Genomic DNA, 48,487 nt, shown 5'->3' with positions numbered 1-48,487 from the left:
TCCTTCTTCATCAAGCTTCTGAATGTATTCCTTCTGAAGTATCTCTGTAAACCCATCTATTGCCCTCAAAGGTGCTCGAAGATCATGAGAGACAGAATAGACAAATGCTTCAAGTTCCTTGTTGGCAGCTTCAAGTTGTGCAGTGCGTTTCTTTACTCGCTGCTCAAGCTCAGTATTCAGCTTTCTTATTTCCGCCTCCACCTTTTTACGCTCAGTTATGTTACGAAAACTCCATACACGCCCTACAATAGTGTCTCCAAGAAACTGGGGTTGAGAATATCGCTCAAATATTTTTCCGTCCTTGAATCTGATTTCGTCAAAAGAAATTTCTTCAGGCCTTTGGTAGAGATATCTAACCTTTTTCATGAAGTCTTCCGGATTCTCGAGTTGCTCGAAAACAAAGTCTAACAACATGTTGTCATCACGTCTTTCTGCTAAATACTCAGGAATCTTCCAGAGTTCAAGAAATTTCCTGTTATATCTGGTAACCTTGCCGGTTCTATCTACAACCAGAATGCCGTCTTCTGTAGATTCCAGAGTTGCTTCAAGAAGCGAATGAGAATACCTTATTTCCTCCTGTGCCCGCTTAAGTTCGGTAATGTCAGTAGCTATGTGAATTATTCTCTGAATATTGCCTTTTTCATCAAAAACAGGAGTGCATGAGACGAGATATATTCCGCCAAGAGCCTCTACTTCCATTTCACTCTCCTCAAGTTTTGCTGATGAGAGCATTTTCACCAGCGGGCAGCCTTCGGGAGGTCCCGAGGTATTGTGAAAGATTTCATAGCATTTTTTCCCGATAAGTTCTTCTGCGGAACCCGCACCTGTTGCCTTCACCGTAGCCTTATTTACTGAAAGAATATTGTGTTGTGCGTCAAGAATTATTGTTGGATGACCGATTGCCTGGAAAATATCTTCCCTCTCCTGCTGGAGTTTCCATAATTTTTCAAGCTCTTTCTCAAGTTCTCTCACCTTCTTTTCCAGTTTCCGGGCGTAGGCTTCTATCTGCATCCTGTCCAGTTCTGTAATCTCTACAGGAAGCTGGTCCAGCACAGGAAGCTGCCCTGCCCGATGCTCTTCAATTACTTCCTTAATGGTGCTGAAAAATTTCTCCGGTTCCATCGGCTTTACAATAAAACGTGACGCTCCAAGCGACATAGCCAGATCTTCATCCTTTTTATCAGTGTAGGTAGCTGTATAAAAAACAAAGGGGATATGTTGAAGACGTTCATCAGTCTTTACCTTCCGGCAAAGTTCAAAACCATCCATTTCCGGCATCATGATGTCCGATATAATCAGATCAGGAGGCGATAGAACGACTTTTTCCATCGCCTGGATACCATTGGCAGCGCTCTCAACAGTATATCCCTGGCTCAGGAGCGCACGTTCAAGAAAAACCCTTGAGTTGACATCGTCCTCTACGATCAATATCTTCATGCTGTTTCACCGGTCATAATTCAACAAAAATATAGATTATATTTTACCTTCAACAATGCTGATTGCCATGTTGCTCAGATATTGTTTAATCGTCAGGCTTGGGAAAGGTTTTATCCATTTTATTTCAGTATCAATAATCGTATAATCAAACTCGGCAAGTATTTTGGCAACAAGGAGAGGTGAGATACCGGCAGCCTTGCTTCCGGCGTCAGTCAAAGCTGTCTTAATACTTAGCCCATCATTCAAAAGTACAAATACATCAACGATATCCTTCGGCAGTGTTCTATCAACTATCGCAGTTATCTTATTTGCAAGGATATTTTCCCTTGAATCTATAATGCCGAGAACTGGATGATTTACCAGTTGACCGATATGTGAGGGCACATCATTTATCAGCTCAATCTTTAATCTCTCATTACCGACAAAAATACGATAAAAATGTTCACCTTTATAGTCGGTTTCGGCGTCACTAAATACCTTTTGCAGTTTCGCCAACTGAGTTTCTGAAATCCTCCGGAACTCTGCATGATCATTAACAAAAAAGTCCAGATCATCAGAATACCGATGATTGTAATATCCCCTTGAAAGAGCGGTGTCACCTGTCAGATAAAAAGGTGATTCCCGGAATACAGATATAACAATGTCCTCTAAAGGATATATCACATTATTGTAATATTCTGCAAGCAAAATCCATTCCTTCTTTAATTTCTTTAAATCTTACGAACTTTCTTGCATCTCCCCATAAACCGCAAAGAATTCTGGGATCAATTATTTTTACAATCTTGAACCAGTTTACACTCTCAAGAAGCCGTGCTACACAAAACCCTCTTTCAGGCCATTTACGTGTGCTTCGTCCCTCTATAATAGCAAGAAACTCCTCCGGTGTAAGATTTAAATCCCACAAACACTGTTTGAGCGTTCGTTTATGTTCTTCAGACAATTCACTCTTTTCCATATTTGTCATAAATAATTATACCTTAATCCTCCTCTATAATTAATATCTTCATCTGAATATACCTTTCATACCTACCTTAACCCCTCTATAAGTTGTGGCCCTTTTCTAAAATCTCTCTCTTCTCTCCCCATTTTCTAATTTTCTTTAGTAATCTCCCCTCACCCATTTTTATAAAAGAGGGGAAAATATATCCCAAATCCAGCTATAAAGATTGTCATTGCGAGAGAAACGAAGCAATCTGAACTTCTTCAAGGAGATTGCCACGCACCTTTCAGGTGCTCGCAATGACTGTCTGAATCAGCATTTGTTATGCTTATCGCTGGATTTAGGTATATGTATATCTTAATGCTGTTTCACCTGTCAATTGCCTTATCTGGGATATGACCTAATCAGGGTCAATAGGTTTCTCGATATAGCCTTTACACCCAGCGGACAAAAGCCTTTCTTTATCACCTGCCATAGCATACGATGTCATTGCTATTATCGGGATACTGTTACCAATCTCCGAACTTCGAATTTTCCAAAACACCTATAATCCTTTCAATATCATCCCTATCCAGAACTTCTTTCTTAATTAATTCCTCAGCAAGTCGATCAAGAACATGTCTGTTATTCTTCAATATCTCTTCTGATTTTTGCTCGGCCTTTAGTATTAATTCCCGTATCTCCTGATCCATCAACCATGCCATTTCTTCACTATAGCGTTTTGGCAAAGCCAGCTCCCTTCCTAAAAAAGGATGTTCTTCACCTCTTCCAAGGTTAATTGGTCCAACCTTTTCGCTCATACCCCACTGCGATACCATTTTTTCAGCCAGTGTTGTTGCTTCTTTTAAATCATTCTGTGCACCACTACTTGTATCATTAAAAACTATTTTTTCTGCAACTCTACCTGCAAGGACAACGCTCAATCTATTCATAAGATATGTCTTTGGATAATAATGTCTGTCTTCTTCTGGAAGAAGTTGTGTAACACCCATTGCCATTCCACGGGGTATAATGCTTACTTTGTGAATTGGATCAGTTCCAGGAAGTTTCCATGCAACAAGAGCATGTCCTGCTTCATGATATGCAGTAATGCGTTTTTCCATATCACTTATTGTTTCTTCTCTCTCAGCCCCCATAAGAATGATATCCCTTGCCTCTTCAAAATCACTCATATCTATTTTATCCTTGTTCTTCCGAACCGCAAGAAGCGCTGCTTCATTTGTGATATTTTCAAGGTCTGCTCCTGTCATACCAGGAGTTCCCCTTGCAATCTTTTCAAGGTCAACATCTTCAGCTAATATTTTGTTTTTTGTATGCACTTCAAGAATCGCCTTCCGTTCTTTTAATCCAGGTCTGTCAATAACAATATGCCTGTCAAACCTTCCAGGCCTCAGCAATGCAGGGTCGAGAACGTCAGGTCTATTTGTTGCAGCCATAACAATAACCTCTTCATGTGATTCAAAACCATCCATTTCACTCAAAAGTTGATTCAGTGTCTGCTCTCGTTCGTCGTGGCCTCCCCCTAAGCCTGCACCACGAGTGCGGCCAACAGAGTCAATTTCATCTATGAAAATTATGCTTGGTTGTGATTCCTTAGCCTTTTTGAACATATCTCTTACCCTTGCAGCTCCAACTCCTACAAACATCTCGATGAATTCAGATGCACTGATACTGAAAAAAGGCACTCCTGCCTCTCCAGCGACTGCTCGGGCTAACAAAGTTTTGCCTGTTCCAGGAGGGCCAATCAGAAGCACTCCCTTAGGAACTTTTGCCCCCAGTCTTCTAAATTTTGATGGGTCCTTAAGAAATTCAATCGTCTCCCTGAGTTCCTGCTTTGTTTGCTCCATTCCTGCAACGTCTTTGAATGTAATATTCATCTTTTTAGCATCAATAAGTTTTGCCTTGCTCGCTCCAAATGTGAACAGCCCTCCTGGTCCACCCTGAACCTGTTGCGCTCTTCTCATGATGAGTATCCATATACCGATAATCAAAACCCATGGCAGTAGTCCAATCAGAATCTGCCACAGTGCAGACCCTTTATCAGCAGGTTCGATATTCACAATTACATTTTTTTCTTTCAGTTTTGCAAGTAGACCCTCACCTTGAAAGGAAGGTAAAAATGTCTCGAAATCTTTTATTGGTGTAGTAATTTTTTCACCCGTAAGTTGTATATCAGTCTCTCGAACAAATTCTCCACGAACCCGCAATTCTTTGATAGTAACTAATCTGATATTACCTGCTTCGAGTTGTTCTATAAACTGGCTATAACTGATGGGGTAGTTTCTTTTTGACCCAAAGGAAAAGAATTGACTCCATGTATATAAAAAAAATAGAAGCAGTAAAACACCTATTATTAAACGCCACTGTTGATTCTTTATTATGTTACTGATATTTTTTTTGTCATCAGCCATTATTACAATATATTATCGAAACAAAATAAAATTGCAACTGTTTAAATCTGGACAACTATATGCAGTTTATAGTATACAGTAAATAATACTTTAAACTTGAATACTTTAAACTTGAAATCTTTAAGTTGACTCTATTGTTTATACCTGTTAAAGTTTATAAAAAAGAAAAGGAGGAATTCATGGACGAAGATTATAAAAAACTGGCAGGTGTTTTTTTACTGGGCGGATTAATTGGTGCGGTAATTGCACTCCTTTATGCGCCTAAATCCGGCAGAGAGACAAGGAAAGATATTTCAAAAGTTGCAAGACGAGTAAAAAAAGAGACATCTGAATTGATAGATGACACAATTGATAATATTCATGATTTTGCAGGTTCTATTAAAGATAAAGTATCAGATATCATAGAACGGGGTGTGGAATTATCTGAAAGCGCAAAAAAGGAAATATTGAAAAATCTTGAGCACGGGCAAAAGGTGATTGAGAAACAGAAAAAAAGAATAACTGAAGCTATCGGACTTTAATCTGTCAGTTTAAAATAGTTGGATTTATAACATTTTTCTGGCGGAGGGGGAGGGATTCGAACCCCCGGTAGAGTTGCCCCTACAACGATTTTCAAGACCGTCGCTTTCAACCACTCAGCCACCCCTCCTTGATAACAAAAAATCAAAAATTAATAAATAATTATAACAGAACTTTATTTGACTTTTTTTAGATAATAATTTTTTAAAAATTTATTTTATAATACACGTTGATGAAAGATTCTGCTCTTCAATTAATATTACAGGCAGGGCTTATTGTAAAGGGTGTTTTAATAATCCTCTTATTTTTTTCTGTAGTATCATGGGCCATCATCTTTTTTAAACAAAGATATTTTTCAAAAGCGAATAAAGAGTCTGAACAATTTCTGCGCGCATTCCGAACAAGTAGAGATGTTAAGAGTCTATATCAGGCAACACGGAGCTTGACTATCAGTCCCATTGCGAATCTTTTCAGATCTGTATATACCGATGAAGTTCGAAAAGACAAAAGCGAAACTAAGAGATTGCTAAAAAGATATGGAGCACTTGAATCAGCAAAACTCGAAAAGTATCTGAATTTTCTCGCAACAACCGGATCTACTACACCATTCATAGGTCTTTTTGGAACAGTTTGGGGAATCATGAATTCGTTCCGGAATATAGGTGTTTCCGGTGCTGCTTCTCTTGCGATTGTAGCTCCTGGAATCGCCGAATCTCTTATAGCTACTGCTGCAGGACTTGCCGCTGCTATCCCTGCTGTCATTGCTTATAATTACTATCTCAGCATGGCACGAAGAATGATTATAGAAATGGAGGATTTTTCAGAAGAACTTTTCGATTTCTTCAACCGGGAGAATCATGAAATTCAATAGAGAGAGAAATGTTCTCTCAGAGATAAATGTTACTCCTTTCGTTGATGTTATGCTCGTATTGCTCGTTATTTTCATGGTGACAGCTCCACTCCTTCAACAGGGCATAGATGTGAATCTTCCGAAAGCAAAAGGAAAAGATCTGCCTCCAGAAGAGAGGATTACACTTGTCGTTAAAAAAAACAGGGTTATTTATATGAATGACAACCCTGTTTCTTTGTCAGAAATGAATAAAAAACTTAAGGCAATTAGCAAACTCAATCCAAATGTATTTTTAAAAGCTGATAAAGATGTTCCATATGGATTTGTTGTAGAAGTTATGGGTGAGATCAAAGAAGCCGGCATAGAAAAACTCGGAATGATTACAGAACCTAAAATAAGCCTTAAATGAGAGAACCCAGTCTTCAAAGAACAACTGTTTTATCTTTAACTATACATCTTTCAGCAATATTTATTACAATCCTGATCTTAAAACAATCTAACACTATAGTTATCCCATCTCCTTATGTAGTGAGCCTTGTCAGTCCTGCGAATTCAGAAGCTTCACATGAAAAATTAGATTTAAAAACATCTGTTCTCTCTGATACACAACCAATATCTGAAGAAAAAACTATTAGAACAAAAGAAATGAAAGAAGAGAAAATTGCAGCTATTGAAGCAAAAAAGAAGATAGAGAAGATCGTTAAACTTCGATCTATAATTTCACTAAAAGCTGGCGAAAAAAATCCAGACAAAATATCTAATATTACTCAGGGAACAGGTACACTATTTGATGATTATTATGCAAAAATAACTAATGAGATACGCCAACAATGGATTTTCCCAGACAGTGGTCCAAAAAATATTGAGGCAATTATATCAATAAAAATATTAAAGGATGGGACAATTATTAACCAGAAAGTTGAGAAGAGTTCGGGTAATACTTTATTTGATCGATCTGCACTCAAAGCCATCGCAAAAGCAAATCCTCTTACGCCGCCACCATATGAGATGGAAATCGGAGTAAGATTTTATCCATGACAAATAAGTTCAAAGTTCAAAGTTCAAAGTTCAAAGCTTATATAATTTTTCTCTTGTTTTTACTTTTTACTTTCAATCCTCTCTCAACCCTTTTTAATAAATGGGAAATAAGGACATTTGATGTTGAGGCAAAGGTTTACATTGATATCAATTCACCTGCATTTAAAAAACTTCCTGTAGCAATACAGGATTTTTCAGGGGCATCCGGTAAAGAAATAGCGGAAATTATTAGAAATGACCTTGATTTTACAGGATTATTCGAATTGATCGATAAATCAGCCTATATAGAAAATCCATCACAGCCTTTTAATCCGGCCAACTGGACTCCAATCGGCGTTGAAACAGTCATAAAGGGCTCAATTCAGGAAGTGAAAGACCTGATTGTTACAGTTACTCTGAATGATGTTTTTGAAGGAAAAGAAATAATGAGAAAAAAATATACAGCCAGTAGAGATTTATTGATTCCTTTAGCTCATACAATTTCTAATGATATCTATTATATGCTAACAGGTGAGCAAGGTATCTTCAGATCACGTATAGCATTCATCGAGGATACCAAGAAAGAAAAGCAGCTATGCATTATGGACTGGGATGGTAACAGAATCATAAAAACAGGGATTAAAGGTAACATAATCCTATCTCCTCATTGGTCACCAAACGGTGATAGATTAATATATGCTGCTGAGAGAAATAGACACTGGAGTATTTATCTATTAGATTTTACAAATATGATCGAAAAGAAAATATTCTCCTCTAAAGGAACGAACATTGCAGGAGATTTTTTTCCATCGGGAAATGAGATTGCATTTTCTTCTTCAAAAGATGGGACTCCAGATCTTTATATCATGAATCTTAAAAACAGCGATATAGTAAAATTAACCTCATCATATGGTATTGATGTTTCACCTGCTATATCTCCTGATGGAAATTATATCGCATTTGTATCAGACAGGGGTGGTACCCCACAGATATACACTATGAAAAAAGATGGTTCAAATTTAAGAAGAATAACATTCGAAGGTTCATATAATACTTCTCCATCATGGTCACCTAAAGGAGATAAAATAGTTTTTACAGGCAGAAGGGGACTAAACCAGATATTTATTGTTAATCCTGATGGTACAGGATTAACACAACTTACTGCAAATGGAAACAATGAAGAGCCATCATTTTCACCTGATGGCAGATACATAACATTTACTTCTGACAGAGACAAAATAAAGGGTGTATATATAATGAGGGCTAATGGAGAATTTCAGAAGAGGATCAGTCCTGAAAATCTTAAAGCATATAATTCAAGATGGTCACAAAACTATATTTTCTAATCCTGATTATTCATAAACTATGGTTAATAAGACAGGACATAATCTTAAAATTTATGGATAAAATGGGCTAAAATTATTTTACTATTACCTTATAAAACCGCCTTTTACCCACCTTGATAATATGTTCACCTTTCTTTAAAGTGGTATTCGGTTCAGTTACAATATCATCGTTGACTTTAACTCCACCCTGTTTTATAAGTCGTATAGCCTCACTCGTGCTTTTTACAAGCCCTGTATCTTTCAATACCTGTGGAACCCATAAAATATCTTCTGCTTTTATATCATCATAAACTTTTATAAGAATATCTTCAGGCATACCCTTTTCCGTATAAACGTGTTTGAAATCTTCCTGTGCCTTTATTGCTTCTTCCTTATTCCAATATCTCTCAACAATTTCAAGAGCCAGATTCTCCTTTGCCTTCTTCGGATGAATTTTTCCTTCAGTAATCCCTGCCTTTAAATTTAAAAATTCCTCGAGAGATATATGGCTAAGCAGTTCATAGTACCTTAACATTAGATCGTCATTGATGGACATAATCTTGCCATATATGTCTTTTGGCGATTCACTAATACCAATATAATTGCCGAGACTCTTACTCATCTTATTTACACCGTCAAGACCTTCCAGCAATGGCAATAAAAGCACTACCTGTTCTTCTTTTCCCATCTTCTTTTGCATAGTTCTTCCCATAAGGATATTAAATTTCTGGTCTGTCCCTCCCAATTCAACATCTGCCTGGAGATAAACCGAATCATAAGCCTGAAATAAAGGATAGTAGAATTCAAGAATACTTATGTCCTGTTGATTCTTGAAACGCTTTTTAAAATCTTCTCTCTCGAGCATTCTGGCAACAGTCTGCATTGAACCTAATCTGACAAGTTCCATCACATCCATTTTCAATAACCATTCGCTATTGAATCTTATTTCTGTTTTTTCAGGATTCAGTATTTTGAATACCTGACTCTTATATGTTTCTGCATTCTTATTTATTTCATCTCTTGTTAAAGGTCTCCTTGTTTCAGATCTACCAGTCGGATCACCTATCATTCCTGTAAAATCACCTATAAGAAATATCACTTTATGCCCGAGTTCCTGAAATTGCCTCATCTTTTCAAGTAGCACTGTATGACCAAGATGTATATCAGGAGCTGTTGGGTCAAAGCCTGCCTTTATTCTTAGGGGGCTATCTTCCCTATATGACTTTTCGAGTTTCTGTATGAGTTCTTTATCGGTTATTATTTCAACAGAGCCTCTCTTGATAATTTCAAATTGTTGTTCTGGTTTTAGCATAAAGAATATATTAAAACCTTACTATTCTTGACGTCAAATTATTATTCTAAAAATTGATAGATTTATCGCAATTTTAGCTTTTTAAGAAGAATACCAAGATACTTATTGATGGGATTGCTCCTCTTTAGAAAAGGGATAACAGGAGGTTTGCGGTTTCCAATCCTGTTAAATTCCTCTAATATCATCTGATTCATCTCCTGTTGCAAGCCCTCTCTAAATGTAATCACTGCTTGTTCTTTTTTATTGTAGAAAAGGTAGAGTCTTCCAAGATTCAGATAGAGAACGGAATTATTAGGTTCTTTTTTAATCGCCTCCTCACATAAAGCTACACCCTTACTAAACTGTCCGCGTTCTTTTGCAATACAAAAACCCAGATAAGAACAGATCTCAGGCGTTTGTTCTATATTGTAAGCCTTTTCGAAAAATACTAATGCTGAAAGTGTATCACCATTTTCAAGTGCTTTCAATCCTTTTTCAATTAGCTTATCTGTTTCTATTCCTGAATCTGTCATTCTAATTTTCAGCAGCCGAGAGCTTCTTTTGTCATCTGTTCTACGATTTCAGATACAGCATTCTTACCAGCTTGTGTCCGTGATTCAATATAAAATCTTACCTTCGGCTCTGTGCCTGAAGGTCTTATCATCAACCATGAGCCATCATCAAAAATTAGCTTTGTGCCATCTATGGTTACAACATCCTGAACTGTTCTTTTTTCTCCACCAATATTTACAATGGTTCCTTTTCTATATTTATCTTTAATAATTGATAGTTTCGCAAGAAGTTTTTCTCCTGATAGAGATCTGTCCACCGCTATACCTGAGCGTTCAGGGTAAAAATATCCATATTCGTCCATCAATTCCTTAAGATAGTCACTAAGATTCTTGCCTGTTGAAGCAATTATCTCAATAGCAAGTAAAAGTCCGAATATTGCATCTTTTTCAAGCGTATGATTATATCCTGATATGCCATCAGACTCTTCAAATGCTATGATCGCCTTTTCGAGAGAAGTGCTAATAAGGTATGGCCTGAAATTCTTAAAGCCAACTTTTGTCTCCCTGACAGGTATTCCTAAACCCTTTGCAACTGCATTTACAAAATTACTTGTAGCTACTGATTTTACAACAATTCCATCAATTTTTTTATATGTATACAGAAAATGAAGAGCTATAGTCCCGAAATAATTTATTGGTATCTGCATCTTTCCATCAGCTAATCGAATACGGTCTCCGTCAGGGTCCATTATCGCACCAAGTGTAAATTGTGCATCAGTTTTACTCAAGATTCTCTCAATCCCTTCCATATTCTTTTCGCTAGGTTCTGGCGCAATTCCTCCGAAAAGAACATCATCTTCTGTTCTTAGATAAATGATCCTGTTACTCTCTCCCAGGATTTTCTGCATACGTCCACGCGTGGCGCCATACACATTATCAATACATATTAGATATGAATCATTTTTAAGAAAATCTCTTATCTTATTAAGGTCTATTGTCTTTCTTCGTTGAATATATTCAATATAAAGTTTTGTCAAATCAACTTTGTCAATTTTCTCTGGTTTTACTGAAGGTAGCACAATTTTTTTCTCAACCAGGCCGTTTGCAATGTTTTCTATTGCTTTAGTTATTTCAGGACCTGCAGGTCCTCCATCTGACGGATTGAATTTAAAGCCTGCATAATTTGATGGATTATGTGAAGGCGTGAGATTAATTGAGCATGCGGCCTGCAACATCTCAATTCCTGTTGAAAACTCAGGTGTTGTTGCTTCTCCTGCATACCAGGTTTTAATTCCTTCTTTTTGCAACATTCCAAGAACTTCCATCGCAAATTCAGAACCAAGAAATCTGTTATCATGCCCAACGATAACTCCTCTTTTCTGAATCTCTTTAAAATCGGATACTCCGATCGCATTCATTATAGAATCTTCCTGCATTTTAAACATCTCTATGATTGCGGCAGTGACAATACGAAGGTTATTGAAAGTAAAGTCAGTTCCGATCTCACCTCTCCATCCTGATGTACCGAATACAATTTTTGACGGTTCTGTGTTTTCTCTTGCAAAACGTTCTATCTGAGCAAGCAGATTTCTATTTTTTGCTGAATCAGATAAAATTTCTTTCCAGCAAGAAGCAGCACTATTAAATGTTGCTATAATCTTAGACATCTTACATTCATTTAAAATTAATTTTTCTTTTTTAACTGATCCGCAACAGCTTTTGTAGCACGCTGAACAGCTTCGGGATCACCGAGATAGTAGTGACTGATAGGATTTAAATCGTCGTCGAGTTCATAAACCAGAGGTATTCCCGTTGGAATATTAAGATGCACTATATCCTGATCAGAAATCTTATCGAGATATTTAACAAGAGCACGAAGACTATTTCCATGTGCCGAGATAAGAACACGTTTGCCAGCTCGGACAGTCGGTGCAATTGTTTCATGCCAATAGGGAAGAAAACGAGCAACTGTGTCTTTCAGCGATTCGCTTAGGGGTATCTCTTCTGGTTTTAAATCTGCATAACGAGGGTCATTTCCGGAGTATCTTGGGTCATCTGGTGTTAAAGGAGGTGGGGGCATGTCATAACTTCGCCGCCATAGCTTAACCTGCTCTTCGCCGTGTCTTTCAGCCATCTCAGCTTTATTAAGACCTTGAAGAGCTCCGTAGTGACGCTCGTTCAATCTCCAGCTGTTTAATATGGGGATCCACATCAGGTTCATCTCCTCGAGCACAATCCATAAGGTTTTAATCGATCGTGATAGCACAGATGTAAAAGCAATATCAAATATATATCCTTCTTTTTTCAGCAGACGTCCTGATTCAATCGCTTCCTGAATCCCTTTTTCTGAAAGCTTTACATCTGTCCATCCAGTAAATCGGTTTTCCTTGTTCCAGATGCTTTCTCCGTGACGAAGTAATACAAGTTTTTTCATACTATCACCTCTTGTAATTTTAAAAAATATCATATTACGATTTTTTAATCAATTATTTAAAACATTTGATTAACCCGGAAATGCAAATTGAATAATGCAGATGTTGTGAGAAAATTTATTTAACAATAAACAACCTTTTTCACAATTAATTGCGTGTCAAATCTATTATCTCCATGCGATTGTTTGCTTCAGGATGCTTTGATGAAGGTCCCTCTGTAAGAATGGCAAGTTTCCCCTCAACTTCATACATATTTAACCAATTTCTAACATATTCATTCCAGTTATCAGGATGCTCAGGCTCCCATACAGGATAAATACCATAAGAAAAAAGAAGACGCTGGCAGGTTTTCTCCAGAGAACTTACAGCAGTAATCCAAACAGGAAGTCTGAAGCGGGCTATACTTCTTGCAGTAGCACCGCTTCGCGTCGGCACAAAAACCGCAGCTACAGATACATGCTCTAAGGCATTTTCGACACTTAAAGAAATGATGTCAACAAGGCTTATCTTATCTTCACGATTTGATGATTTTAAAAATTCTTTTAGCTCGAGTCTGTTTAAATGAGGCTCAGTCATTGCAGCTATCTTTGCCAGCATCTCTACAGCTTCAACTGGATAGATACCCATAGCTGATTCGCCTGAAAGCATGACACAGTCTGTTCCGTCAAAAATTGCATTCGCAACATCTGTTGCCTCAGCTCTGGTAGGCCTTCTATTATTAGTCATAGACTCTAACATTTGGGTTGCAGTTATAACAGGTTTAGCAAGAAGGTTTGCCTTGCGCATAAGTTTCTTTTGAACAATTGCAATCTGTTCAATAGGTATTTCAACTCCAAGATCTCCGCGTGCTATCATTATTCCATCAGAAACATTTAAAATCTCTTCTATCTTATCGAGGGCTCTTGAACGTTCAATTTTTGCTATGATATATGGACAATATCCCATGTCTGCTGCAGCTTTGCGAACTTTCTCGATATCATCTGCACTTTCTACAAATGACTGGCTTATTGCGTCAATACCATATTCACTTGCAAATTTCAGACAATTATAATCGTTATCTGTGAATGCACTGATACCCAGAGCAATACCTGGCAAATTAATACCTTTTCTGGATCTAAGCTCACCACCAACAATAACTCTGCAGTAAACATCAGTATCAACAACTTTCTCTACCTCAAGCTGTATAATTCCATCATTTAAAAAAAGTGTGTCATTAGGTTTTACAACATCAGGAAGTCTCTCAAACGTTACAGAAACTCTATTGAATTCACTTATACCACCTTTAGCGGTAAGAATAAAAATATCTCCAGACTTAAGCATCAATGGTTCTCTTGCAAGTCTCCCGATACGTATTTTTGGACCAGGAAGATCTGCCATAATAGCAATTCGTCTCCCTGTTCTATGAGCCACTGCACGGATATTTTTGATAGTCTTTGCATGGGAAGAAAAATCACCATGCGAAAAATTCAGCCGGGCGATATTCATCCCTGCCCTGATCATCTTTTCCATAATCTCAGGAGATTCAGATGCCGGACCGATTGTGCAGATAATCTTTGTCTTATTCGTTGGAAGTTTCATACTCTTTTTATTTTTGCTATAAAAATAATTATAACTGTAATTATAAAATATATGAAAAAAACATAACTGTCCAATTCCAATCATCTTTATTTATTTTTAAAGTATATATACACTATAACCATGAAGAGATTGATTACTCCAAGAATGGAGCGATGTATCGGATGTTATTCATGTTCTCTCGCTTGCGCAAGGCTTATTCACAAACGCCTCTCATGGGAAACTGCTGGCATCCGGATATTCACATCTGGTGGCTTATCTACAAATTTCGAGGCAAAGACATGCCTTGCCTGTAATCCTGCTCCTTGTGTTCAGGTCTGTCCTACAGGAGCATATTCACAAAGAAAAGGAGGAGGAGTAATAGTAAGAAAAAACCTATGCATCAGATGCGGTGAATGCGCTAAAGCATGTCCGGTTGATGCCATATATCTTGACCAGACAGGAGAGCCCTTTGTCTGCATTCATTGCGGGAAATGTATTCCATTTTGCCCTCATGATTGCCTTGAATTAGAAGAGATTGAAGTTGCCGCTGGCAAGGTAAATAAAAAGGAAGAGACAGATTAATGATCAGGGATCATTTCAGAGTACTCAATATAGATCTTTCAAACAGCAGGGGAACAGTAGTAGAAATTGACGGAAGAAATGAATTGGCTGGGGGAAGTGGACTGGCAGCACTTTTATTCAATAAATATGGACATCCTGAAAAAACATGGGATGACCCTGATCAACCGATTATCTTCGCAATAGGTCCACTAACAGGTTATTTTCCATTAATGAGCAAAACTGTATGCTCATTCAAATCTCCCTATCATAATCAATATGCAGAAAGCCACGCAGGTGGCCGTTCAGCACTAACTTTGAGATTTGCAAATCTCGATGCCATTGTAATTACTGGAAAAGCAGAGAAACCCTCCTGTGTTTCAGTCGGCTCACGTCATCTTGACATTAAAGAGGTGCACTATCTCTGGGGTATGGATGTTTCAGCAACCGGGAAAATGCTCAGGCGTATGTTCAAAGGCTCAGGTCATCGAAGTATCCTTCGTATAGGACCTGCAGGCGAGCGATGCTCTCCAATAGCCTGCATCAATGCTGATACATATCGCCATTTTGGCAGACTCGGTGCTGGTGCTGCTATGGGTTCTAAGAATTTAAAGGGTATCATTATTCAGGGCGATGCATCATTTGTCCTGCCAGAAAATAAGGAATATCCAGCGCTGTTTGAAGAAATTCATAAAAAAATGACTGATACAGATATGATGAGCAAATACCATAATCTCGGGACACCTGCTAATGTTTCAATGCTGAATGATATAAGAGCACTTCCCTGTAGAAATTTAAAAAAAACAAGTGACCCTGAAATAAGTGGAATTACAGGAGAGCATTTTGCAGAGATTGCATTATTACGCAATGCTGCATGTGCAGGCTGTCCTGTTGGATGCATACATATTGGATTTGTTAGAGAAAAATTTGAGGCCGAGAATAGATATTTTTACCGTCAGGTATCATATGACCATGAACCGATTTTTGCTACAGGGTCCATGCTTGGAGTATTTGATTGTTTTTCGGTTCTAAGAATTTTAGACACTGTCGAGAAGATGGGACTTGATGTAATATCTACAGGGGTATCACTTGCATGGGCTACCGAGGCACTGGAAAAAGGAATTATCACTGAGAAAGAAACGCTCATTCCTTTAAAATTTGGAGATACAGAAAAATACAAAGAAGCCATTATCCATCTTGCAAAGGGGACGAATGAGTTCTATCAATTGCTTGCGAATGGCACTCTCAAAGCTGCAGAAAAATATGGTGGAACTGATTTTTCATGCGTGCTCGGACAGGAGATGGCAGGCTATGCTACTGGTGAGGTGTTCTTCACATCACAGGCTTTAGGTTTCCGTCATTCACACCTTGATGCAGCAGGTTATAGTTATGACCTTAAAGCTAAAGATAGAAAGGTAGAAAAGGCTGTGGACTTCCTTATAAAAGATGAGGAGATTAGAGTATTGCTTACTTCAATGGTTGCCTGTCTTTTTGCACGCGAAGTTTACACTGAAACTCTGCTTACAGACTGTCTGAAAGCTGTAGGTTATAATATGCTGTCAGAAAATATTAATAATATTGCACAGAATGTTAGAAAAATACGCTGGAAGACACGTATTTCAACAGGATACAATCCCGAAGATGTTAAGATACCCCGGCGTTTTACTGAAACAGAGACTTCACGTGGAATGGTTGATAAAGATTTTCTTGATGCTTTAAAAAAAGAATATGCGAGAAGAATAAAAGAGATTGTTCAGTAGAGGAATGTGATGCTCGATAAGATAAATCCTACAACTACAAAAGCATGGAAAAAACTTCAGGTACATTACAGGACTATGAAAAATAGATCAATGAGAGACATGTTTCTCATTGATCCACGCAGGTTTGATAAATTTCATATAACATTTGAGGATATGACTGTTGATTATTCGAAAAATATTGTGACAGAAAAAACAATGAATTTGCTTCTCGATCTCGCTTACGAATGCAGAGTAAAAGATGCCGTCGAGAAAATGTTCAGTGGGGATAAAATAAATGAGACAGAAGGCCGTGCAGTTCTACATATTGCTTTACGAAACCGCTCTAATACCCCAATCTATGTTGATGGCAAAAACATAATGCATGAAGTAAACACTGTACTGGAACAAATGAAGAGCTTTTCAGCAAGTATTATTAATGGTGAGTGGAAAGGCTTCACAGGAAAACCTGTCTCAGATATTGTCAATATCGGAATAGGAGGTTCGGATCTGGGGCCTCTGATGGTCACCGAAACTCTTAAGCCATACTGGAAACCACATTTGCACACACATTTTGTTTCAAATATAGACGGTACTCATATAACTCAAACACTGAACAAACTCTCTCCAGAAACAACACTTTTCATGATTGCATCAAAGACCTTTACCACACAGGAGACGATGACCAATGCACATACAGCGAGAAAATGGTTTCTTGATTCTGCTAAGGATGAATCATTTATAAAAAACCACTTCGTTGCGATCTCAACAAATGAAAAAGAGGTCATAAAATTTGGGATAGACAAGAAAAATATATTCAGGTTCTGGGACTGGGTCGGGGGAAGATATTCACTCTGGTCTGCTATCGGTCTTTCAATAGCATGCACCATAGGATTTGATAATTTTGTTGAACTTCTCGATGGAGCTCACTCTATGGACAATCACTTCCGGAATACTCCTTTCGAAAAAAATATACCTGTAATACTCGCATTAATTGGCATATGGTATAACAATTTCTTTAACGCAGAAACAGAGGCAATACTACCCTATGATCAGTATATGCATAGATTTCCTGCCTATTTTCAGCAGGGTAATATGGAAAGCAATGGCAAATCTGTTGATAGAGAAGGTAATGAGGTTACATATCAGACCGGTCCGGTAATCTGGGGTGAACCTGGAACAAACGGTCAGCACGCTTTTTATCAACTCATTCATCAGGGAACAAAATTAATACCATGTGATTTTATCATCCCTGCAATAAGTCATAATCCAGTAGGAGAACATCATCTAATATTACTATCTAACTTTTTTGCACAAACTGAAGCACTTATGAAAGGGAAGACACGGGAAGAAGTATTTGATGAACTTAAAGCAGCAGGCATGGATGACGAGGGAATAAAAATGCTACTACCATTCAAAGTCTTCAAAGGTAACAGACCAACCAATTCAATACTTGTCAGAAAGATCACACCGAGAACTCTTGGAAGCCTTATCGCAATGTATGAACATAAGATATTTGTTCAGGGCATAATATGGAATATATTCAGCTTCGATCAGTGGGGTGTCGAATTGGGAAAACAACTTGCAAAAAAGATTTTACCAGAACTCCGTGACGATAGCATCATATCATCACATGATTCATCAACAAATGGATTGATTAACAGGTATAAGGAATTAAGAAAATCTTAACATTATTATAAATATTACCATACCTCCACCAGAATTCTGGATAGACTGGTGGGACTTCAATCATTGCAAGCCATCGCTCCTCTGATAGTTCTGAACAAACAGAAAGGTGGCTGAAAAGACATAATTTAATATTCGTTTTAATAGATACAGAATGTCATGCTGTTGTAGATGACTCTCCTCACATTCTGGCAAAAGCGGTTGAGAAGGGAGTATGTGCCGCAGGACTGATTTTTCCATGGAATAAGAATATAAGAAATAATGGTTATAACTATGTCAAAACCTCCATGAAATTCTGTGATATATTCTTTTTTTTTCAAACCCAGAGCATATAACCAAGTTATTTGGCTTAATCTCTTGACAATAAAGAAGATACTTTATTACATTTTTGCATGAATAAAAGAACTATTATTCTGTTAACAATGATTATTTCCTTTATCTGGGTATCTTCAGCACACTCTAATTTATGTATAGGTTGCCATCCTGATATAGGAAAAGGTCACAACTATATCCATTCAGCGGTGAATATAGGATGTGAATCATGCCACAAAATTATTACCGGGAAAGAACATCCTGATGGAAAAAATAGCATAAAACTTAAATCTGATCTGCCTGAACTTTGTTTTCACTGTCATAAGAAATCAAAATTTACAAAAAAGTATGTTCATATGCCAATTGATAAAGGCATGTGCATTTTATGTCATAATCCACATCAATCAGATAATAAGAATCTATTGCTCTTTAATGAACCTCGGGAAGTATGTTATAGATGTCATGCAAAGGAAAAGTTCAATAAAAAATATGCACATAAGGTAGCAGAGGGAGGATGTGGTATAAGATGTCATAGCCACCATTCAAGTGATTATCCCAAGCTCCTTTCGTCAAATATAAATGATATGTGTTCAGGATGTCATCTCGAACAAAATTCAGGTATACATATTGTCTCACTTCCGAGAGGTAAAGTTCATCCTATTTATCTGAAAAAAGATCCCGGAAACAAAACAAAAGAGATGACATGTATAAGTTGCCATAATCCACATGGTTCTAAATATCGCAAACTTTTTACCCATAAGAATATCTGTAATAGATGTCACAGGTCTTTTTGAACCTATATTCAAGATCCTGGCGGTCCCAACGGGATTCGAACCCGTGTTTTAGCCTTGAGAGGGCTACGTCCTGGGCCCCTAGACGATGGGACCAATTGGCTGGGGAGAGAGGATTCGAACCCCTGTAAGCAGATCCAGAGTCTGCCGTCCTGCCGCTGGACGACTCCCCAAAAATTAATTCTTCAGAAAGTGTTTTTACTATATCATAAAATTTAAAAGCCCTTCAATAAAACCCCACATTATTGACAATCATTAATAAAAATAAGTATCATGTAATTAAAGAAAGGTAAAAAAGATGTTCGAGAAGTTCACAGAACGCGGAAGAAGAATAATCATATATGCAAAAGAAGAAGCTGAAAAAAGACAGAATGACTATCTTGGAACTGAACATTTATTACTCGCAGTTTTGAAAGAAGATGATGGACTTCCAATCGCCATTCTAAAAAGAATGGGCATAACACCTGAAGAAATCCGGCTTGAAATTGAGAGAAATCTTCCTCAAGGAACAAACATTATGACCTTCGGCGATATTCCATTTACTCCAAGGGCAAAAAAAGTTTTAGAGCTTGCAGTTGAAGAGGCACGTCTTTTAGGACACAACTATATAGGCAGTGAACATATCTTCCTTGGCCTTATCAGAGAAGAGGAAGGTATTGGAGGCAAAATCTTACGGAGCTTTGGTGCAAATCTGCTCGGAGCAAGGCAACTCACTATTAATTTCTCGATAAGGGCACACTCACATGTAAAAGAGAAAAGGAGCACTACACCAGCACTCGATGAGTTTGGAAGAGACCTCACCCTTCTTGCAAAAGAAGGTAAATTAGATCCTGTAATAAGCAGAGAAGATGAGATAGAAAGGCTCGTTCAAATATTAGGTAGGAGGATTAAAAATAATCCAGTTATTATCGGTGAGCCAGGTGTTGGAAAAACTGCAATCGTAGAAGGTCTTGCCCAGAAAATTTTTTCTGGTAATATCCCTGATAGTCTTATTGGAAAACGTATAGTTTCTCTTGATCTCGGGGCTTTAATTGCTGGAACAAAATATAGAGGCCAATTCGAAGAAAGACTTAAAATCGTCATGAAAGAAATTATACAGTCAGACAATGTAATTCTTTTCATTGATGAACTTCATACACTGATAGGAGCAGGCGCTGCTGAAGGTTCTGTAGATGCATCGAGTATGCTTAAACCAGCCCTATCGAGAGGTGAGATAAAATGTATTGGTGCAACAACACCTGATGAGTATAGAAAGCATGTGGAAAAGGATGGTGCTCTTGAACGCCGTTTTCAGCCAATTTATATTCAACCACCGAGTGTTGAAACAACTATAAATATTTTAAAGGGTCTCAAATCAAGATACGAATCCTTCCACAAGGTAAAGATAACTGATCAAGCAATAGAAACAGCTGCACGACTTTCTGACAGATATATAACTGATAGATATCTTCCTGATAAAGCAATAGACGTGATAGACGAGACAGGCTCAAGAATTAAACTTAAGAAATATACCCCTCCGCAGGATCTTAAAGAACTTGAAACTGATATTCAGAGATATACAAAAGAAAAGAATTTATATATAAAGCTCCATGACCTTGAAAAAGCATCTTCAATCCGTCTGGAAGAAGAGAGACTCAGGCGACTGCACGAACAGCTGCATAAACAGTGGGTAGATAATCTCAATAAAGAAATTCCATCTGTGACTGAAGCAGATGTTGAATACACTGTTTCCAAAATGACGGGGATTCCTCTTTCAAAACTCGAAGAGAAAGAGTCAGAGAAACTGATCAGGATGGAAGAAAATTTACACAAGAGGATTGTTGGGCAGGAAGAGGCAATTAAGGCTGTTTCACGGGCAATCAGGAGATCGCGTGCGGGTCTTAAATCCAGCAAGAAACCAATAGGATCATTCTTCTTCCTTGGCCCTACCGGCGTTGGAAAAACAGAACTTGCAAAGGCATTAGCATGGTTTTTATTTAATGATGAGAACTCCCTCGTAAAGATAGATATGTCAGAATATATGGAACGCTTTAATGTCTCAAGGCTAACTGGAGCACCTCCGGGATATGTAGGTTATGAAGAAGGAGGACAGCTAACAGAAAGAATTAGAAAGAAACCATATTCTGTTGTGCTTTTCGATGAGATAGAAAAGGCTCATCCAGATGTTTTCAATATTTTACTTCAGGTGCTGGACGAAGGAGTGCTCACCGATAGTTTTGGTAGAAAAGTAGATTTTAAAAACACTGTAATAATTATGACTTCAAATCTTGGTGCGCGTCTCATTGAAAAGGCAACGCCACTCGGCTTCCAGATGAACACCTCTGATGTCGTGTACGAAAAGATAAAGGAAAATGTCCTTCATGAACTAAAAAAGACTTTTAATCCAGAGTTCCTCAATCGAGTTGATGAAACGGTTGTATTTCATCCACTCGAAAAAGATCAAATTCTATCTATAATTGATCTCCTTGTTGAAGAAACAAATAGAATGTTGATTGATCAGGATCTGATTATTGAAGTATCAGCCGAGGTTAAGGAATGGATTTTGAAGCGTTACTACCAGCCAACTTACGGTGCAAGACCTATGAGAAGAGCAGTTCAGAAAGAGATTGAAGATCCCCTCTCTGAAGAGCTCCTCAAGGGTAGATTTAAGGATATCCACAAGATTAACGTGATTCTTGAAGGTGATAAACCAGTATTTATTGAAGCAGAAGAAGCTGTCTCAATTTTTTCTGGTGCCAATTAAAAATTTCAAAGAGTGAAACAGAAAACCTTAATTATAACTATTGTTATTTTTTTAGCAGTCTTTATTGGTTTTTTTGCAATTACTCACAATGATATACCTGAAAAAGCTGCTGTCGGAAATCCTGTCCCTGACATCGAACTCATTGATGTGAATAGAAATACATTAAAGCTTTCAGACCTCAAGGGTTCCGTAATATTTGTCAATTTCTGGTCAACATGGTGCACCTCTTGTATTGATGAAATGCCATCTATGGAGGTCTTATTCGACAAATTCTCACAGAACAATAAATTCAGAATGGTAACCATTATATTTAAAGATAACGAGACTAATGTATTTAATTTTATGAAACAGAATGCTTATTCATTTCCTGTATATTTCAATCCTGATGACTCTGCTGCAAGAAAATTTGGTATAACAGGAATCCCTGAAACATTTATTATTGATAAAAAAGGGATATTAAGGAATAAGATTATAGGACCACAACAGTGGGATTCTCCATCTATTTTAAATGCAATGGAAGCTTTAATCAATGAACCTGTCTGATGGGGAAGATAAAACCTCCTGAACCTTCACTTCTTTTTATTGCTACTCTATACACTGATTCGGCTATATTCGAAAATGCAGAAACAATATTGGAAAATACTTTTGGTGGAATTCTATTTGCAAGCCAACCTTTTCAATGGGATTATTCTTCTTATTACCGTGAAGAACTTGGTTGGCCAATATTCAGAAGATTTATTTTTTTTAAAAATATTATAGACCCTTGTGCTATTACCGATATAAAGCTTCGGACTAATGAAATTGAGGAAAGTCTCTCCTTGAATGGGAAAAGACGAATAAATCTCGACCCTGGATATCTGACTCTTTCAAAAATAGTTCTTGCATCTACTAAAAATTATGCTCATCGCATTTATTTAGGAAAAGGTATATATGGTGAAGTCACACTAATCTATAAAAACAACACATATAGTCCTCACCTTTTTACATATAGGGATTATCAGGATAAAATCTCTATTGATATATTCCTAAATATGAGAGATTCTTTAAAAAAGATGATTGCCTGAAAATTATTAGTAAAAAAAACCTCATAAGAATGAATTTACAACAGATTTTTTTGATTGTTAAAATATAAATAATTATTAACATGCAGAAAGGAGATAAAATGAGAGTAGCAAAATATGGTGATCTTATAAAAATGAATTATACGGTAAAACTTGAAGATGGGACAGTTTTTGACAGCACTTTAAATGATGAACCAATGAAAATCGCTTTAGGATCTGGGCAGGTGTTCCCGGATATAGAGGAGGCATTAATCGGTATGACTCCAGGCTCATCCAAAACTATAAAAATTCTTGCGGAGCAGGCATTCGGCCCTCACATAAAAGAATTAGTTGTAGAAGAAGATAGGAATACATACCCTGCTGATTTTAAATTCGAAGTTGGACAATATTTGCAGTTATCTCAAGAAGGTTCTGATCATAATCTTGCAACTGTAGTTAAAGTGACTGACAAAACTGTAACACTTGATAAAAATCATCCATTAGCAGGAAAAGATTTGACTGTAGACATCGAGCTTGTAGAAATTTTATAACTACCACTTTATAAAAATATTTGCGTTTTGAGGAAATTTTTCAAAGCTACTACATCTACATTATTTTAATTGCATTTTTGGGTCAACACATTTTTAATAGCTAAACTATATTTTTTATACATCATTATTTGACATATCATAAACTATAATGTATATTAGTGTATATGCGAACTTTAAAAAAGAAACCCATACAGATTTATATTGAGCCGAAACAGGAAGTGCTGCTCGAGCAGCTCGCCAGGGAAAGAGGCTCTTCAAAGGCGGAAATAATACGTCTGAGTATTGACAAATATATCAGTGAGTTGCCGATAGAGAAAGATCCTGCTATGGGCATTATAGGGCTCGGGAAATCAGGGAAAAAAGATATATCAGAGAAACATGACATTTACATAGCAGAGCATGTGTCCGGTTACGGGAAGAAAAAGAGGAAATAATGTATCCGGAGCATATATTTGTCGACACAGGCGCATTGTTTGCGCTCGCAGACAAAGATGATTCGCATCATAAAGAGGCAACCTTAATTTTTCCTTCGCTTTTGAAAACATACAAAGGGCTCATCACAAGCAACCTCGTAATAGCTGAGTCTTATATTTTAATCTTAAAAAATCTGGGACATACCGCAGCAATTAAATTCCTTGAGAGAATAGGTAGCAGTCCAAGGATTATCCGGATTTATTCAACGCCTGACACCGAGGCAAAAGCAGAGAAAATCCTGAAGAAATATCAGGATCAGGATTTCAGCTATACAGACGCTGTCAGTTTCGTGATAATGAAAATGCACAGGATAAAGAAGTCCTTTTCCTTCGATAAGCATTTCAGCACCATGGGTTTTACAGGGCTTCCTTGAAGCAATACCAGACCGATATCTTTTTTCAAGAGGGGTGCAGGGGTTTGTTAATATATTAGAAAGACATGAAAAATGAAGATAGGTTTAATTTTCTTCTACTACTGAAACAAGAAAATCCTCAAGCGCAGTTATACATGTTCTGTCATAATAAATTAGATGCTTTTTTTCTTTTATCCTATCGGCTAAATTTTTTCTCAATTCTATATTGTTTCCGAGACTTACAGCTATTTCAACATATTCATCAACTGATTTAGAAATTGTCTCTTGCATCTGCATCATGGTCAGTATGGCTGCGCAATGTCTTTGGCGCATTAGACTCCCGGGGAATGTTACCACAGGTAAATTACATGCTATTGCTTCGAAAGTCGAATTGTTTGCAGACCAGCCAATACTGTCAAGAAATATGTCAGAAATACTATTAAGCCCATAATATTGTTCCTGATTTAGACGCGGAAGAAAAACAACAAAATCATCTGCATTTAAACCAAATTGATTAAATATCTGAGAAAGACGCAATCGAAACTGTTTTGTTATAAGATCACTTTTATTGCAAATAAACAGAAACTTACAATTCCTCACCTTTTTAGCAATCATAGGGAAAACCATATCGTATTGTGGAAGATATGTAAATAAAGAATGACTGCATAAATACAAAACTGAGTCTTTACTTAATCCAAAAGTTTGACGATTTATATTTACAGTAGAAAATTCAAAAGGTATGTAATAAAAACCAAGATTCGGCAAACGAATCAATCTTTCAGTATAATGCTCATCAGCATCAGAAGGCTCCATCAAATCACTGCTGAGGTAATAATCGATAGTTGGAAAACCAGAAGTATCAGGATGCCCCAGAGAAACACATTGAACTGGAGCCAACTTTAGTGCTGCGAGTCTGACAATCAATGGATCCATTCCAATCTCTGGATATATTATTACGTGAAGATTGTCATTGCGGATAATTTGGCATAGTTCTTCAATAGAGTATATACCCTGGACAAAATTTGTGAAATACTGCTCAGCATCTTCTGTAACTTTCTCTCTAACTTTTCCAGTATAGTATCCGTAAAGACTAAACCTTTTTCTGTCTATATTTTCAACCCATCCTCTTAAAGGTATCTTCCAGACTGAATGCCAATAAAAGAAACTTGATATTATGCCAACCCTAAGTTTTTCTCCATGCACATATCGAGGCTTATCAGTACATCTTGCAAATTGGGGATATCTTAACCCCATTATTTTGCAGACAATGTTTCCATAAATTGATTGCAGTTCACGATTGTTTAATCCTTGACACGCAAGTAAAAAAGGCGTCTGACTGCCTACAGACCTTGCAGCAATATCAATATCCTGAGGCGATTTAAGTGGTATATTATTTTGTAATTTTATTAACTCGTTATAATATTTTCCCCTGCAAGCTTGAATTTGTTCTTCATTGTGATATATTTCAGGTAACTGTGACATGCATCGAGCCCAGAGTGGCAATGCATAATTTGGCGCATAAAAAAGTGCTTGATCATAAAAAGCGATTGCCTCATTCAACAGCCCTCTTTGTTTCCAAATAGTTCCCAAATTATAATATGCATCCGCATATCGAGGGTTAAGACTTAAAGTTTTTTGAAAGCAAGATACAGCTTCGTCAAATTCTTCTTTTTCCTGATAAGCAACTCCAAGATTATAATTTATTTCTGCAATATTAGAATTTAGTTGAATTGCTTTTACATAGTAGCTTATTGCTTCTTCGAGATGACCTTCCTCATGCATTAAGATTCCTAAATTATAATAAGAGATCGCATCATGATGATTAATCTGTATTGCCTCTCTAAAATAATATTTCGCAGAGGTATAATCTTTTATTTGGTAATAAATTGCACCGAGTAGTCTGAGAACATCAATGTTGTCAGGTTGTTCTATAAGTATTTTTCTACAAATTCTTTCTGCTTCCTTTAAATTTCCAGATTGATAGTTTTCAAAAGCTGATTGAATTTCTTTATTTATATTCATAACATGTTCAATATTACTAATTTGACGAACCTCCTTGATATGCTTAATTATGCAGATTCTATTTTTTTAATTGCCTTATTCGGGTTTAATCACGTATCCAAGTGCATTTTCGAATTCATAGAGATGTGTTCTGAAGAATTCTTTTACTTTATCCCAGGTTACAGTTTTATCCAGTAATAAGGGGTCAGGATTCCTATCAGCATCCTCAAAATAGACAACACCTTTAAGAAGATGGAAATAATTTACCTTTTTACCAAATTTTTTATAAGCATAATTGATAACATTCTTAATCCCTAATTTTTGGATGCCAAAATAAAGCAAAGGAAAAAGCAATATGCCATCATAACAAATAAACGAGGTTTTTACACCCTCAAGAATACAATGTAGAGCTCCTTGATGACGTATTTCACCTCCAATGGATAAATTATTTTTTTTAATTTGAAATTCAATCAAATCCTTTCTAAAAAAGTTTCTCATCCACAGAAAATCATCAATGTCACCGTACTCCAGAATTCTTTCAATAATAAAAAACCAGTCATTTTCTGAGGAGAGTTTTTCTGTGTCAACATCCCAAAAAAGTGTTTTTTTATGAAGGGTTTCCATTGCTTTTATTATATCATAAACCATTGTTGTTCAATATAATCTAAATTCATTAACTACCCCAAATAAATCCATCAGAGGTTTGAGTTAAAACAATGTTTTTGTTATAATTCAATCAAAAATAGTATACGGAAAAGACAATGAAGACAACCGAAGAGAGAATCGATAAGCTCGAGATAACTTTGCAGGAATTTATAAAAAGTGTTGGTATAGAGTTCAATAAACTCTATAACTCACAGATGAGGACAGAAGCAGAACTTAGAGATTTCAAAGACGAAATGAAAGATTTCAAAAACGAAATGAAAGATTTTAAAAACGAAATGAAAGATTTTAAAAACGAAATGAAAGATTTTAAAGAAGAGATGAAAGCCTTCAAAGAAGAGATGAGGCAAGACCGTAAAGACATGAACAAGAAATGGGGTGAAATATCAAATAAACTTGGAACACTTGTAGAGGACATAATATCACCTGCTTCAAGACCTGTAATAGAAAATTATTTCAATTGTGAACCCGTATTTAAATCAGACAACATACTTAAAAAAATAGATGGAAAATATTATGAAATAGACGTGCTCCTGACATGTAAAGACAAAGTATTTATGATAGAGGTTAAATCAAGCCCGAAAATAGAGCATGTCGATAAATTTATAGAAAAGTCAAAAGATTTCTTTGCATTCTTCCCGGAATATAAAGGCAAGAAACTTATCTTAATCCTTGCAAGCCTTACATTCCCTGAGAATGTTATCGAATATGCAAGCAAATTAAGCACATATGTAATGGCATACAGGGAATGGGAGTATATGGATATATTGAATTTTGACAAAATAAAAAAGAACTAAACTTGTTTCCCCGCCAAAAGAATACTTACAATTCAGTATGGCTAAGATTTCGAATAAACCAAGATATTGCCTTTTCTTCATTAATTTGTAAAAATAATAAAAAATCTTTTTTGTCTTAATAAGAATATTCATTGCTTATACATTAATTATAAAAAATGGAGAACGCTGTCCAAAATATCAAACAATTAATCGACTCAGGAAATCTTGATGAGGCTGAACGTGCCATTACAGATGCTTTAAATCAGGATCATGATTCTATGGAACTCCTTGCTCTTAAGGCTGAACTTTCACTAAAGCTCGGATCAGATTTGTGGGAAAAGGGAGATGTTGACAGAGCCATTGACTATCTTACTCAAGCATTAGAAATTAACCCTTCTGACAGGAATATAGTTTTAAAATGCGGAGAGGTATTGACTTCTCTGGAACAGATTGATTCTGTAAAGAACCTCTATTCATCCTATCTCGAAAAAAATCCAGATGATGAAGAAATAGTGCAGGCTTTGAAAAATCTGGACATAGTCTCTACAGTCTCAGAGTCTAATGCTTTTGAAGATATTCAGCAGGATAAAAGGATCAAGGTTTCAGCAATAGTTTCCACTTATAACTCAGAGAGGTTCATAAGTGGCTGCCTTGAAGATCTTGTGAACCAAACGCTTTATCAAAAAGGAGAACTTGAAATAATTGTCGTAGATAGCGGATCACAGCAAAATGAAAAATCAATCGTAGAGGAATTTCAAAAAAATTACAAGAATATTGTATATATCCGCACTGAAGAGCGTGAAACAATTTATAAAGCATGGAATCGTGGAATTAAGGCTGCCAGAGGAAAATATATTACAAATGCTAACGCCGACGATAGACATCGAAAAGATGCTCTTGAACATATGGCATCTATTCTTGATGGGTCACCTGATATTGGTCTTGTATATGCAGATGTCATAATTACTGCAAAAGAGAATGAAACATTCGTAAATCACACTCCTATAGGTGCCTACCGTTGGCTTGATTACAGCAGAGAATTTCTCACACTCGGTTGTTTCGTAGGTCCACAACCCATGTGGCGCAAATCTTTACACGAAAAATATGGATACTTTGATGAATCTTTTACATCCTCAGGTGACTGGGAATTCTGGCTTCGAATCGCTGAAGGAACAGAAATGTTGCATATTCCCGAATTTCTTGGGTTATACCTCTTTTCACCACAAAGTGCAGAACATAGAGATCAGTCGACACGCGTTCAAGAAGATATGCAGATTCGACAGAAATATATTCAAAAATACCTCGCTACATTAGATGACATTGAGTGCGGTTTAAAAAAGGTTGAAGAACTGACTAAAAAAACTGGCGACTATAGACCATATAAACCGATAAAAGATATTCTGAATAAAATGCGAGATGAAATTTTATTAAAAGAACCGGTGCAGGTTTCTTCCTTTGACAGAGATTTTTTGCGAAAATCTAATATACAAAGCTTTAAAAAAGAAGAAAAGCAGAGAATTTCTTTAGATGAAGATAAAATTGCTTATCCAGTTCAATATAAAAAAAGTTTAAATTCGATCATTATTTTTATTTCTAAAGATGCAACTTATCTCAGCAAATGTCTTGAAAGCATCAAGAAGCATACCCCTGAACCGCATGAAATTATCTTAGTGCCTGTTGAAGTTTCTCATGGACATCTACAAGGGTTAGAGGAAATTGTAAAAAAAGATGCAAGCACTCGTATTGTAGGAAACGTGAAGGCCGCGATTGTCACGCACCCTTCGGGTGCTTGCAATGACACCTCCCCTCCTCGTCATTGCGAGGAGCGTAGCGACGAAGCAATCTCTCATAGCAAACTCACTTACCCCGAAGCATTCAATAAAGGCATTGCTGAAGCAAAGGGTGAGTATGTCGTTATTCTAAACGATGATGTGATTGTTACCGAAGGATGGTTATCAAGTATGCTGGAACATTTGAATAGTTCACCGGATGTTGGCATTGTCGCTCCGATGACGGTAAATGTAGATAGGCCGCAGAGGGTAAATACAGTGGTGAGTGGTAAGTGGTTAGTGGAGAGTGGAAAAGAAGCATATAAAGACAAGATTGCCACGCACCCTTCGCGTGCTCGCAATGACAACCTTCACTCTTTTGCCGGGGCTTTCAGGAAACGGAATCGGCATCGACGGATCGAGACAGTAAACCTAAACGGATTCTGCATGTTATTCAGAAGAGATTTGCCGAAGAAAATCGGTTTTATGGATGAAAGACTCGAAATCCCTGACTTTGCAGATAATGATTATTGTCTGAGGTCAGCGGTTGAAGGATACAGGCATATTATTGCTGGAGACGTTTTTGTCTATTCTCATCGAGATAGAACTCTGGCAGGACGGGGCGGTAAAATAGGCTCTTCGCTCCCTAAAATATCCAAACTCTTTTTTGATAAATGGAATAATCTTCATCCTTCGACTCTACTCGGTAAAAAAATGGTGGTTCTAAATTCGATTTCAGCTTCAAATGAGTTAAGACAAAAAGGTAAATATTCTGAAGCTATACAAGTGCTTTCTGCTGTTAAGGAATTGCAACCAGATGAAAATAATTATTACTTCACATTTGTAGAAATTTTAATAGAACAGAATAGATTAACCGAGGCCATTAATATACTTGAAAACATGCCCGAATCGCTAAAAGATAATGCTGACAGGCTTGCTCTAATTGGATATTGTAAAGTTTTAATGAATCAATTAGATGATGCTGAAAAAATTGCAAACAATGCACTTGAGTTAAATAAAACAGCTTCAAGAGCTCTAAACTTAAAGGGATTAATAGCACTTAAAAAAGAAAATTTCCGTGATGCAGAAAATTTCTTCTATCAAGCTATTGAGTCTGACAGAAGTTATAGCGAGCCTTACTTAAATCTCGGTCAGTTAAAATGGGATGAGGGCAAAGAAGAAGAAGCTTTCACACTATATGAAAAGGCATTTATTTTAAATCCAGCACATAATGAGACAATCGATAAATTTTTTGATTCAGCAGTTACTCTCCAAAAATTAGATAACGCTGAAAAAATAATGGGTGAAGCCGTAGACATATACCCTTCACATAAAAAATTGCGCTATTCATTTGCCGAACTTCTTTTGAAACAGGGGAAAAAACACGAAGCTATGGATGTCCTTCAAGAGGCTTTACGCACTTGCGGAATTGATGATGAAACACTCTCGTTTGCCCTGAAGGTAAGACATGAGATAGGACCAAAAGAGATTGTCATAGGGTGGGATGCTAACAATAATAAACAACGAGATCGCCACGCTTCGCTTGCGATGACCAGTAATGAAGGAGATATGATTAAAGCAAAGGGCAAACTTAAGGCTAAAGTTGGAAAAAAGAAAAAAATTAAGAAACCTCGAAAAACACAACAAACTCAAGAAACGCAACAAACCCAATCAACTATTTCTTTATGTATGATTGTAAAAAATGAAGAGAGTAATCTCGTAAATTGTCTCAGCAAAGTCGGTTCTCTTGCTGATGAAATAATAGTTGTTGATACAGGTTCTACTGACAGGACTAAGTATATTGCTGGTGCCTTTGGTGCAAAGGTATTTGATTTTAAATGGACAGATGATTTCTCAGCAGCAAGAAACTTTTCGCTATCAAAGGCTACAGGTGATTGGATACTTATCCTTGATGCTGATGAGGTGATATCGCCAAAGGATCATGAGAGGCTTAAAGAATTAGTAAAGGGAAAAGAAGAAAAAGACGAGATTGCCATGCCCTTCGGGTTAGCAATGACTAATAAAGAAGATGCTCGTGATGACGAATTTAAAAGTGTCGGCGATGACGAAACGAAACCTGCGTATCATGGAACCTCGGAATCCACGAAATTAGTCGCCTATTCCTTTACAACCAGAAATTATAAAAATAACGTCAGTATGGAGTGGACTGCAAATGATGGGCAATATCTTGAAGAAGAGGCTGGAACTGGATGGGTGCCGAGCAAAAAGGTAAGGCTTTTCCCAAACGATAGCCGTATTCGCTTTGAGTCTCCAGTACATGAATTAGTGGAATATTCTTTATTGCAAGCTGGATATGAGATAATAAAGTGCGACATTCCTATACATCACTATGGCAAACTTAATATCGAAAAGCAAAGTTCAAAAAAATTAGATTATTACGAACTTGGAAAGAAAAAGCTCACAGCGAACCAATGGAAGGATTTTGCCCCACTTTATGAAATTGCAGTTCAAACTTCAGAAATCGGGCATCATAAAGAAGCCTTAGAATACTGGAAACAACTTGCAAAGCTTAAACCCGATTTTACAAAAGCATATATTGGCATTGGTATCTCATATTTTGAACTTGGGATGTACGAAAATGCTATTACTGCCATAAAAACTGCCTTAGCTATTGAACCGGATTGCCAAGATGCTTTGATTTTACTATCAAAGTTTGAATTTTGTTCAGGCAATTGTGATACAGCAATTAAATTGCTTGAAAGACTACTTAAAAAAGAACCTTCCTATCCTCCTGCACTTGGTCTAATCTCAGCAGCTTATTTTTGCACTGACAGAAAAAAAGAAGGCTTTATTTATGCTAAAAAGTTGGATGAAACAAATTTTGATGCTTCGAGATTTTTTACAAGTTTCGCATCGACATTAATCAAAAGTGGACAACTAATTTATGCAAATAAACTCGTTGAAGCTGCGATGGAGGGGAATTATGTAACTGAAGAAATACAAACACTTCTTGAGGAATGTAGAAGGAAGCTGAGTGCTGATGAAAGGATGAGATCGCCACGCTTCGCTCTCGATGACACAGCAAAAGCAACCATTTCTCTCTGTATGATTGTTAAAAATGAGGAGGAAAATATTGGGCATAGTCTTTTGAGTGTTAGAGGTTTGGTTAATGAAATAATCATAGTAGATACAGGCTCTACTGATAGGACAAAAGAGATTGCAAAAGAATTCGGCGCTAAAGTTTTCGATTTTAGATGGAATGATAACTTTTCTGAAGCTCGTAATTTTTCACTCTCTAAGGCTACAGGTGATTGGATACTTATCCTTGATGCTGATGAAGTGATATCGCCGAAGGATCATGAGAGGCTTAAAGAATTAGTAAAGGGAAAAGAAGAAAAAGCGAGATTGCTACGTTCCGCTCGCGATGACGAAACGAAACCTGCGTATCATGGAACCTCGGAATCCACGAAATTAGTCGCCTATTCCTTTACTACACGTAACTATATAATGGAACTGAATAATATTGATTGGAAGCCAAATGATGGAAATTATTCCGAAGAAGCAGGAACAGGATGGTTTCCTGGGGAAAAGGTTAGATTATTTCCAAATAAACCTGGCATCAAGTTTGACTTTGCCATTCACGAAAGAATAGAGCCTTCTCTTATAAAAAATGGCATAAAAATCGAAAGTTCTGATATTCCAGTTCATCACTATGGAACACTCAACCGTGAAAGAGAAAATGCAAAGGCACAAATATATTATGAGATGGCTAAAAAGAAGGTTTTCGAGGATAAAAATTCGGACTTTAGAGCATTACATGAGCTTGCTGTTCATGCTTCAAGTCTTGGAAAATTTGAAGAGGCTTTAGAATATCTGGAAAAAGTTTTAGATTTGAATCCTGATTTTGGAAGGGCCTATCTGAGTAAAGGCAACAATCATTTCAATCTTTGTAAATTTAATGAAGCCCTTTCCTCATACATTAAGGCATTAGAGCTCGATTCTGAATTAAAAGAAGCTGTAATACAGGCTGCCTCATGTGAGCTTTACTTAGGGGAATCTGCTCTGGCAGTTTCAAGGCTTGAGAAATTTATTAAAGAAAATCCAGAACACCTTAAGGCACTCGCCCTTTTAGCTCTTGGATATTTCTCTTTACGTAATAAAATAAACGCACAACAAATTATTGAAAAATTAAAAATATTAAATTTTGACTACAAAAATTTCATTTCTCATTATGCAAATACATTGACAAGCTTCGGGCAAATTGATTCTGCTATATCTCTTCTTGAGTCCGCAATCGAGATAGGAAGTGTAGATAAAAAATCTGAACAGCTTCTCTCTACCCTTTATATGATAAAAAGGCTTAATGAAAGCAAATCAAAGGTATCTGTTGTAGTTCTCGCTTCGGATAATTCGGATAATTCAAATAAATGCATTGAAAGTATAAAGAGAAGAACTCTTGAGCCGCATGAGATTGTGATAGTTCCAAAGGAGACTTCACTCTCCCCTCAAGGGAGGGGATTGGAATGGGAACCCCTCGGCAAAGAAGAGGAACACACCCCTGCACCCCTCTCAAGAGGGGAAACACACCCCTGCACCCCTCTCAAGAGGGGAATCCCCTCTCCCCTAACTGGAGAGGGCAAGGGTGAGGGGGAATCGAAACCTCAAAGTAACCTCAACTATGCTAAGGCTGCTAACAATGGCATAAATAAATCATCAGGTGACTATATTGTACTAATCAATGACGATGTGATTGTCACAGACGGCTGGCTTACGGGATTGCTTGAGTGTGCAATGAGTAATCCTGATATTGCTCTGGTGGGTCCTATGATGACGAATGTTGAAGGACCGCAGGGGGTAAATACAGTGGTGAGTGGTAAGTGGTTAGTGGAGAGTGGGAAAGAAGCAATAAGGGAGGAATCAAAGAGTGGTCATTGCGAGGAGCGAAGCAAAGAAGCAATCTCGTCGTTTAGTCAAAAGGACGAAGAAAAAATTACTCCATATGGCTTAATCGGACTTGATGAATTCGCATTATCTTTTAGACAGAAAAATAGATATCGATATGTAGAACAAAAGAAATTAATTGGTGAATGTTTTTTAATCAAACGTGAATTATTAGAAAAGAATGGACTTTTTGATGAACAGTTCCAAACACCCGAATATACACTTGATGATTACTGCCTGAGGGCTTCTTTAAATAATTACAGATCTTTAATAGCAGGGGATATTGTTGTCCATAAGATAGTTCAAGCTGATAAAATAAATGTGGTAAAGATCAGAGAAGACACCATTGCCTATAACAAAATACTTTCTGCTGACAGAAAACATTTCATTGATAAATGGAGCGCAAACGATGTTGATGAAGAAACAAGGAAAAAACTTATTACTTTAAATTCATTACGCTATGCTGATGAACTCGCACAGCAAGGACAAAAAAACAATGCTATTCAAACTATTTATGAAGGATTGAAATATTCCCCTTTTGATGAACGACTACATTTTGCTCTCGTTATGTATATGACAGAAAATGGAAAATATATTGAAGCATACGATATTCTTGAAAAAATGTCAGCAAATCATAAAAAAGACGCAAGATGGTTTGAACTTGCCAGCATCTGTAAAAACGGCATTAACATTTACGATAAAGCAGAAAAATATGCAGATGAAGCTATCAATTTAGATAATAAATATGCGAAAGCCTGGAACCTAAAAGGTCTTATTTACTATAACAAAGGATTATTTGATGAAGCAGAAAAGTTTTTTACTAAAGCAATCGATCTCGACAGAAGTTATGGAGAAGCATACGCAAATTTAGGTGCAATTAAATGGTATAAAAATTATAAAGAAGAAGCAATTAATCTTTTCGAGCGAGCTTTTATCCTATCACCAACAGTTGAAAATGTTGCAATTAATTATCACGCTGTTGCTGTTTCACTTTCACAACAGGAAAGAGCTGAAAAAATATTTGAAGAAGCAATAGACCTTTATCCATCTAATAGAAGACTGAAATACGTGCTTGTTGATCTTCTCTTGCAACAAGAGAAATATGAAGAAGCCATGGAAATTTATGAAGATGCGATGGTAGCTTTTGGAATAGATGATGATACACTTTCTATTGCTCTCGGGATAAGGAATAAAATAGGACCGAAAGACTTAGTTAGGGAGGAATTAAAGGGGGGTCATTGCGAGGAGCGAAGCGGCGAAGTAATCTCCGGTTACTCACCTACTATATCTTTATGCATGATTGTCAAAAACGAAGAAAAATATATAGGCAAATGTCTGCATAGTATAAAGCCTCTTGTTGATGAGATGATCGTTGTTGACACAGGTTCTACTGACAGAACAAAAAACATAGCCAAGGCATTTGGTGCAAAGGTATTTGATTTTGCATGGACAGGTGACTTTTCAGAAGCGAGAAATTATTCGATATCAAAAGCATCAGGAGATTGGATACTTGTGCTCGATGCTGATGAGGTTATCGCACCTTTTGATCAGGATGTTTTAAGAAAATTACTGTCTCTTCCAGCTTACAAATCTGCTGGATTTACTATCACATCGAGAAATTATGTCCTGCCTGTGTCTACTATCGGATGGAGACCGAATGATGGTAGTTATATCAAACAAGAAGCAGGATCAGGCTGGTTTCCGAGTGACAAAGTTCGTATATTTCCTAATAATCCGCATATCAGGTTTGAATTTCCTGTCCATGAGTTTGTGGAAATGACAATGCAAAAAGCAGGTATTAAAAATATAATTATTGATATTCCTGTCCATCATTACGGAAAACTCGAAAAAGATAAGATTTTTACAAAAGGAGAAGATTATTATATCCTTGGCAAATTAAAACTATCAGAGCGTGGAGAGAAAGACTTTATTGCACTTTATGAATTAGCAGTCCAGGCTTCTGAACTCGAAAGGTTTGATGAAGCCCTTGGATACTGGAAAAAATTGAGTGAGGTAAAACCAGATTTTCCAAAGGCATATTTTGGTCTGGCGAACAGTTACTACCGTCAGTCAAAGTTTCAAGAGGCTATAGACTCACTCGAAACAGCACTTAAACTCGAAAAAAATCCTGAGGAACGAAGAGAATTTATACCTCTTTACGCAGCCTGTTCAATTTGCATCGGGAAAGCAGAAAAATGCATATCTCTTCTAAAAGACACTTTATCAAAATATCCAGAATTACCAATGGTTGTGTTGATGCTTGCGCTGGTATACTGTTGCATAAATAAAAAAGATGATGCCAAAAAGTATCTTTCTTTATTAAAAAAAAGAATGACCTATGATAATTATCTTTATGAATTTGCTGAATTTCTGATTAAAGCAGGAAATTTGAATTATGCTATTTCTATAATTGAGACTGCTTTAGATACAGGAACACAGGATGAACGTTTTCCAATTTTGCTTGATAGATGTGAAAAACTTTTGACAGAAGAAAATTAGCATTTTTATAAAATCACCTTCTTTCTTTGGTTTTTTCTTTATGCTATATTAAGTAAAAACTGCAAGGAGGACATATAGTGTCAATTAACATGACTGAACAGATTCAAAAACTTAAAACTATTATTAAAGATGTTGATAAATTCTACTTTAGTATGAACAAAGAGTATGTTGGACCTATTGATCCAGTATGTATAGTCTCTTATTCTTCAAAAATTATCAAAGTAAAAGCTCTGGTGATGGCAGAAAAAGTGCCTGCTATGTATTTGCCTTTTGGTTTCCTCCCTTTTTTAGTAGATCCTAATCATTTAGAGGCTGTTATTGCATACCTTAATGATAATTACGAATTTCAATATTATAATCCTGAAACAAAGGAACTAAAGGGTCTAAGTGTGCTCGTTGGAGATAAAGAATATTCTTACGATGGAACAGCAAAAGGAGCTGCTGATTTTTTTAAACAAAAAAATTGGACATATGAGATTTTTTATTAAAAAAAATCCTTCTTTCTCATCGCGAACCTACATGCCTTTGGGATAGGAATAACGATCTCAGAACCGTCATCGCGAGGGACGTAGTCCCGAAGCAATCTCATCCAATTGCATTTTTGACCGCATTTTCTAAGAAATCCTCAAGCGCCTTAATACATTCTTTATCTCTATAAAGTCTATTTTTATTTGCATTAACCTTCTCAGAAATTTGTTGTCGCCATTTTTTATCCTTTCCCAGACGAACTGCAACCTCAACATATTCACCGACTGAACTTGCAATGGTCTCTGTTAACCCCATCATTCTAAGAATACCTGCGGAATGACGTTGTCTCATAAGTTTTCCAGGTAATGTTACTACAGGAAGATTACAGTTGATAGCTTCAAAGGTTGAATTATTGGCAGACCAACCTATAGTATCTAAAAATATATCAGATACAGAGTTAAGCAAAAAATATCTTTCGGGGGTAAGATGTGGAAGAAACACAACATGCTTTTCATACTCCTTTTTGTAAGAACTAAATGCTTTTTTGAGCCGCATTATAAATTGTTCTGTGACGAAATTCTTTATGTCGAATTGTGAAATAAATACGAACTTAGAGTTATACACCTCTTTTGCAATCTGAGGGAAAATATCATCATACTGAGGCAAATATGTAAATAGGGCATGACTGCAAAGGTATACAATCGAATCCGAGTTTAGTCCAAACATTTCTCGATTTGCATTTTCAGATGTAATATCTATTGGTGAATAATAAAATCCTAAATTTGGCAATCGAATTAACTTCTCTGTGTAATGTTCATCTCCATCTAACGGCTCCATCAATTTACTGCTCAAATAGTAATCAATTGTCGGAAGCCCAGTGGTATCAGGATGTCCCAGAGATGTGCATTGAACAGGAGCAAGTCTCAAAGTAGCAAGCCTCAGCGTTATCGTATCCATGCCAATTTCTGGATAAATTAAAGCATGTAAATTGTCATCTCGGATGATCTGACATAAATCCTCAAATGAATAGATATTTTCAACAAATTTATAAAAATGTTTTTTTGCTATCTCAGTAACTTCATCATAAATCCTTCGTGTATAATACCCATAAAGCTTAAATCTATTTTTATCAATATTTTCTACCCATCCTTTTAAAGGAATTTTCCAGACAGAATGATAATGGAAGAACGCTGAGACTATACCAATTCTCATTTGTTCATTATTCAAATTCGTAAATGCAACTGGCATTTCAGTAAATTGTCGGTATCTTTTACTCATGATTTTACATACGATCTCACCATAAAGCTTTTGCAAATCTCTGTCATTCAAGCCCTGACATGTCAGGAGAAAAGGCTGATGACTCCCGACAGCTTCTGAAGCCATGTGTATTTCATAAGGCGTTTCAAGTGAAATCGAATCCCTGAGTTTCAAAAGCTCATCTTCATACCTCTTACGGTAAACATAAATGCTTGCCTCATCAGGATAAATAAAAGGTAATTGGGAAATACATTTAGCCCATCTTGCAGTAAAAAAATTAGGAGCTATTTTTAAAGCTTCATCATAAGCAACAATCGCTTCATCTGTTCTGCCAAGATAAACTAAAACATTTCCTTTATTATAATAAGCCAGGAGATAGTCTGGCTTGATCGAAATTGCATGATTAAAGCACTCAAGTGCCTTTTCGAATTCTCCTATTTCTCTCAGAGAATTGCCGAGATTATTATATGCTTGTGCATGTTCTGGAACTAATTCGAGGGTTTTTTGAAAACATGAAATAGACTCATGGAATTGACCAATACTCTGTAAAATGACGCCGATATTATTATATGCGTCTGCAAAGTATGGATTTAATTCCACCGCCTTCTGATAATGTTCAAACGCTTTATCCAGCTTTCCAAGATTGTAATATATTGTTCCAAGATTGTTGTGCGCATCTGCAAAGTGAGGGTTAATATTTAAAGCCTTCTTAATATATTCTATTGCCTCATTATAATTTTTGAGTTGAAAATTTATTAGACCGAGAAAATGAAAGGCATCTGCGTTTTGTGGTTGAGTGTTTATTATTTCCTTGCAAATCTCTTCTGCTTCTTTGAAATTACCTGAGTTATATCTTTCGATAACCTGTTCGATCATAATTTTCTAAAAGTATCCATTTTGAGATTGCCACGCTTCGCTCGCGATGACAAAAAAGACTGTCATTGCGAAGACCCCGAAAATATTTCGGGGTACGAAGCAATCTCTTCTTAACACTTATAAAAACTCCTCATAAATCCAGAAATTCTGTTGAATTTTCTTGACATCAATAACAGTCGAATTATCAACTTTAAGCAACAATTGCCTCTTTGTATCAATTAGATAATCGACTGGGAAATAATATGGCACAGTTCTTCTCTGACATTTTTCAGGATAAAATCTCTTTCTTTTTTTATCCTGCGGGAAACTCACTCTATGTCCCCCAGCTACAGGTATCGCTGGATGAAGTATAACAGGCTTTATATGCGGCCACCATGGTAAACGTAGATATGATTTATTGAGCCATTTAGCTCTTATTTTTATATTCTCATCACTCTGGTTATTAAACGCAAAATCAAGACACTCATCGTCTGCCACTCCTGAATTCTCCTCTATTACCTTCTGCCAGATTTCCAATAATTTCTTAGCCTGCGGATTATTCTTATAATATTGCACACCACCACTACATATCAATTGTTCGTTACTGTAATAGTCAATACTATGCGAATATACATAAAACTCAGAAAAGGTGGTTCTGCCTTCTTTATCCTGCACAATTGGCATATACGCCTCGTTATGGATATCATTAAGCCAGTTATATATAGCAAAATCCGTTTCTGAATTGTCTATTTCTATAATCTTTTCTGGATAATCCAAAAAAATCATATCAATATCTACATAAAAAATATCTTTAATCGGAAATCTTTCCATATTAAACAAGATAAAATTGGCCTTTGTGTATAGCGGAGAGTCTGTTCCTTGAAGGTTAATAGATGTATGCACATTTGATACTTTATAAACTGCATAAGGTAAAGAATATTTTTCACAGGATAAGATTAGACGCTCTGCTAAATGGAAATATTTGTCATTTGTAGGCGTAAACATCGAACAAACAATGAAATTATATGTTTCAGGAGACTCATGAAATTTATAAGGGGAATAAATAGTATTGTAATTAAGTCTATTAAACATGACCTTTTCATTATATTCCCAAATCCAGCGATAAGCAACGTAATCCCTTACTATATGTGTCATTGCGAGTGGCGTAGCCCCGAAGCAATTACAGACAGAGAGATCGCCACGCTCCGCTCACGATGACGATTTTTATCACTGGATTTGGGCTTTGATAAACAATGATTTATAATATTTATATACATTTTTTAGCATAATTTTGATTAAATAATAAGATGAAAATTAAGATGAGGACTGCTATTCATAATTTTACATTGATAAATATACTCTTAATCGTTTTTATCATAGCATTATCAAATTACATATTTTTTTCATCGACTAATTTTAAGATTAACTATTCACATTCAGCAAAGGCAAAAGAGCAGATATCAGTAGAAACACCTTCTACATCTGACCTTCCTTCTTTATCTGACTTCTTAATAATTGGCGAGTTAAATTTATTCCACCCCGAAAGAAAAATCCCGATTGAAAAAAAAGAAGAAAAACCACTTCCCAAACCCGAGTTTGTGCTGTATGGGACATTGATATCAGAGAACCTAAGTTTAGCCTATCTTGAAGATTTAAAAGAACCTTACAGCACACCCGGTAGAGGAAAAAGACAAATCACCCTGAGGCAGGGTGATACTTTAAGTGGATTTACTCTTAAAGAAATTGAAACAGATAAAGTTGTAATGGTGAGGGGTGAAGAAAGGATTGTAATAGACTTAGCAGAATCGCGGAAAAAATATAAGGGGCCAGCCTCTACCTCTTCTACACAAACACAACCATCAACATCTACTCAACCTACTACACAACCTGCTAAAATAGAAAAACAACCAACTCGGCCAGCTTCGCGAAAACAAATAGATCAGGATGTTTTTGACTTTTTCGAAAGAAGGAAACAACAATAATAACTATAAAATAAAGGAGGGAAAAAATGGCAAATAGTGCAAAAATAGCTGAGATCATCAAATACTTCGAGGATATAAAAAAATCTTCAGATTTAGCTATCGCCTTATTAAACGAACCACCAAAGACTGAAGAAAACGATGAGGATTCCCCAAATCTATTTGACTATACGGTTCAAATTCAGGATGCGATAGAAGAGATAAGGGATCTTATATTCGATATTGAGGGTTGATGTTGCCTAACAGAAAAGGGGTTTTGCAGTTTTAAAATGAATTATGTCATATAAACTAAGGAGGGTCATATAGCACCAGTAAAATTTGGAGATACGGTAAAGTTTCACTTCACATGTAAATTTGAAGACGGAACTGTTCACGACAGCTCTGTTGGAAAAGAACCTATCATTTTAAAAGTAGGTGAAAACAGTTTTCTTCCATTCTTTGAAAAATTAGTCATTGGAATGAATATAGGAGAGAAGAAAATATATACGGTTCCTGCATCAGAAGCATTTGGAGAATACAAAAAAGAATTAGTTCAAGTAATAAAGCGAGAAGAATTCCCAAAAGATATGAATCCTGAACTTGGTCTTAAAATAATAATAAAGCGAAACGATGGTGGCGAAGATGTCATAACTGTAACTAATGTTGCAGAAAATGAGATAACACTGGATGCTAACCATCCATTAGCTGGAAAGAATTTAAATTTTGAAATAGAATTATTAGATATTATCAAGGTTGGTCCGAGTGCAGAATCTTTTTATGCACTCGGATTGTTTTTACAAGAAAAAGGTATTTTTGATGAAGCAGTCCAACATTATCAGAAAGCTACATCAGTTAATCCAGATTTCACAGAGGCTCATTTCAATATGGGCGTTGCCTTTCAGCAATTAGGGCAACACGATAAGGCAATCTTATCTTATCAACAAGCCATTGCACTAAATTCTGAAAATCCAAAAGCACATCTGAATCTTGGAATAGCATATAAAGAATTGGGGCAATATGATGAAGCCTTAGAATCTTTTAAAACTGCGATAAAAATCAAACCAGATTATGCAATGGCGTATTACAATCTCGGCAATGTCCATTTAGCGAAAGGGCAATTTAATAATGCTATGGATTATTACAAAAAAGCGATTTCAATTGATAATGAATATGCTGAGGCACACTGGAACATTGCACTATTAAATCTTCTATCAGGAAATTTTAAAGAGGGATGGAAAGGATATGAATGGCGATGGAAATTAGGTAATCTTGCAATAAAGCGAACATTTGATAAACCTCAATGGGATGGTTCTGATATCAATGGTAAAACTATTCTGATTTATACAGAACAAGGCTTCGGAGATACTATTCAATTTATCCGCTATGTCCCCTTAATTGCTCAACGTGGGGCAAAGGTTATTGTTGAATGTGAGAAGGAATTAATAAGTTTATTACAAAAGGTTGAAGGTGTTAATGATATTTTTTTAAGAGAATCCCAACTACCCGACTTTGATTTTTATTGTCCCCTTTTGAGTCTACCGCTTCTATTCAATACTACCATTGAAGATATACCTTCTCCAATACCTTATATTAAAATTGATGCAGAACTGGTTCAGAAATGGCATGGCAGAATACTAAAAAATTCCAAATTAAATGTGGGGCTCACATGGGCTGGTAGCCCTGAATTGAGAAAAGATTATAATAGATCATGTACATTGGATGTCCTCTCACAATTATTGAAAATCACTGATATTAACTTTTATAGCCTACAGAAAGGAGAAGCTTCTTACCAAATATTAAGCCACCCTGACGGTGAAAAGATCTTAGACTATACAGATGAACTTAATGATTTTGCAGATACTGCTGCTCTTATACAAAATCTTGATTTAGTTATATCAGTAGATACAGAAGTAGCTCATCTTGCAGGGGCATTAGGTAAAACTGTATGGACTCTTCTTCCTTTTGTTCCTGATTGGCGATGGATGCTGGATAGAGATGATAGTCCCTGGTATCCCACCATGAGGTTATTCAGACAGCCTGCATTGGGTGACTGGAAGACAATAATCGAGAGAGTTGAGGAGGAAATCAGAAAATTAACCTAATGAGTCATTGCGAGGAGACCGCCGAAGGCGGGCGACGTGGCAATCTCGTCGTTTAGCAATTAGCAATCAGTTTGTAATATAACCAAATATTTTTATAATATACCACTATGGAAACTTCCGATGTTCTGAAAAAAGCAATCCAGTATCATCAAGCAGGCAGACTCATTGAGGCAGAAAATATTTATCAAGAATTATTAATTTCTGAACCGGATAACTTTTATGCCTTGCATTACCTCGGAGTGTTATATTGTCAATACGGTAATTATGACAAAGCAATCGAATACATAAAAAAAGCAATTCTAATAAAATCTGATGCCCATGCATATTACAATCTTGGTCTTGCATATCAGGGCAAAAGATTTTTTGATAAAGCAATATCATCGTACCAAAATGCATTGAAGTTAAATCCACATATGGCAGATGCATTGGTAAATCTTGGCATTATCTTTTTCAAATATGAAATACAAATTGATAAAGCTATCGAGTGTTTCCAGGAGGCTTTAAAAATTAACGCGGAGCATCCCGAAGCAAATAGTAATCTTGCAATTGTTTTTCAGGAAACTGGCAATATTAGAGAGGCTATTAAATATTATAAAAAAGCTCTAAATTCCAAACCTGAATCTCCCGAAATCCTTTTTAATCTTGGGACAGCACTTATGGAAGAGGGAAAACAGGAAGAAGCATTAGCCACACTCAACAAAGTAATCAAACAAAGGCCTCATTCTTTTATTGCGAGATTTGCACATTCTATTGCACAAATTCCTATTATCCACAAGGATGAATCAAGTATATCTTCATCACGTAAAAATTATCAAAACGAATTAATTGAACTCAAAAATATGATATACCCAAAAAATTCTTCCCGGATTGAAGAAGCTTCTGTAGCGATCGGGACAATTCAACCTTTTTATTTAGCTTACCAGGGATTGAATGATGTCGAACTCCAGAGACTTTATGGAGATTTAATTTGTAACATAATGTCCTCACGTTATCCTGAGCTTGCAGAAAAGCCTGTAATGCCGGATATTCAAGAACGTATTCGTATAGGATTCATATCAGGTTATTTCTATAATCATTCTGTATGGAAAATTCCTATTAAGGGATGGATGGAGAAAATCGATAAGGAACGTTTTGAGCTATTTGGATACTATACATGGACAAAAGATGATGATGAGACTAAAACTGCTGCAAAATACTGTAAAAGATTTCTAAAAAACAATTCCTTTGAAAAATTATCTCAAATAATTCGCAATGATAACCTGCACATTATAATCTATCCAGAAATTGGCATGGATCCTTTATCTTTAAAGCTGGCATCTCTAAGACTCGCCCCTGTGCAATGCGTTTCATGGGGTCATCCAACGACAACAGGACTTCCAAGTATTGATTATTTCCTGAGCAGTGCTCTAATGGAACCACCTGATGGTGATACCCATTACACTGAAAAACTTGTGCGACTACCGAATCTTTCAGCCTACATAACACCTTTAGAAACGCAAGTAACAAATATTAATCGACAAAGTTTCAATCTGCCTGATGATTCTTTGCTATATCACTGCTGTCAGTCTCTTTACAAATTTTTACCACAGTATGATGAGATATTCCCCTTGATTGCAAAACGTGTAAACAATTGCCGATTCCTGTTCTCAGAACATCCTAAAAGTGAATATATTACCGAACAACTACGACTCAGGCTTTATAAGGCATTTGATAGATTAAATCTCCACGCAAGTGATTATATAACTTTTCTTCCATTTCTTGATAATCATAGATACAATTCACTCTATCAAATCGCTGATGTGTTTCTCGATCCTATTGGATGGTCTGGCTGTAATTCAGCAATTGAAGCCATCAATTTTAATTTACCAATTGTTACTTTTCCCGGAAATTTGATGAGAAGTCGTGATTGCTCTGCCATCTTGAAAATGATAGGTTTAGAAGAATGCATTACTTCTACGCTTGAAGAATATATAGATTTAGCTGTCCGTATTGGCAATGACTGTGAATTGAGAAAAAGCATCTCAAATAAGATCGCTGAGAATAAATATAAAATTTATTATGACATGGAATGCATTAAAGCTCTGGAGAATTTTATTGAAAGTGTTGTCAAGAGAGGGTGATAATATAATAATATAAAAACAGAATCCATGAAATATCTGATAACTATAATCTTTATTGCATTTTTTGGGTTTACACTAATCAACAATCTACCCATCTCTGCCGGGCAACTTAATACTAAAACTGAAAATTCCTCTGACATAAGAAAACAGATCGATAACCTTCGTTCAGAAGACCCGCTTGCTCGTTGTGAAGCAGTTCAGAAATTATCTGTAATCGGGATAGAAGCAAAGTCAGCCATACCTGAACTAATAAAAATGCTTTCTGACACATCAGTCATCATATGTCATCGGGATGACAAAATAATATCTTCCTCTTCTGTTGATAAAGAAGCTTTAAAAGTAATAATAAACATCGGCGATTTAGCGGTTGAACCACTCATTAATGCTGTAAAAAGTAATAATGTTGATGTTAGAAGAAATTCAATTAAAGCACTCGGCAAGATAAAAAATTCTCTTGCTGTCGATACGCTCATAACATCACTCAAAGATGAAGACACATATGTCCGCAAAAATTCTGCTGAAGCACTTGGTGAAATAGGAGACCAACGTGCAGTTATTCCATTAATCTCCGCTCTCGATGATAAGAAAACATGTGTTAAAGATGCTTCTCTTAATTCACTTAAAAAAGTAATCAATCTAACAAAAGAGACTAAAGGAGTTGATTCGCTTTCTGAGTTTATTACACACGAAAATAAAGATGTGAGAGAAATAGTCGTTGATGCAATAAAACAAGAAAAAGACAGAAGAACCGCAGAGCTTTTGATAATTGCTATGAAAGATAAAAATCCTGATATTCGCAAAAAAGCTATAGAAGCTGTGAGAGATATTGGGAAGGAAGCAGTTGAACCGCTTATTAATGCCCTTAATAATAATGATGATATTATTACTAAAATATCTTCAGCCACCATATTAGGTGAGTTAAAGGAACCTCAAGCAGTGGAACCACTTATTAACTCACTCAAATATGAATCAAAAGAAGAACCCCTATCTGCTGAAAAGTTAAAAGTCGAAACAATAATAGCATTAGGGAAAATTGGTGATGCTCGAGCTGTTGAACCTCTTATTCAAATAATTAATGGCAAACAGGTCCGCCTGAAGGAGTCTGCTATGAATGCTTTATCAGAAATCGGCGAACCTGCTGTTGATTCACTTATTTCTATTATAAAGAGCCAGAATAACTTTACAGCCAAAATAAACGCTGTTATTATCCTCGGGAACATTAAAAGCACAAAAGCAGTTGAACCAATTATTAACACACTATTACTTGATGCCTATGATAATAAATCATGGATGTTTCGTGCTGAAGCAATAAGAGCTCTGGCTAAAATTGGAGATCAACGTGCTATCGAGCCATTGAATATTATGCTTAATGACTATGTCAGTTATATACGTGATTTGGCTCAATGGGCAATTAAAGAAATAAAAATAAAAAGTAAAACTAACAAGTGAAAAAAGCTATACGATGAGATCGCCACGCTCCGCTCGCGATGACACCCTCTCTATTCGTCATTGCAAGGGGCTTTAGCCACGAAGCAATCTCGTCGTTAAATATGCAATTTCAATTGGAATTATCCCTTCCATAGTGTTAAAATAATAAGTAATTAGGCATGAAAATTAGACTTGCCATAGGTTGCGGTAACTACCTCTATTCAGAAGGATTAAAAAAACTTCTTGAAGAAGAAAAAGTAATAAATGTAATAGAAATTTTTAACATAGGCAATCTCATCTCTGATTTAAAAGAGATTTTAAAATTCAAACCAGATGTAATACTATCTGATTACAATACTGATTTTAATATTCTTTATAGCCTTCCAGAAGATTTCTTTAAGGAAAATAGACTCAGAATACTACTTATCGGTGATAGGTCTTTAAGATTTTTAGCAGACAGACATTTAAAGGCTTTTATAACATCTGGAATTGTGGGAATTCTACCTCCTGGTGCTGATTCAGATTTATTAAAAAAGGCTTTAAAGGCAGTGGTGTCAGACGAGCTCTGGCTTGATAGGCATACATTAATGACTTTAATCTCATCTATACATCGAACTAACAATGCTCCTCTTGGAAAAAGAGAAAAAGAGATAATGTTCCATATCTGTCAGGGTTTCAGAAATCGAGAAATAGCGCAGAAATTAAATATTAGTGAGCAAACAGTAAAATCACATTGTAATAGAATATATAAAAAACTCGGGGTTGCAGACCGACTTCAGCTCGCACTCTATTCTTTTAAGATATTACCCAAATACAATAAATAAATATGTCATCGCTTTTTTATGCCACCCTTTATTAAACTAAAGAATGAATATTTGTAAACTTTAGTATTATATTTTATTTAATACTTTTTTTTACACAAATTCAAACTTTTTCCCTATTGAAAAGATTATAAAATTATGTTTTATTAATTATAAATAAGTTCCCACCAAAAAAATTTATTTATATATTTTTTGTATGCGTTTATCAAAGGTGGGCATGAAGCTCAGGAACTCCTTTGGAAGGGAGGGGTAAATAAGAAGTGACCGCATATCTGAAAGTCTTAAGTTCCCCTGAAACAGAAGCCCTTCTATTTTATAAATCCAGACAATCAAC

The 48,487-nt window shown here is 36.3% G+C and carries 37 protein-coding genes, 3 tRNA genes and 11 pseudogenes; 34 read left to right on the top strand and 17 right to left on the bottom strand.

Features of this window, described 5'->3' with window-relative positions; genetic code table 11:
- The 5 genes from HXY53_07120 to HXY53_07100 form a co-directional block, all read right to left on the bottom strand.
- Positions 1-1,437 (bottom strand): response regulator (locus HXY53_07120; GenBank protein NWF76318.1); only part of this gene is annotated, 1,437 nt, incomplete at its 3' end.
- A 36-nt stretch (positions 1,438-1,473) separates the two neighbouring features.
- The gene (locus tag HXY53_07115; protein NWF76317.1) at positions 1,474-2,124 is read right to left on the bottom strand and encodes a nucleotidyl transferase AbiEii/AbiGii toxin family protein; all 651 of its coding nucleotides are present in this window, start codon (positions 2,122-2,124) and stop codon (positions 1,474-1,476) included.
- Positions 2,102-2,401: a hypothetical protein gene (locus tag HXY53_07110; protein NWF76316.1), complete on the bottom strand. Its 300-nt coding sequence runs from the start codon at positions 2,399-2,401 to the stop codon at positions 2,102-2,104. Before HXY53_07110 ends, HXY53_07115 begins: the two co-directional genes overlap by 23 nt.
- A gap of 376 nt (positions 2,402-2,777) precedes the next feature.
- Positions 2,778-2,921 carry a hypothetical protein gene (locus tag HXY53_07105; protein NWF76315.1) on the bottom strand — a complete coding sequence of 48 codons (144 nt, stop codon included), beginning with the start codon at positions 2,919-2,921 and terminating at the stop codon, positions 2,778-2,780.
- Positions 2,887-4,788 carry an ATP-dependent metallopeptidase FtsH/Yme1/Tma family protein gene (locus HXY53_07100; GenBank protein ID NWF76314.1) on the bottom strand — a complete coding sequence of 634 codons (1,902 nt, stop codon included), beginning with the start codon at positions 4,786-4,788 and terminating at the stop codon, positions 2,887-2,889. Before HXY53_07100 ends, HXY53_07105 begins: the two co-directional genes overlap by 35 nt.
- A 179-nt stretch (positions 4,789-4,967) precedes the next feature.
- Between HXY53_07100 and HXY53_07095 the strand changes: the two genes are divergently transcribed.
- Positions 4,968-5,309, top strand: coding sequence for a YtxH domain-containing protein (locus HXY53_07095; GenBank protein ID NWF76313.1), 342 nt, complete (start codon positions 4,968-4,970; stop codon positions 5,307-5,309).
- 38 nt (positions 5,310-5,347) lie between these two features.
- On the opposite strand, the gene HXY53_07090 is transcribed toward HXY53_07095, so the two are convergent.
- Positions 5,348-5,437 (bottom strand) — tRNA-Ser (locus HXY53_07090).
- Between the two features lie 102 nt (positions 5,438-5,539).
- On the opposite strand from HXY53_07090, the gene tolQ reads away from it, so the two are divergent.
- The 4 genes from tolQ to tolB are packed head-to-tail and all read left to right on the top strand — an operon-like array spanning position 5,540 to position 8,520.
- Positions 5,540-6,178 (top strand): protein TolQ, encoded by a 639-nt coding sequence (tolQ, locus tag HXY53_07085; protein NWF76312.1) that lies wholly within the window; start codon positions 5,540-5,542, stop codon positions 6,176-6,178.
- Positions 6,165-6,566: a protein TolR gene (tolR, locus tag HXY53_07080; protein NWF76311.1), complete on the top strand. Its 402-nt coding sequence runs from the start codon at positions 6,165-6,167 to the stop codon at positions 6,564-6,566. Before tolQ ends, tolR begins: the two co-directional genes overlap by 14 nt.
- Positions 6,563-7,195 carry a cell envelope integrity protein TolA gene (tolA, locus tag HXY53_07075; protein ID NWF76310.1) on the top strand — a complete coding sequence of 211 codons (633 nt, stop codon included), beginning with the start codon at positions 6,563-6,565 and terminating at the stop codon, positions 7,193-7,195. Before tolR ends, tolA begins: the two co-directional genes overlap by 4 nt.
- Positions 7,192-8,520, top strand: a complete 1,329-nt coding sequence (gene tolB, locus HXY53_07070) for a Tol-Pal system beta propeller repeat protein TolB (GenBank protein NWF76309.1) — start codon at positions 7,192-7,194, stop codon at positions 8,518-8,520. Before tolA ends, tolB begins: the two co-directional genes overlap by 4 nt.
- A gap of 73 nt (positions 8,521-8,593) precedes the next feature.
- On the opposite strand, the gene HXY53_07065 is transcribed toward tolB, so the two are convergent.
- From HXY53_07065 to pyk, 5 genes are all read right to left on the bottom strand, one after another.
- On the bottom strand, positions 8,594-9,811 hold the full coding sequence (locus HXY53_07065; protein NWF76308.1) for a tyrosine--tRNA ligase: 1,218 nt from the start codon (positions 9,809-9,811) through the stop codon (positions 8,594-8,596).
- 62 nt (positions 9,812-9,873) lie between these two features.
- Positions 9,874-10,323: a tetratricopeptide repeat protein gene (locus HXY53_07060; protein ID NWF76307.1), complete on the bottom strand. Its 450-nt coding sequence runs from the start codon at positions 10,321-10,323 to the stop codon at positions 9,874-9,876.
- Positions 10,324-10,331: 8 nt separating this feature from the next.
- The gene (locus tag HXY53_07055; protein ID NWF76306.1) at positions 10,332-11,969 is read right to left on the bottom strand and encodes a phosphomannomutase; all 1,638 of its coding nucleotides are present in this window, start codon (positions 11,967-11,969) and stop codon (positions 10,332-10,334) included.
- A 17-nt stretch (positions 11,970-11,986) separates the two neighbouring features.
- A complete protein-coding gene (gene gpmA, locus HXY53_07050; protein NWF76305.1) occupies positions 11,987-12,736 on the bottom strand; it encodes a 2,3-diphosphoglycerate-dependent phosphoglycerate mutase in 750 nt (249 codons plus the stop codon).
- Between the two features lie 145 nt (positions 12,737-12,881).
- Entirely contained in the window at positions 12,882-14,312 is a 1,431-nt protein-coding gene (gene pyk / locus HXY53_07045) for a pyruvate kinase (GenBank protein ID NWF76304.1), read from the bottom strand.
- A 120-nt stretch (positions 14,313-14,432) separates the two neighbouring features.
- On the opposite strand from pyk, the gene HXY53_07040 reads away from it, so the two are divergent.
- The 4 genes from HXY53_07040 to HXY53_07025 all read left to right on the top strand — a co-directional run bounded on the left by HXY53_07040 (position 14,433) and on the right by HXY53_07025 (position 19,377).
- Positions 14,433-14,873, top strand: a complete 441-nt coding sequence (locus HXY53_07040) for a 4Fe-4S binding protein (protein NWF76303.1) — start codon at positions 14,433-14,435, stop codon at positions 14,871-14,873.
- Positions 14,873-16,609, top strand: a complete 1,737-nt coding sequence (locus tag HXY53_07035) for an aldehyde ferredoxin oxidoreductase (GenBank protein NWF76302.1) — start codon at positions 14,873-14,875, stop codon at positions 16,607-16,609. Before HXY53_07040 ends, HXY53_07035 begins: the two co-directional genes overlap by 1 nt.
- Before the next feature lie 9 nt (positions 16,610-16,618).
- Positions 16,619-18,274: a glucose-6-phosphate isomerase gene (gene pgi, locus HXY53_07030; GenBank protein NWF76301.1), complete on the top strand. Its 1,656-nt coding sequence runs from the start codon at positions 16,619-16,621 to the stop codon at positions 18,272-18,274.
- 389 nt (positions 18,275-18,663) lie between these two features.
- A complete protein-coding gene (locus tag HXY53_07025; protein ID NWF76300.1) occupies positions 18,664-19,377 on the top strand; it encodes a hypothetical protein in 714 nt (237 codons plus the stop codon).
- A 17-nt stretch (positions 19,378-19,394) separates the two neighbouring features.
- On the opposite strand, the gene HXY53_07020 is transcribed toward HXY53_07025, so the two are convergent.
- Both HXY53_07020 and HXY53_07015 read right to left on the bottom strand, forming a co-directional pair.
- A tRNA-Glu gene (locus HXY53_07020) sits at positions 19,395-19,470 on the bottom strand.
- Positions 19,471-19,473: 3 nt separating this feature from the next.
- Positions 19,474-19,547, bottom strand: a tRNA-Gln gene (locus tag HXY53_07015).
- A 125-nt stretch (positions 19,548-19,672) separates the two neighbouring features.
- On the opposite strand from HXY53_07015, the gene HXY53_07010 reads away from it, so the two are divergent.
- The 6 genes from HXY53_07010 (at position 19,673) to HXY53_06985 (ending at position 24,555) form a co-directional block, all read left to right on the top strand.
- Complete coding sequence (locus HXY53_07010; GenBank protein ID NWF76299.1) at positions 19,673-22,117, top strand: ATP-dependent Clp protease ATP-binding subunit; 2,445 nt, start codon at positions 19,673-19,675, stop codon at positions 22,115-22,117.
- 12 nt (positions 22,118-22,129) lie between these two features.
- A complete protein-coding gene (locus HXY53_07005; GenBank protein NWF76298.1) occupies positions 22,130-22,660 on the top strand; it encodes a TlpA family protein disulfide reductase in 531 nt (176 codons plus the stop codon).
- The gene (locus HXY53_07000) at positions 22,660-23,181 is read left to right on the top strand and encodes a DUF4416 family protein (GenBank protein NWF76297.1); all 522 of its coding nucleotides are present in this window, start codon (positions 22,660-22,662) and stop codon (positions 23,179-23,181) included. The genes HXY53_07005 and HXY53_07000 overlap by 1 nt, the downstream gene beginning before the upstream one ends.
- A gap of 98 nt (positions 23,182-23,279) precedes the next feature.
- On the top strand, positions 23,280-23,708 hold the full coding sequence (locus tag HXY53_06995; protein NWF76296.1) for an FKBP-type peptidyl-prolyl cis-trans isomerase: 429 nt from the start codon (positions 23,280-23,282) through the stop codon (positions 23,706-23,708).
- A gap of 164 nt (positions 23,709-23,872) precedes the next feature.
- Positions 23,873-24,142 carry a CopG family transcriptional regulator gene (locus tag HXY53_06990; GenBank protein ID NWF76295.1) on the top strand — a complete coding sequence of 90 codons (270 nt, stop codon included), beginning with the start codon at positions 23,873-23,875 and terminating at the stop codon, positions 24,140-24,142.
- Positions 24,142-24,555, top strand: coding sequence for a type II toxin-antitoxin system VapC family toxin (locus HXY53_06985; protein ID NWF76294.1), 414 nt, complete (start codon positions 24,142-24,144; stop codon positions 24,553-24,555). The genes HXY53_06990 and HXY53_06985 overlap by 1 nt, the downstream gene beginning before the upstream one ends.
- Before the next feature lie 84 nt (positions 24,556-24,639).
- On the opposite strand, the gene HXY53_06980 is transcribed toward HXY53_06985, so the two are convergent.
- Both HXY53_06980 and HXY53_06975 read right to left on the bottom strand, forming a co-directional pair.
- A complete protein-coding gene (locus HXY53_06980) occupies positions 24,640-26,556 on the bottom strand; it encodes a tetratricopeptide repeat protein (GenBank protein ID NWF76293.1) in 1,917 nt (638 codons plus the stop codon).
- A gap of 75 nt (positions 26,557-26,631) precedes the next feature.
- Positions 26,632-27,183 carry a hypothetical protein gene (locus HXY53_06975; protein ID NWF76292.1) on the bottom strand — a complete coding sequence of 184 codons (552 nt, stop codon included), beginning with the start codon at positions 27,181-27,183 and terminating at the stop codon, positions 26,632-26,634.
- Between the two features lie 113 nt (positions 27,184-27,296).
- On the opposite strand from HXY53_06975, the gene HXY53_06970 reads away from it, so the two are divergent.
- From HXY53_06970 to HXY53_06910, 13 genes and pseudogenes are all read left to right on the top strand, one after another.
- Positions 27,297-27,995 carry a hypothetical protein gene (locus HXY53_06970; protein NWF76291.1) on the top strand — a complete coding sequence of 233 codons (699 nt, stop codon included), beginning with the start codon at positions 27,297-27,299 and terminating at the stop codon, positions 27,993-27,995.
- 155 nt (positions 27,996-28,150) lie between these two features.
- Positions 28,151-28,498 (top strand): annotated as a pseudogene (locus HXY53_06965) (tetratricopeptide repeat protein).
- Positions 28,499-28,549: 51 nt separating this feature from the next.
- Positions 28,550-29,185, top strand: a pseudogene (locus tag HXY53_06960) (glycosyltransferase).
- A gap of 1,272 nt (positions 29,186-30,457) precedes the next feature.
- Positions 30,458-30,973: pseudogene (locus tag HXY53_06955) on the top strand (tetratricopeptide repeat protein).
- Positions 30,974-31,312: 339 nt separating this feature from the next.
- Positions 31,313-31,711: pseudogene (locus HXY53_06950) on the top strand (glycosyltransferase family 2 protein).
- Positions 31,712-31,738: 27 nt separating this feature from the next.
- A pseudogene (locus tag HXY53_06945) lies at positions 31,739-32,389 on the top strand (tetratricopeptide repeat protein).
- A 363-nt stretch (positions 32,390-32,752) separates the two neighbouring features.
- Positions 32,753-33,049, top strand: a pseudogene (locus HXY53_06940) (glycosyltransferase family 2 protein).
- A gap of 162 nt (positions 33,050-33,211) precedes the next feature.
- A pseudogene (locus HXY53_06935) lies at positions 33,212-33,607 on the top strand (tetratricopeptide repeat protein).
- 444 nt (positions 33,608-34,051) lie between these two features.
- Positions 34,052-34,555, top strand: a pseudogene (locus tag HXY53_06930) (glycosyltransferase).
- 864 nt (positions 34,556-35,419) lie between these two features.
- Positions 35,420-35,788 (top strand): annotated as a pseudogene (locus tag HXY53_06925) (tetratricopeptide repeat protein).
- Positions 35,780-36,187, top strand: a pseudogene (locus HXY53_06920) (glycosyltransferase family 2 protein). The pseudogenes HXY53_06925 and HXY53_06920 overlap by 9 nt, the downstream one beginning before the upstream one ends.
- Positions 36,188-36,421: 234 nt before the next feature.
- Complete coding sequence (locus HXY53_06915; protein NWF76290.1) at positions 36,422-37,144, top strand: tetratricopeptide repeat protein; 723 nt, start codon at positions 36,422-36,424, stop codon at positions 37,142-37,144.
- 77 nt (positions 37,145-37,221) lie between these two features.
- Positions 37,222-37,632 (top strand): hypothetical protein, encoded by a 411-nt coding sequence (locus tag HXY53_06910; GenBank protein NWF76289.1) that lies wholly within the window; start codon positions 37,222-37,224, stop codon positions 37,630-37,632.
- 97 nt (positions 37,633-37,729) lie between these two features.
- Here the strand turns inward: HXY53_06910 and HXY53_06905 are convergent, their stop codons facing one another.
- Together HXY53_06905 and HXY53_06900 are read right to left on the bottom strand one after the other, a co-directional pair.
- Positions 37,730-39,745 carry a tetratricopeptide repeat protein gene (locus HXY53_06905; protein NWF76288.1) on the bottom strand — a complete coding sequence of 672 codons (2,016 nt, stop codon included), beginning with the start codon at positions 39,743-39,745 and terminating at the stop codon, positions 37,730-37,732.
- A gap of 117 nt (positions 39,746-39,862) precedes the next feature.
- The gene (locus HXY53_06900; protein ID NWF76287.1) at positions 39,863-40,879 is read right to left on the bottom strand and encodes a hypothetical protein; all 1,017 of its coding nucleotides are present in this window, start codon (positions 40,877-40,879) and stop codon (positions 39,863-39,865) included.
- 152 nt (positions 40,880-41,031) lie between these two features.
- On the opposite strand from HXY53_06900, the gene HXY53_06895 reads away from it, so the two are divergent.
- The 6 genes and pseudogenes from HXY53_06895 (at position 41,032) to HXY53_06870 (ending at position 48,156) form a co-directional block, all read left to right on the top strand.
- Positions 41,032-41,706, top strand: coding sequence for a hypothetical protein (locus HXY53_06895; protein ID NWF76286.1), 675 nt, complete (start codon positions 41,032-41,034; stop codon positions 41,704-41,706).
- Positions 41,707-41,732: 26 nt separating this feature from the next.
- Positions 41,733-41,936 (top strand): hypothetical protein, encoded by a 204-nt coding sequence (locus HXY53_06890; GenBank protein NWF76285.1) that lies wholly within the window; start codon positions 41,733-41,735, stop codon positions 41,934-41,936.
- Between the two features lie 69 nt (positions 41,937-42,005).
- Positions 42,006-42,431, top strand: a pseudogene (locus tag HXY53_06885) (FKBP-type peptidyl-prolyl cis-trans isomerase).
- Between the two features lie 1,460 nt (positions 42,432-43,891).
- A complete protein-coding gene (locus HXY53_06880) occupies positions 43,892-45,904 on the top strand; it encodes a tetratricopeptide repeat protein (protein NWF76284.1) in 2,013 nt (670 codons plus the stop codon).
- A 27-nt stretch (positions 45,905-45,931) separates the two neighbouring features.
- Positions 45,932-47,353 (top strand): HEAT repeat domain-containing protein, encoded by a 1,422-nt coding sequence (locus HXY53_06875; GenBank protein ID NWF76283.1) that lies wholly within the window; start codon positions 45,932-45,934, stop codon positions 47,351-47,353.
- 158 nt (positions 47,354-47,511) lie between these two features.
- Positions 47,512-48,156, top strand: a complete 645-nt coding sequence (locus HXY53_06870; protein NWF76282.1) for a response regulator transcription factor — start codon at positions 47,512-47,514, stop codon at positions 48,154-48,156.
- Positions 48,157-48,487: the final 331 nt, after the last annotated feature.

The sequence above is a fragment of the Nitrospirota bacterium genome, from assembly GCA_013388455.1.
GTDB lineage: Bacteria > Nitrospirota > Thermodesulfovibrionia > Thermodesulfovibrionales > SM23-35 > JACAFF01.
This window is presented reverse-complemented; position numbering and strand designations above follow the sequence as displayed.

Coding starts and splice junctions, on each gene's coding strand:
- HXY53_07110 (NWF76316.1), bottom strand. CDS start 2,401: ATGACAAATATGGAAAAGAGTGAATTGTCTGAAGAACATAAACGAACG.
- HXY53_07100 (NWF76314.1), bottom strand. CDS start 4,788: ATGGCTGATGACAAAAAAAATATCAGTAACATAATAAAGAATCAACAG.
- HXY53_07095 (NWF76313.1), top strand. CDS start 4,968: ATGGACGAAGATTATAAAAAACTGGCAGGTGTTTTTTTACTGGGCGGA.
- tolQ (NWF76312.1), top strand. CDS start 5,540: ATGAAAGATTCTGCTCTTCAATTAATATTACAGGCAGGGCTTATTGTA.
- tolR (NWF76311.1), top strand. CDS start 6,165: ATGAAATTCAATAGAGAGAGAAATGTTCTCTCAGAGATAAATGTTACT.
- tolA (NWF76310.1), top strand. CDS start 6,563: ATGAGAGAACCCAGTCTTCAAAGAACAACTGTTTTATCTTTAACTATA.
- tolB (NWF76309.1), top strand. CDS start 7,192: ATGACAAATAAGTTCAAAGTTCAAAGTTCAAAGTTCAAAGCTTATATA.
- HXY53_07065 (NWF76308.1), bottom strand. CDS start 9,811: ATGCTAAAACCAGAACAACAATTTGAAATTATCAAGAGAGGCTCTGTT.
- HXY53_07060 (NWF76307.1), bottom strand. CDS start 10,323: ATGACAGATTCAGGAATAGAAACAGATAAGCTAATTGAAAAAGGATTG.
- HXY53_07055 (NWF76306.1), bottom strand. CDS start 11,969: ATGTCTAAGATTATAGCAACATTTAATAGTGCTGCTTCTTGCTGGAAA.
- gpmA (NWF76305.1), bottom strand. CDS start 12,736: ATGAAAAAACTTGTATTACTTCGTCACGGAGAAAGCATCTGGAACAAG.
- pyk (NWF76304.1), bottom strand. CDS start 14,312: ATGAAACTTCCAACGAATAAGACAAAGATTATCTGCACAATCGGTCCG.
- HXY53_07040 (NWF76303.1), top strand. CDS start 14,433: ATGAAGAGATTGATTACTCCAAGAATGGAGCGATGTATCGGATGTTAT.
- HXY53_07035 (NWF76302.1), top strand. CDS start 14,873: ATGATCAGGGATCATTTCAGAGTACTCAATATAGATCTTTCAAACAGC.
- pgi (NWF76301.1), top strand. CDS start 16,619: ATGCTCGATAAGATAAATCCTACAACTACAAAAGCATGGAAAAAACTT.
- HXY53_07025 (NWF76300.1), top strand. CDS start 18,664: ATGAATAAAAGAACTATTATTCTGTTAACAATGATTATTTCCTTTATC.
- HXY53_07010 (NWF76299.1), top strand. CDS start 19,673: ATGTTCGAGAAGTTCACAGAACGCGGAAGAAGAATAATCATATATGCA.
- HXY53_07000 (NWF76297.1), top strand. CDS start 22,660: ATGGGGAAGATAAAACCTCCTGAACCTTCACTTCTTTTTATTGCTACT.
- HXY53_06995 (NWF76296.1), top strand. CDS start 23,280: ATGAGAGTAGCAAAATATGGTGATCTTATAAAAATGAATTATACGGTA.
- HXY53_06990 (NWF76295.1), top strand. CDS start 23,873: ATGCGAACTTTAAAAAAGAAACCCATACAGATTTATATTGAGCCGAAA.
- HXY53_06985 (NWF76294.1), top strand. CDS start 24,142: ATGTATCCGGAGCATATATTTGTCGACACAGGCGCATTGTTTGCGCTC.
- HXY53_06980 (NWF76293.1), bottom strand. CDS start 26,556: ATGAATATAAATAAAGAAATTCAATCAGCTTTTGAAAACTATCAATCT.
- HXY53_06975 (NWF76292.1), bottom strand. CDS start 27,183: ATGGTTTATGATATAATAAAAGCAATGGAAACCCTTCATAAAAAAACA.
- HXY53_06970 (NWF76291.1), top strand. CDS start 27,297: ATGAAGACAACCGAAGAGAGAATCGATAAGCTCGAGATAACTTTGCAG.
- HXY53_06915 (NWF76290.1), top strand. CDS start 36,422: ATGACAATGCAAAAAGCAGGTATTAAAAATATAATTATTGATATTCCT.
- HXY53_06905 (NWF76288.1), bottom strand. CDS start 39,745: ATGATCGAACAGGTTATCGAAAGATATAACTCAGGTAATTTCAAAGAA.
- HXY53_06900 (NWF76287.1), bottom strand. CDS start 40,879: ATGACACATATAGTAAGGGATTACGTTGCTTATCGCTGGATTTGGGAA.
- HXY53_06895 (NWF76286.1), top strand. CDS start 41,032: ATGAAAATTAAGATGAGGACTGCTATTCATAATTTTACATTGATAAAT.
- HXY53_06890 (NWF76285.1), top strand. CDS start 41,733: ATGGCAAATAGTGCAAAAATAGCTGAGATCATCAAATACTTCGAGGAT.
- HXY53_06880 (NWF76284.1), top strand. CDS start 43,892: ATGGAAACTTCCGATGTTCTGAAAAAAGCAATCCAGTATCATCAAGCA.
- HXY53_06875 (NWF76283.1), top strand. CDS start 45,932: ATGAAATATCTGATAACTATAATCTTTATTGCATTTTTTGGGTTTACA.
- HXY53_06870 (NWF76282.1), top strand. CDS start 47,512: ATGAAAATTAGACTTGCCATAGGTTGCGGTAACTACCTCTATTCAGAA.